Source organism: Arthrobacter sp. P1_D12 (assembly GCF_056406175.1).
This window is the reverse complement of the sequence record NZ_JBFUAR010000024.1, coordinates 1-57,671: the sequence shown is the minus strand read 5'-3', so window position 1 is coordinate 57,671 and position 57,671 is coordinate 1. Positions and strand designations below refer to the sequence as shown.

General features: G+C 66.8%; 46 protein-coding genes (1 of these 46 running past the window's edge). 34 read left to right on the top strand and 12 right to left on the bottom strand.

Features of this window, described 5'->3' with window-relative positions; all coding sequences use genetic code 11:
• A protein-coding gene (locus AC1DZV_RS17260; protein ID WP_476954214.1) for a sodium:solute symporter family protein crosses the window boundary here: on the bottom strand, positions 1-897 show its 5' portion. Its footprint begins 627 nt before the window's first position; only the first 897 of its 1,524 coding nucleotides appear in the window; it begins with the start codon at positions 895-897; the stop codon falls past the left edge of the window.
• A gap of 277 nt (positions 898-1,174) precedes the next feature.
• On the opposite strand from AC1DZV_RS17260, the gene AC1DZV_RS17255 reads away from it, so the two are divergent.
• The 13 genes from AC1DZV_RS17255 to AC1DZV_RS17195 all read left to right on the top strand — a co-directional run bounded on the left by AC1DZV_RS17255 (position 1,175) and on the right by AC1DZV_RS17195 (position 17,973).
• Entirely contained in the window at positions 1,175-1,750 is a 576-nt protein-coding gene (locus tag AC1DZV_RS17255) for a helix-turn-helix domain-containing protein (RefSeq protein WP_028275626.1), read from the top strand.
• 384 nt (positions 1,751-2,134) lie between these two features.
• Entirely contained in the window at positions 2,135-3,592 is a 1,458-nt protein-coding gene (locus AC1DZV_RS17250) for an ammonium transporter (RefSeq protein ID WP_476954213.1), read from the top strand.
• Positions 3,589-3,930: a P-II family nitrogen regulator gene (locus AC1DZV_RS17245; protein ID WP_476951851.1), complete on the top strand. Its 342-nt coding sequence runs from the start codon at positions 3,589-3,591 to the stop codon at positions 3,928-3,930. Before AC1DZV_RS17250 ends, AC1DZV_RS17245 begins: the two co-directional genes overlap by 4 nt.
• Positions 3,931-4,022: 92 nt before the next feature.
• The gene (gene speB, locus AC1DZV_RS17240) at positions 4,023-5,102 is read left to right on the top strand and encodes an agmatinase (RefSeq protein ID WP_476954212.1); all 1,080 of its coding nucleotides are present in this window, start codon (positions 4,023-4,025) and stop codon (positions 5,100-5,102) included.
• Positions 5,099-6,670 (top strand): thiamine pyrophosphate-binding protein, encoded by a 1,572-nt coding sequence (locus tag AC1DZV_RS17235; RefSeq protein WP_476954211.1) that lies wholly within the window; start codon positions 5,099-5,101, stop codon positions 6,668-6,670. Before speB ends, AC1DZV_RS17235 begins: the two co-directional genes overlap by 4 nt.
• Before the next feature lie 49 nt (positions 6,671-6,719).
• Positions 6,720-7,205, top strand: coding sequence for a MarR family winged helix-turn-helix transcriptional regulator (locus AC1DZV_RS17230; protein ID WP_028275631.1), 486 nt, complete (start codon positions 6,720-6,722; stop codon positions 7,203-7,205).
• A gap of 103 nt (positions 7,206-7,308) precedes the next feature.
• Positions 7,309-9,312, top strand: a complete 2,004-nt coding sequence (locus AC1DZV_RS17225) for an MDR family MFS transporter (RefSeq protein ID WP_476954226.1) — start codon at positions 7,309-7,311, stop codon at positions 9,310-9,312.
• 309 nt (positions 9,313-9,621) lie between these two features.
• Positions 9,622-11,355 (top strand): ABC transporter ATP-binding protein, encoded by a 1,734-nt coding sequence (locus tag AC1DZV_RS17220; RefSeq protein WP_028275633.1) that lies wholly within the window; start codon positions 9,622-9,624, stop codon positions 11,353-11,355.
• Positions 11,352-13,427, top strand: a complete 2,076-nt coding sequence (locus AC1DZV_RS17215) for an ABC transporter ATP-binding protein (protein WP_476954210.1) — start codon at positions 11,352-11,354, stop codon at positions 13,425-13,427. Before AC1DZV_RS17220 ends, AC1DZV_RS17215 begins: the two co-directional genes overlap by 4 nt.
• A gap of 83 nt (positions 13,428-13,510) precedes the next feature.
• Positions 13,511-13,942 (top strand): acyl-CoA thioesterase, encoded by a 432-nt coding sequence (locus AC1DZV_RS17210; RefSeq protein WP_028275635.1) that lies wholly within the window; start codon positions 13,511-13,513, stop codon positions 13,940-13,942.
• Between the two features lie 59 nt (positions 13,943-14,001).
• Positions 14,002-14,298: a membrane protein gene (locus AC1DZV_RS17205; protein ID WP_028275636.1), complete on the top strand. Its 297-nt coding sequence runs from the start codon at positions 14,002-14,004 to the stop codon at positions 14,296-14,298.
• 68 nt (positions 14,299-14,366) lie between these two features.
• Positions 14,367-16,598, top strand: a complete 2,232-nt coding sequence (locus tag AC1DZV_RS17200; protein WP_476954209.1) for an McrB family protein — start codon at positions 14,367-14,369, stop codon at positions 16,596-16,598.
• Entirely contained in the window at positions 16,591-17,973 is a 1,383-nt protein-coding gene (locus AC1DZV_RS17195) for an McrC family protein (protein ID WP_476954208.1), read from the top strand. The genes AC1DZV_RS17200 and AC1DZV_RS17195 overlap by 8 nt, the downstream gene beginning before the upstream one ends.
• On the opposite strand, the gene AC1DZV_RS17190 is transcribed toward AC1DZV_RS17195, so the two are convergent.
• The 3 genes from AC1DZV_RS17190 to AC1DZV_RS17180 all read right to left on the bottom strand — a co-directional run bounded on the left by AC1DZV_RS17190 (position 17,970) and on the right by AC1DZV_RS17180 (position 19,511).
• On the bottom strand, positions 17,970-18,326 hold the full coding sequence (locus AC1DZV_RS17190; protein WP_476954207.1) for a hypothetical protein: 357 nt from the start codon (positions 18,324-18,326) through the stop codon (positions 17,970-17,972). The two genes, AC1DZV_RS17195 and AC1DZV_RS17190, sit on opposite strands and share 4 nt — an antisense overlap.
• Positions 18,327-18,481: 155 nt before the next feature.
• Entirely contained in the window at positions 18,482-18,946 is a 465-nt protein-coding gene (locus AC1DZV_RS17185) for a very short patch repair endonuclease (protein WP_476954206.1), read from the bottom strand.
• A 130-nt stretch (positions 18,947-19,076) separates the two neighbouring features.
• Complete coding sequence (locus tag AC1DZV_RS17180; protein WP_028275641.1) at positions 19,077-19,511, bottom strand: pyridoxamine 5'-phosphate oxidase family protein; 435 nt, start codon at positions 19,509-19,511, stop codon at positions 19,077-19,079.
• Between the two features lie 201 nt (positions 19,512-19,712).
• Between AC1DZV_RS17180 and AC1DZV_RS17175 the strand changes: the two genes are divergently transcribed.
• Together AC1DZV_RS17175 and AC1DZV_RS17170 are read left to right on the top strand one after the other, a co-directional pair.
• Positions 19,713-20,369: a DUF6318 family protein gene (locus AC1DZV_RS17175; RefSeq protein WP_476954205.1), complete on the top strand. Its 657-nt coding sequence runs from the start codon at positions 19,713-19,715 to the stop codon at positions 20,367-20,369.
• Between the two features lie 3 nt (positions 20,370-20,372).
• Positions 20,373-21,287 carry a hypothetical protein gene (locus tag AC1DZV_RS17170; RefSeq protein ID WP_476954204.1) on the top strand — a complete coding sequence of 305 codons (915 nt, stop codon included), beginning with the start codon at positions 20,373-20,375 and terminating at the stop codon, positions 21,285-21,287.
• Between the two features lie 7 nt (positions 21,288-21,294).
• On the opposite strand, the gene AC1DZV_RS17165 is transcribed toward AC1DZV_RS17170, so the two are convergent.
• Entirely contained in the window at positions 21,295-22,632 is a 1,338-nt protein-coding gene (locus AC1DZV_RS17165) for a helix-turn-helix domain-containing protein (RefSeq protein WP_476954225.1), read from the bottom strand.
• 205 nt (positions 22,633-22,837) lie between these two features.
• Between AC1DZV_RS17165 and AC1DZV_RS17160 the strand changes: the two genes are divergently transcribed.
• The 14 genes from AC1DZV_RS17160 (at position 22,838) to AC1DZV_RS17095 (ending at position 38,673) form a co-directional block, all read left to right on the top strand.
• On the top strand, positions 22,838-24,628 hold the full coding sequence (locus AC1DZV_RS17160; protein WP_476954203.1) for an NAD(P)-binding domain-containing protein: 1,791 nt from the start codon (positions 22,838-22,840) through the stop codon (positions 24,626-24,628).
• Positions 24,629-24,775: 147 nt separating this feature from the next.
• Positions 24,776-25,831, top strand: coding sequence for a 2,3-butanediol dehydrogenase (locus AC1DZV_RS17155; protein WP_476954202.1), 1,056 nt, complete (start codon positions 24,776-24,778; stop codon positions 25,829-25,831).
• Between the two features lie 82 nt (positions 25,832-25,913).
• The gene (locus AC1DZV_RS17150; protein ID WP_476951839.1) at positions 25,914-26,984 is read left to right on the top strand and encodes an alkene reductase; all 1,071 of its coding nucleotides are present in this window, start codon (positions 25,914-25,916) and stop codon (positions 26,982-26,984) included.
• 583 nt (positions 26,985-27,567) lie between these two features.
• Positions 27,568-28,278 (top strand): GntR family transcriptional regulator, encoded by a 711-nt coding sequence (locus tag AC1DZV_RS17145; RefSeq protein WP_028275647.1) that lies wholly within the window; start codon positions 27,568-27,570, stop codon positions 28,276-28,278.
• A 170-nt stretch (positions 28,279-28,448) separates the two neighbouring features.
• Positions 28,449-29,789, top strand: a complete 1,341-nt coding sequence (locus tag AC1DZV_RS17140; protein WP_476951838.1) for an MFS transporter — start codon at positions 28,449-28,451, stop codon at positions 29,787-29,789.
• A complete protein-coding gene (locus AC1DZV_RS17135; protein WP_476951837.1) occupies positions 29,786-30,895 on the top strand; it encodes a 2-hydroxyacid dehydrogenase in 1,110 nt (369 codons plus the stop codon). The genes AC1DZV_RS17140 and AC1DZV_RS17135 overlap by 4 nt, the downstream gene beginning before the upstream one ends.
• A gap of 78 nt (positions 30,896-30,973) precedes the next feature.
• Positions 30,974-31,978 carry a sugar phosphate isomerase/epimerase family protein gene (locus tag AC1DZV_RS17130; RefSeq protein WP_476954201.1) on the top strand — a complete coding sequence of 335 codons (1,005 nt, stop codon included), beginning with the start codon at positions 30,974-30,976 and terminating at the stop codon, positions 31,976-31,978.
• Between the two features lie 152 nt (positions 31,979-32,130).
• The gene (dhaL, locus tag AC1DZV_RS17125) at positions 32,131-33,903 is read left to right on the top strand and encodes a dihydroxyacetone kinase subunit DhaL (RefSeq protein WP_476954200.1); all 1,773 of its coding nucleotides are present in this window, start codon (positions 32,131-32,133) and stop codon (positions 33,901-33,903) included.
• Positions 33,900-34,382, top strand: a complete 483-nt coding sequence (locus AC1DZV_RS17120) for a ribose-5-phosphate isomerase (protein ID WP_018775886.1) — start codon at positions 33,900-33,902, stop codon at positions 34,380-34,382. Before dhaL ends, AC1DZV_RS17120 begins: the two co-directional genes overlap by 4 nt.
• Before the next feature lie 2 nt (positions 34,383-34,384).
• Complete coding sequence (locus AC1DZV_RS17115) at positions 34,385-35,371, top strand: 3-hydroxyacyl-CoA dehydrogenase family protein (protein WP_243181553.1); 987 nt, start codon at positions 34,385-34,387, stop codon at positions 35,369-35,371.
• Between the two features lie 36 nt (positions 35,372-35,407).
• Positions 35,408-36,175, top strand: coding sequence for an SDR family NAD(P)-dependent oxidoreductase (locus tag AC1DZV_RS17110; protein ID WP_476954199.1), 768 nt, complete (start codon positions 35,408-35,410; stop codon positions 36,173-36,175).
• Between the two features lie 12 nt (positions 36,176-36,187).
• On the top strand, positions 36,188-36,313 hold the full coding sequence (locus AC1DZV_RS17105) for a hypothetical protein (RefSeq protein WP_476851398.1): 126 nt from the start codon (positions 36,188-36,190) through the stop codon (positions 36,311-36,313).
• Between the two features lie 112 nt (positions 36,314-36,425).
• Positions 36,426-37,775, top strand: coding sequence for an MFS transporter (locus tag AC1DZV_RS17100; protein ID WP_476951832.1), 1,350 nt, complete (start codon positions 36,426-36,428; stop codon positions 37,773-37,775).
• 70 nt (positions 37,776-37,845) lie between these two features.
• The gene (locus AC1DZV_RS17095; RefSeq protein ID WP_476954198.1) at positions 37,846-38,673 is read left to right on the top strand and encodes a triose-phosphate isomerase family protein; all 828 of its coding nucleotides are present in this window, start codon (positions 37,846-37,848) and stop codon (positions 38,671-38,673) included.
• Positions 38,674-39,138: 465 nt separating this feature from the next.
• Here AC1DZV_RS17095 and AC1DZV_RS17090 read toward each other — a convergent pair whose 3' ends face one another.
• The gene (locus AC1DZV_RS17090) at positions 39,139-42,753 is read right to left on the bottom strand and encodes a TM0106 family RecB-like putative nuclease (protein WP_476954197.1); all 3,615 of its coding nucleotides are present in this window, start codon (positions 42,751-42,753) and stop codon (positions 39,139-39,141) included.
• A 139-nt stretch (positions 42,754-42,892) separates the two neighbouring features.
• On the opposite strand from AC1DZV_RS17090, the gene AC1DZV_RS17085 reads away from it, so the two are divergent.
• The 5 genes from AC1DZV_RS17085 to AC1DZV_RS17065 all read left to right on the top strand — a co-directional run bounded on the left by AC1DZV_RS17085 (position 42,893) and on the right by AC1DZV_RS17065 (position 49,698).
• Positions 42,893-43,498 carry an SOUL family heme-binding protein gene (locus tag AC1DZV_RS17085; protein ID WP_476943270.1) on the top strand — a complete coding sequence of 202 codons (606 nt, stop codon included), beginning with the start codon at positions 42,893-42,895 and terminating at the stop codon, positions 43,496-43,498.
• 107 nt (positions 43,499-43,605) lie between these two features.
• Positions 43,606-46,092 carry a Tex family protein gene (locus AC1DZV_RS17080; RefSeq protein ID WP_476954224.1) on the top strand — a complete coding sequence of 829 codons (2,487 nt, stop codon included), beginning with the start codon at positions 43,606-43,608 and terminating at the stop codon, positions 46,090-46,092.
• A 220-nt stretch (positions 46,093-46,312) separates the two neighbouring features.
• Positions 46,313-47,707, top strand: coding sequence for an OFA family MFS transporter (locus AC1DZV_RS17075; RefSeq protein WP_476954196.1), 1,395 nt, complete (start codon positions 46,313-46,315; stop codon positions 47,705-47,707).
• Position 47,708: 1 nt separating this feature from the next.
• Entirely contained in the window at positions 47,709-47,837 is a 129-nt protein-coding gene (locus AC1DZV_RS17070) for an MFS transporter small subunit (RefSeq protein WP_275450873.1), read from the top strand.
• A gap of 106 nt (positions 47,838-47,943) precedes the next feature.
• Positions 47,944-49,698 (top strand): gamma-glutamyltransferase family protein, encoded by a 1,755-nt coding sequence (locus tag AC1DZV_RS17065; protein ID WP_476954223.1) that lies wholly within the window; start codon positions 47,944-47,946, stop codon positions 49,696-49,698.
• Between the two features lie 42 nt (positions 49,699-49,740).
• Here AC1DZV_RS17065 and AC1DZV_RS17060 read toward each other — a convergent pair whose 3' ends face one another.
• The 6 genes from AC1DZV_RS17060 to AC1DZV_RS17035 all read right to left on the bottom strand — a co-directional run.
• Entirely contained in the window at positions 49,741-50,787 is a 1,047-nt protein-coding gene (locus AC1DZV_RS17060) for an alpha/beta hydrolase (protein WP_476954195.1), read from the bottom strand.
• A gap of 71 nt (positions 50,788-50,858) precedes the next feature.
• Positions 50,859-52,571: an ABC1 kinase family protein gene (locus AC1DZV_RS17055; protein WP_476954194.1), complete on the bottom strand. Its 1,713-nt coding sequence runs from the start codon at positions 52,569-52,571 to the stop codon at positions 50,859-50,861.
• Between the two features lie 5 nt (positions 52,572-52,576).
• Positions 52,577-53,116, bottom strand: a complete 540-nt coding sequence (locus AC1DZV_RS17050; protein ID WP_476954222.1) for a PadR family transcriptional regulator — start codon at positions 53,114-53,116, stop codon at positions 52,577-52,579.
• A gap of 941 nt (positions 53,117-54,057) precedes the next feature.
• A complete protein-coding gene (locus tag AC1DZV_RS17045; RefSeq protein WP_476954193.1) occupies positions 54,058-54,372 on the bottom strand; it encodes a hypothetical protein in 315 nt (104 codons plus the stop codon).
• Positions 54,357-56,726 carry an RHS repeat-associated core domain-containing protein gene (locus AC1DZV_RS17040; protein ID WP_476954192.1) on the bottom strand — a complete coding sequence of 790 codons (2,370 nt, stop codon included), beginning with the start codon at positions 56,724-56,726 and terminating at the stop codon, positions 54,357-54,359. The genes AC1DZV_RS17045 and AC1DZV_RS17040 overlap by 16 nt, the downstream gene beginning before the upstream one ends.
• A gap of 78 nt (positions 56,727-56,804) precedes the next feature.
• Positions 56,805-57,671, bottom strand: an 867-nt coding sequence (locus AC1DZV_RS17035; RefSeq protein WP_476954191.1) for a DUF222 domain-containing protein, incomplete at its 5' end; no start/stop codon positions are given.

Sequence of the window (57,671 nt, the reverse complement as noted above, 5' to 3'; positions counted from 1 at the left end):
GACAACGTCCTTGCCCAGGGCCTTGACGTCGATGTTGGGCAGCGCGACGCGGGCGCCGAGGCCGATCAGGGCGCCGGCAGCGCCGTAGAGGATGCAGTAGATACCGGCCGTGGAGCCGCCCCAGCGGGCAACTGTCGGGGTCTTGGCGGTGAAGACGCGCTGCCAGATGTCCTGGCCGATCAGCAGGCCCAGGGTATAGACCACGAAGTAGGTGATGATGGTCTGGACCCCGATGCCGTCAATCTGGAAGAAGCTGGCGTCCACACGGGCGCGGATCCCGTCGAGGCCGCCGGCAGCGTTGAGGGTGAACGGCAGCATCAGCACGAAGATGCCAACGGTCTTGATGACGAACTGGACCTGGTCCGCCAGGGTGATGGACCACATGCCGCCGATGGTCGAGTAGACCAGCACGATCGAGCCGCCGACGGCGATGGCGAGGGCGCGGTCCCAGCCGAAGAGCACCACGAAGATGGTGGCGTAGGCGCTGGTGGAGGTGGCGCACAACATCAGCGTGTAGGCAAGCATGACGATGCCGGAGGTCTGCGTGGACTTGCTGCCGTAGCGCAGGGTCAGCATCTGCGAGACCGTGTAGATCTTCAGTTTCTGAATAGTGGGGGCGAAGAGCAGGCTCAGCAGCAGCACGCCGGCGCCGATCGCGACCACGAGCCACATGCCGGAGATGCCGAACTTGTAGCCCAGGCCCACACCGCCGACGGTCGAGGCACCGCCGAGGACAACGGCGGCCATGGTGCCGGTGTAGAGGAACGGACCGAGGCGGCGCCCGGCGACGAGGAAGTCGCTATTGTTCTTGGTGCGGGACTTGCCCCACCAACCGAACGCCAGCATGGCGGCCAGATACACCACCACGATTGCGATGTTGACGAAAGTTGCGTCCATTAAGGGCTCCTTGGAGCTGGTTGGCAGCGGATGCGGGCTTGCCGGCCTCAACAGTGTGTTCGGCAAGGCTGCAGCTGCGTGAAGTGGTTGGAGGAGGATGTCCGTCGGAACCTCCGGTATTGCCTAATAGGCAACACATGTTGCCAAAAAGCGTACGTTGTGACCCCGGTAACAGTCAAGGCGCAGTGCGTGCCGCCGCCTCCGCGTCACGAAGGCCCGCTCCCGCTAGGATTGCTCCAATGATGGGGCCAAGCGGCCGGCCGTGAAAGGTTCCTAAATGAAGGCTCTACCAGTTGAACCGAGCAATGTTCCCGTTGCCATCGGTTCGCGAATCCGCGCGGCCAGACAGTCCCAGCGGCTCACGATTGAACAGGTCGCAGACGCCACCGGGCTCACCAAGGGATTCCTGAGCCGGGTCGAGCGGGATCTCACCTCGCCCTCGGTCGCCTCCCTGGTGACGCTGTGCCAGGTTCTGTCCATCTCCATTGGCGACCTCTTCGCCGCACCCGAAACGCACCTCACGAAGCAGAATGAGGGCCCCCGAATCTCCCTCGGCGGCGAGGGGATCGTCGAGCGGCTGCTGACCGCGCGCTCCGAGCGCCGCGTCCAGATCATCCAGGCCGTGATCGAGCCGCGCGGTCGCGGCGAGTCCGAGCTCTATGCCGTGGACTGCGACGTCGACGTCCTGCATGTGGTCAAGGGCAGCATCCGCCTGATCCTCACCAATGAGGAATTCGAGCTCAGCGCCGGGGACACCGTGACGTTTCCCGGCCGGGAACCGCACACCTGGGTCAATCCCACGGACGACGCCGTCGAGGTGCTGTGGGTGCTCGTACCCGCCGCCAGCCGCTGAAGGAGGTTCGACAACGGCGGGGCGGAAGCCAAGGTGCTCTTCGGCAGCCCGGCGTTTGCCTCCGTCGACGCCGCCAAAGCCTGGATGACCACGGAGCAGTACAGCCAGCTCAAGCGCCTGCTGCTCACCCTCAAGTACAGCTGACCTCCCTTTTCTTGGTGAGATCGGCCGCGGTGAGATGTACGTCACATCCCGGCAATCTGCCGGAAACGGCAATTTAATGCCCGGAGCCGGCACGTAACGTGCCCGCAAGAATGGGAAAGCCTTCCCGAAACACGCCGTGAGTAGCGTCAACGGCGGGGGGACGCTCGTCAGTCCCAAACGTCACATGGTCTCGCCGCATCGGCGCCCTCGGAGCGCCGGCACTCGAGGAAGGCTCCCGCTATGAAGTTCTCTGTGCTTGCAGTAGGAATGACAACGGATCCGCAGGTCCTTGACCCCGGATCGACCGCGTGGATGCTCACGGCATCCGCTCTGGTCCTCCTGATGACCCCCGGTCTTGCGTTCTTCTACGGCGGGCTCGTCAGAATGAAGTCCGTCCTCAACATCATGATGATGAGCTTCGGCGCCATGGGCGTTGTGGGCGTCGTCTGGGCCCTGTGGGGCTATGGCCTGGCATTCGGCCCGGATGCGCTGGGAGGATTCGTCGGGGATCCCTTCACCAACTTCGGCCTGAGCGGGCTGACCACCAGCATCGGCTCCAAGGCGGCAGGCCTGCCGGACATGATCTTCGTCGGCTTCCAGGCCACGTTCGCCATCATCACCGTCGCACTGATCAGCGGCGCGGTGGCCGAGCGCGTCCGGTTCGGCCCCTGGCTCCTCTTTGCGGCCCTTTGGGTCACGCTCGTTTACGCGCCGATCGCGCACTGGGTCTGGGGCGGCGGCATCTTCGGACCTACCGGCATCATCGGCAGCAAGATCTCGGCCCTCGACTTCGCCGGCGGCACGGTGGTCCACATGAACGCAGGCATTGCCGGACTCATGCTTGCCGTGGTTCTGGGCAAGCGGCTCGGCTTCATGAAAGACCCCAACATCCGCCCGCACAACCTGCCGTTCGTGATGCTCGGCGCAGGGCTGCTCTGGTTCGGCTGGTTCGGCTTCAACGCCGGCTCGGAACTCGCCGCCGACGCCACGGCCGCCCTGGCCTGGACCAACACGCTGCTCGCCACCAGCGCCGCCCTGCTGGGCTGGCTGCTCGTGGAGCGGCTTCGCGACGGGCATGCCACCTCGCTCGGCGCCGCCTCGGGAGCCGTCGCGGGACTCGTGGCGGTCACCCCGGCCTGCGGATTCATCGACCCCATCGGCGCCATCCTGATCGGCGTGATCGCCGGTGCCGTCTGCGCGCTCGCCGTCGGGCTGAAGTTCAAGATCGGGCTCGACGACTCCCTGGACGTCGTGGCCGTGCACTTCGTCGGCGGCCTGTGGGGGACCCTGGCCCTCGGATTCTTCGCGCTTCCGTCCGCCAAGACGGCCGGCGGCCTGTTCTACGGCGGCGGCCTGGCGCAGTTCTGGCCACAGATTCTCACCGCCCTGATCGTCACGGTATGGAGCGCCGCCATGACCACGCTGATTGGCTTCGCGATCCACAAGAGCATCGGCATGCGCGTTTCCGAAGCCGACGAGCTCTCCGGAATTGACGTGACGGAGCACGCCGAAACGGCGTATGAACTCCTCATGGTCGGCGGCAGCTTCCACCCCGGTGACCCGCATGCCCGGACTGATGCGGCCGAGGCCCACGCGACGGCCCACGCCGGGACCCCGGCCGGGACCCAGGCCGAAGTCCCAGCCGGGACCAAAGCCGAGGCCGAGGGTGAGGCCGTGCGCGGCAGGGTGTCGTCATGAAGCTCGTCACGGCGATTGTGCGGCCGGAGCGGGTCGCGACCGTTAGCGCGGCCCTGGAGCGGGCCGGGGTCAACGGCCTGACCGTGAGCCAGGCCAGCGGCTACGGCCGGCAGCGGGGCCATACCGAGGTGTACCGGGGCGCCGAATACAGCTCGGACCTGCTGCCCAAGGTGCGGCTCGAAGTCCTGGTCGACGAGGGCGCCCTCGGCGCCGTCATGGCGGCCATTGAAGAGGGCGGGCGCACGGGCCGCTTCGGCGATGGCAAGATCTGGATTATCGAGGTGCGCGACGCCGTCCGCGTCCGCACGGGGGAGCGGGGCGCGTCGGCCATCGCCTGAAGTGGTTGGTAAACAAATGATGCGCAATACGAAACTTCGAGTGTATGATGGCTGTCACAACCGTCGGTCAATCCTCGAAGGAGAGGCTTCTTTTGGAAGAGCTGCGCATCGAGGCCAATGGCAACCTTGGCCCCATCGATTCATCCCGCGTCCCACGCTACGCCGGGGCTGCCACATATGCCCGCCTGCCGCGCCTGGACCAGGTGGCCAAGGCGGACGTCACGGTGGTCGGCGTGCCGTTCGACACCGGCGTCTCCTACCGCCCCGGCGCCCGCTTCGGGGCCAACCACATCCGCGAGGCCAGCCGCCTGCTCCGGCCGTACAACCCGGCATGGGACGTCAGCCCCTTCGAGAACATCCAGGTTGCCGACGCCGGCGACATGGCGGTCAACCCCTTCAACATCAACGACGCCATCGAAACCATCCAACAGAACGCACTGGACCTGACGGCGTCGGGCAGCAAGCTCGTCACCCTCGGCGGCGACCACACCATCGCCCTGCCGCTGTTGCGCGCCGCCGCCGAGCGCGCCGGCGGCCCCATTGCCATGCTGCACTTCGACGCGCACCTTGACACCTGGGACACCTACTTCGGCGCCGAGTACACCCACGGCACACCCTTCCGCCGCGCCGTCGAGGAAGGCATCCTGGACACCGAGGCCATCAGTCACATCGGCACCCGCGGTCCGCTCTACGGCAAGAAGGACCTCGACGACGACCACCGCTTCGGCTTCGGCATCGTCACCTCCGCCGACGTCTACTACCAGGGCGTCCTGGAGACGGTCGCCAAGGTCCGGGACCGGATCGGCAACCGCCCGCTCTATATCTCCGTGGACATCGACGTCCTTGACCCCGCGCACGCCCCGGGCACCGGCACGCCGGAAGCCGGCGGCATCACGAGCCGCGAGCTGCTGGAAATCATCCGCGGGTTCCGCGGCATGAACCTCGTCGGTGCCGACGTCGTCGAGGTCGCCCCGGCCTACGACCACGCCGAGATCACCGGTGTGGCGGCAAGCCACGTCGCCTACGAACTCGTGACACTGTTGGCGGACCGCGCCGTCGAAGGGGACCGCTTCGGCAGCCCGAACGGCTACGCTGCCCAGGCCCTCGGCCAGGAATCCCACCGCCCCGCCGGCTTCGGCTCCCCTGTGGCATCGCCGGTGGCTTCGCGATGACCGGCGTGCGCAACGGCGGGGACCTCGTCGTCGAGACCCTTGAGGCGCTCGGCGCCAAGACGGTCTTCGGCATCCCTGGCCAGCACGCCCTGGGCCTGTTCGACGCGATGGGCCGCGGGAACCTGCACTTCGTCTCCTCCCGGGTCGAGAACAACTCGGCCTTCGCCGCCGACGGCTACTCCCGCGCCACCGGCGAAGTCGGCGTGCTGTTCCTGTCCACCGGTCCGGGCGCGCTGACGTCCCTGGCCGGGCTGCAGGAGGCTTACGCCACCGGCGTTCCCATGGTGGTCGTGGCCAGCCAGATCCCGCTCGAGGGCCTTGGTGCCCGGCGCAAGGGCATGCTGCACCAGCTCGATGACCAGAAGGCCTCGGCCGCGAACGTCACCAAGTCCCAGCGGCTGATCCAGCACGCCTCCGGCATCCCCTCGGCCATCCAGGATGCCTGGACCGAGGCGATCTCCTCGCCGCAGGGCCCCGTGTGGCTCGAAATCCCGCAGAACGTCCTGCTGGACCCCATCATGGTGCCTCCCGTGGAAGACGCCCTCGCCGAAGCGGCCGACAACCCGCCCCGCGTGGAGCTGATCCGCGAAGCCGTGAAATGGCTCTCGACGGCGGAACGTCCCGCCATCATCGCCGGCGGCGGCACCCGCCGCGGCCATGCCGAAAAGTCGCTGCTCTCGATTGCGGAGAAGCTGCGGGCGCCGGTCATCTGCACCCCGGGCGGCAACGGCGCGTTCCCGTGGAGCCATGAGCTCTCCCTGCAGTCCTGGATCGAAGACCAGTACATGACGGAGGTGCTCGAGGACGCCGACGTGCTGATCGTCATCGGCTCCTCCCTGGGCGAGGTCACCTCCAACTACTTCACCTTTGAACCTCGCGGCCGGATCATCCAGATCGACGCCGAGCCCCGCGTCCTGGAGTCCAACCGCCCGGGACTGGGCATCCGGGCGGACGCCGGCCAGGCCCTGGCCGCCCTCGACGCCGCCCTGACCGAACCGCACGGCGAACGCGCCGACTGGCACGGCACGGCTCCCGAGGTACTCGTCAAGGACACCCTGGCCAAGGTCAAGGCCCGGCTCGAGTCCCAGGACCTCGGCAAGGAACTGAAGTTCATGGCCGACATCCGCGAGGCCGTTCCCGCGGCCATGCAGACGTTCTGGGACATGACCATCTCGGCCTACTGGGGCTGGAGCTGCTGGGATGCCCGCGACGGCCAGTTCCACTCCGCGCAGGGCGCCGGCGGGCTGGGCTTCGGCTTCCCCGCGGCGATCGGCGGCGCCGTCGGGCTTGAAACCACCGGCACTTCCGCCGGCGCATCTGCCGGACACGCCAGAGTGCTAGCCGTCTCCGGCGACGGCTCGGCGATGTACTCCATCTCCGAGCTCGCCACCGCGAAGCAACACAACGTCCCGGTCACCTGGCTCATTGTGGACGACGGCGGCTACGGCATCCTGCGCGAGGTCTGCCCCTCACCGCGAGGGGCAGGCCCGGCCGGTCCGCGTTTGCTATTTAAGGGGCTTTCGGGGCCGCGCGGCACCTCCCACGAGAGAGTTAGTTTCCCGAAGTAACCATTTTCGTATATAGTTGCCTAGGGCAAACAAAAGAGGGGTGTCCATCATGTCAGTTGAATCCAACGCTGCAGCCAGACTCGTCTACCAGATCTTCGATCTCCAGCGCGCGGTCCGTTGCGTTGCCGCCGCCAGTCTGCGCGGGCAGGACACCGGAGTGGCGCTTCAGGGCGTTCTGCGCTTTGTGGGGGAGGGCGAATCCCGGGCCACGCATCTTGCGGAGCGGCTCGGCGTCAGCGCCCCGGTCCTCAGCCGGCACATCGCCGACCTCGAAGAGCACGGCTATGTGGTCCGCCGGCCGGACCCGGAAGACGGCCGCGCGCAGCTGATCGCGCTGTCCGCCGCCGGCACGGAGAAACTGCGTGTCATCGAGGACCAGCGGACGGCCACCATCCAGGACCTGCTGCAGGACTGGAGCCAGGATGACGTCGAACTGACGGCGCGCACCCTCGAAAAACTTGCTGAGTCCCTCAGGACCTCAGCCCGGGCAACGACGGCCGGATCCACGAATACGACCGAAATTGTTGAGGAGTAGATATATGGCTAGCCACGCCGCCGCCACAGGGCCGTCCCCGGCCCCGTCGGACGTTCCGCAGGGAGCATCCCGCGCATCCCAGACCGCCGCAGAACCTGTGGCGATGACCCACCGCCAGATCATGGAGGCCCTCACCGGCCTGCTGGCGGCGTTCTTCACCGCCATCCTGAGCAGCACGATCGTCGCCAACGCGCTGCCCACCATCATGTCCGAACTCAAGGGCACCCAGACGGACTTCGCCTGGGTGATCACCGCCGCGCTCCTGGCCAACGCGGCAACCACCCCGATCTGGGGCAAGCTCGCGGACCTCTTCAACAAGAAGGTCCTCGTCCAGCTGAGCATCGTGATCTTCGTGGCGGGCTCCGTTATGGCCGGCCTGTCCGAGACCATCCCGCTGCTGCTGACCGCCCGTGTCATCCAGGGCATCGCCATGGGCGGCCTCACCGCCCTGGCCCAGGCCATCATCGGCTCCATGATCCCGCCGCGCGACCGCGGAAAGTACTCCGGCTACATGGGCGGCGTCATGGCCGTGGGCACGGCAGGCGGCCCGCTGCTGGGCGGCTTCATTGTCGACAGCCCGCTGGGGTGGCGCTGGACCTTCTTCGTCTGCGTCCCGCTCGCGGTGGTCGCACTCATCCTGCTGCAGGTCACCCTCAAGATCCAGCACGTCAAGCGCCCCGCCAAGATCGACTGGCTCGGCTCCATCCTGTTGACCTCCGGCGTCAGCCTGCTGCTCATCTGGGTCTCCTTCGCCGGCAATCCCGACTACTACGACTGGTGGTCGTGGCAGACGGTCGCCATGGTGGGCGGCGGCATCGTGCTCCTTGGCCTGCTCGTGCTGGTGGAATCCAAGGTCGCCCAGCCGATCATCCCGCTCAAGATCATCTCCGAGCGGACCACCGCCCTCGCAATCCTCGCCTCGGTGGCCGTCGGAGTGGGCATGTTCGGCTCCTCGACCTTCCTTGGCCAGTACTTCCAGGTGGCACGCGGCGCCACCCCCACCGAGGCCGGCCTGCTCACACTGCCCATGATCGCCGGCAACCTCATCGGGTCGGTCGCCTCCGGCATGCTGATCAGCCGCACCGGCAAGTGGAAGCGGTACCTCGTGGCCGGCGCCATCTTGCTGATCGGCGGCCTGGGCCTGGCCGGCAGCATGGACCACACCACTGACCTGTGGATGACCGGTATCTACACCGCCATCCTCGGCGTCGGCCTGGGCCTGCTGATGCAGAACCTCGTCCTCGCCGTCCAGAACACGGTCCAGGCCAAGGACATCGGCACAGCCAGCGCCTCTGTGGCCTTCTTCCGGTCCGTCGGCGGTGCGATCGGCGTCTCGGTCCTCGGCGCCGTGCTGGGCAACCGCGTCAAGGAGCTCGTCGTGGAGGGGCTGGCATCGGCCGGCATCCAGGTTCCCGCCGGATCCGCGGGGGCCAGCATGGACCTCAAGGACATGCCGGCACCGATCCGCGACATCATGCGTGCCGCCTACGGCGACGCGATCGCCGAGGTCTTCCTGATCTCCGCAGTCGTCGGCCTCGTCGCGCTGGTGGCCATCCTGTTCATCAAGGAACGCCCGCTGCGCCGCACCGTCGACGTCCGGCCGGAACCCGCCGAACTCGCAGGGGACGCCCCGGAAGCCGGGATGACCGCGATGGCCGGTGCCACGGCCCCGGCTTTGGGGAACACGGGTTACACCAGGAGCACAGGGAACGACGCCGTCGGGACAGCGCCGTCCGCCGGAACCGGCATCGTTGACCTGGACCGGGAATTCATCGAGGTGCTCAGCCGGGACCGCGCCGAATCCCGCTTCCCCGATGCCGCCCGCCAGCGGACCCGGACCTTGGTGGCCGAGGACCGGCCCGAAGCCGCCGACGTCGTACCGGTGATGCTCCAGACCCAGCGGCTCCTCGCGGAGCAGCAGCTGCTGCTGGCGGACGCCCTGCGCGCCGTGCACGAGCAGGCCGCCGAGCAGCGTGCGATCGCCACGGAACAGGCCCGGGTTGCCGGGGAGCTCACGGTCCTGCGCCGGCAGCTCGCCAAGCAGCGCAAGATGCAGCGCGCGGCTGCCGACTACATCGCCACCCACGGCCGGCACCGGACCGAGTAGCGCCGGCTCACAGTACCGGACCGCTGAGGCTCCGCGGCCGCCCCGAGGGGCGGCTGCGGGGCCTTCGTGCGGCAAGACGGTTGCGTGGCAGGCAACGGCCGCCGCCTAAGTACGCCGTTTGGATGATATTCAGTTCCCGATGTTCCTCCCGGGCGAGGGATTTCGTAGAGTTGGGTGGCTAAGGCTGTCGGTCCCATGGGCTAGTCTCCAATCAGCCTTCCAATAAACTTCACTATTTGGCTCTCCCCATACTTTGCTCTCCCCAAATTTGGTCTCCCTATAATTCAGTCTTCGTAAGGACTCGTGGGCATGCTCGTTACCCTCATGCGGCGCTATTCCAAGCCGTATCTGCCATACATCGCGGCTGTGGTCATCTTCCAGCTGGCCTCGACCATCGCGGCTCTGTACCTCCCCAGCCTCAATGCCCAGATCATCGACGAGGGCGTCTCCCGCGGCGACACGGACTACATCTGGCGCACCGGCGGCGTCATGCTCGGCGTCGCGCTGATCCAGGTGGCCACCGCGATCGCCGGCGTCTACTTCGGCTCGAAGGCGGCGATGGCGTTCGGCCGGGACCTGCGCCGCGGCGTGTTCCGCAAGGTGAGCAGCTTCTCAGCGCGGGACGTCAACCTCTTCGGCGCCCCCACCCTGATCACCCGGGGCACCAACGATGTGCAGCAGGTCCAGATGCTCATGCTCATGGCGCTGAACTTCATGGTGGCCACACCCATCATGTGCATCGGCGGGATCTTCATGGCCCTGCGCGAGGACCTCAACCTGTCCTGGCTCGTCTGGGTGTCCGTGCCCCTGCTCGTGGTCGTGGTGGGCTACCTCGTGGTCCGCCTGATGCCGCTCTTCCGTTCCATGCAGGAGAAGATCGACCGGCTCAACGGTGTCCTCCGCGAGCAGATCATCGGCATCCGCGTGGTCCGGGCCTTCGTGCGCGAACCCCACGAGGCCGAGCGCTTCGGCGCGGCCAACCAGGACCTCACCGACGTCTCGCTGAAGATCGGTTCCCTGTTTGTGCTGATGTTCCCCGCCATCGGCATGATCCTGCACATCTCCACGGCCGCTGTGCTCTGGTTCGGTGGCCAGCGCGTCGATGCCGGCGAGATGCAGGTCGGCTCGCTGACGGCCTTCCTCCAGTACCTCCTGCAGATCCTCATGGCCGTCATGATGGGCACCTTCATGGCCATGATGATTCCCCGCGCCTCGGTCTGCGCCGACCGGATCGGTGAAGTGCTCGACGTCGAACCCTCCATCCACGAATCGCTCACCCCGGTGGCGCCTGCGGCAAAGGCCGGCCGCGTCGAATTCCGCAACGTGACCTTCGCCTACCCTGGCGCCGAGGCTCCCGTACTCAGCAACATCAGCTTTACGGCCGAGCCCGGACAGACCGTGGCGATCATCGGCTCCACCGGCGCCGGCAAGTCCAGCCTGCTGGCCCTGCTCCCGCGGCTGTACGACGCCGAGTCGGGCGAGGTCCTGCTCGACGGCGTCCCCGTCACCCAGCTGGACCGCGCCGAGATCACGCAGCGCGTGGCCATGGTGCCGCAGCGGCCCTACCTGTTCTCCGGAACCATTGAGCACAACCTGCGCTTCGGCAAGCCCGAGGCCACGGACTCGGACCTGTGGGAGGCACTGACGGTCGCCCAGGCCGCGGAGTTCGTGCGCGAAAAGAAGGGCGGCCTCGCAGCACGGATCGCCCAGGGCGGCACCAACGTCTCCGGCGGCCAGCGGCAGCGGCTGTGCATCGCCCGCGCGCTCGTCACCGAACCCAAGGTCTTCCTGTTCGACGACTCGTTCTCGGCCCTTGACGTCGCCACCGACGCCAGGCTCCGCCGGGCGCTCAAGGCCAAGACGGCCGATGCCACAGTGATCATCGTCGGCCAGCGGGTGTCCACCATCGCCGATGCGGACCAGATCCTCGTGCTGGACAACGGCCGGATCGTGGACCGCGGAACACATGAGGAACTGTTGGAAAGCTCCAGCACCTACCAGGAAATCGTCGAATCCCAGCTGAGCGCGGAGGCAGTGGCATGAGCACCAACGAGAAAGTCTCCAGCACGCCGGCCTCCGCAGCCGGCCAGGCCGCTGCCGATACGGACGCCACCGACCTGATCGAAGATGACTTCATCGAGGAGGAGTACACGCCCGGCGAGGCCGACGGCGGCATGTTCGGTGCCGTACCGGCCAAGAAGGCCCAGCACTTCTGGCCCTCCGCCAAACGGCTCATGGGGCTGCTGAAGCCCGAGCGCGCCGGTATCACCGCCGTGCTCGCCATGGTGACGGTCGCCGTCGTCCTCAACGTCATTGCCCCGAGGATCCTGGGCCAGGCGATGGACGTGATCTTCGCCGGAGTGGTCGGCAAGCAGCTCCCGGCCGGGGCCACCAAAGAACAGTTCATCGAAGGACTGCGCTCCCAGGGCCAGGACAACTTTGCCGACATGCTCGCCAAGATGGACGTCGTGCCGGGCGCCGGCATCGATTTCCAGAAGCTCGCGTTCCTCATCAGCGTGGTGCTGGTGATGTACTTCGTCGCCAACATCTTCCTCTGGCTCCAGGGCTATGTCCTCAACGTGCTGGTCATGCGCGTGGTCCGCACGCTGCGCGATGACACCGAGAAGAAGCTCAACAAGCTGCCGCTGAACTACTTCGATACCCGCCAGCGCGGCGACATCCTTTCCCGCGTCACGAACGACGTCGACAACATCCAGCAGGCGCTCCAGCAGGCCTTCGCCCAGCTGGTGAACTCGGCCCTGACGGTCATCGGGATCGTGATCATGATGTTCATCGTGTCCTGGCAGCTGGCCCTGATCGCGCTCGTCGCCCTGCCGCTCTCCGGCGTGGCAGCCGGCATCATCGGCGCCCGCAGCCAGAAACTCTTCGCCGCCCAGTGGAAGAACACCGGCGAGCTCAACGGCCAGATCGAGGAATCGTTCTCCGGCCACGACCTCGTCCGCGTGTTCGGCCGCGACGCCGACATGCTGGCCCGCTTCGACGAACGCAACGAGGAACTCTACAAGGCCAGCTTCGGAGCCCAGTTCGTCTCCGGCATGATCATGCCTGTCATGCAGTTTGTCTCCTACCTCAGCTATGTCGGGATCGCCGTCGTCGGCGGGCTGCGCGTGGCCTCGGGCAGCATGAGCCTGGGCGACGCCACGGCGTTCATCCAGTACTCACGCGAATTCACCCAGCCGCTGGGCCAGATGGCCGGCATGGCCAACATGCTGCAGTCCGGTGTCGCCTCCGCCGAGCGGGTCTTTGAATTCCTCGACGCCGACGAACAGGACGCCGAGACCGCCACCGAGCACCTCCCGGTGAAGACGGACGGGCACGTCGAGTTCAAGCACGTCACCTTCAGCTACACGGCGGACAGGCCGCTGATCGAGGACCTGTCCTTCACGGCCGAACCCGGACACACGGTGGCGATCGTGGGACCGACCGGGGCGGGCAAGACCACCCTCGTCAACCTCGTGATGCGCTTCTACGAGCTCAACTCCGGCAGCATCACCCTGGACGGGGTGGACATCACCCGGCTGAGCCGTTCGGAGCTGCGCGCCAAGGTGGGCATGGTGCTGCAGGACGCCTGGCTGTTCGGCGGAACCATCTACGAGAACATCCGCTACGGCAAGCTGGACGCCACCGAAGAACAGATCATGGCGGCGGCCAAGGCCACGTTCGTGGACCGCTTCGTCCGGGCGCTGCCGGACGGCTACAACACGGTGATCGACGAAGAAGGCAACAACGTCAGTGCCGGCGAAAAGCAGCTGATCACCATCGCCCGGGCCTTTGTGGCGAACCCGTCGCTGCTGATCCTTGACGAGGCCACGAGTTCCGTGGATACCCGCACCGAAGCCTTGGTCCAGAAGGCCATGGCGGCGCTGCGGACGGAACGCACCAGCTTCGTCATCGCCCACCGCCTCTCCACCATCCGGGACGCGGACACCATCCTTGTCATGGAGGACGGGCAGATCGTCGAGCAGGGCCGGCACGCCCAACTGCTGGCCCTGCAGGGAGCGTACTACCGGCTGTACATGTCCCAGTTCGCCGGCGAGGACGCAGACTCTGCCGTGGCGGATTCCGCGGAGGACGCGACGGCGGTGCACAGCTGAGCGCCGCAGGCCCCGCCGGGAAGAGCGCAGCTGCTGGGGAGAACATATCCACGGAGCCCTGGCGCCTCGAGGTGGGCGTGCCGATGCGCTGGAGCGACATGGATGCCTACGGGCACATCAACAACGTCCAGATTGTCCGGATCCTCGAAGAAGCACGGATCGCGGCGTTCGGCCCGCCCCGGGGTCCCGGGCTGCCGGGAACCGAACCGCTGGTGCCGCTCTTCAATGAAATTCCGGAAGGGACGCTGGCGCTCGTGGTCGAGCACAAGATCAGGTACGTCAGGACCCTTGAGTACCGGAACGTGCCCGCCGTCGTCCAGTTGTGGATCGGCGCGGTCAAGGGCGCCAGCTTTGACATCCACTACCTGGTGCAGGATCCCGTCACGCGCGAGGACTGCGTCCGGGCCACGAGCCATCTCGCCTTCGTGGACGAGGCAACCGGCCGGGTGCTGCGGCTGACGCCGGAACAGAAGGACCGGCTGGCCCCCTACACCCGTGCCCACCCGGTCCAATAGCCTCTACCACGGTGCCGGTGGGGCTCCTAGAATGAACAACTCCGACGCTAAAAGGAGGCGTGGTCGTTGTGAACATGGGCCAGAACATGCACAAGAAGCACACCCGCAAGAAGAAGTGGAACGAACTCTCGCCGATTGCACGGTTCGGAACAATAGCCGCTGCCATCGTCCAACTCTCGCTGCTGGTGGCGGCCCAGACGGACATCAGCCGACGCCCGTCTGCGCAGATCCGCGGCAGCAAGGCCATGTGGCGGCTTGCCACGCTGGTGAATTTCATCGGTCCGGCCACGTATTTCACCTTCGGCGTGAAGCGCCGGCCCGGCGCGAAACCGAGTCTGCTGCCCGCCCGTCCGTAATCTACTGGCCGGTAGTTTAGGGTCGGCGTTAAATGGGCGCGTTCAGTTTAAGCCTGTAAATTGAACGTATGACCCCAACCAAGAAGCCTGCCCTGCACCGCGCCCTCGGTATCTCCAAGGAGATTGAAGACGCGGCGTGGTTTGTGCTGGGCCCGGGGTTGCTCGGCAAGGCGTCCCCCCTGGACGGCCGCACCAAAACGTGGTCCGTCCAGGCTGCCGCGGAGTTGCTGGAACGCCTCGAACGGGGCGTTCCAGATCCCAAGGCGCCGATGATGACCAACCTGCGCCAGAACCTGGAAGACGCCACCCGCGGGGCGAAGCAACTGGCCGTGGAGCTACTCTTCCTCCAGTCCCTGCCGCTGGCCCACGAGGTCAAGTCGCTGAAGGTCAAGCGGGCCCGCGTCGCCGAGGCGGCATCCTGGCTGGAGCCTGCGCTGGAGCTCCCCGACGAGCTCTACGCGGGCATGACGGACCACGGCGTGATCCGGGACCGCACCGCGGAATTCAACTGGACCATCTGGGACCACCTGAAATGGCTCTGCCGCTTCGTGCAGCACGTCGCACAGCGGCCGGCCCACGTCGTCCAGGCCGCGGTCAAGGATCCGCTGGCCTTCCACCGGTTGGTCGCCGGCACCCCGGATGACCAGCCGGCCATCCGCCGCAGCATTGAGTTCCTGGTCTGGCCCAGCTATTTCGAACCCGTGGTGGCCGATGTCGAACGGCAGGAGATCCGCGACGCTTTCGCTTCCCTCGTGGGCGGGGCCAAGGGGGACAGTGACGAGGACATTTCGGCGGACATCCACCGGATCCGCCTGCACCTGGACCAGCAGGCCGGGCAGCGGATCGACTGGTACTCACGCCAGCTGGTGAGCCAGTGGCGGAAGGTCGGCGACCCCGGCCGCCGCGCCTGGCTCCTGCGCACCCACCACGACAACGCCGAGCTGCTGGGGGAGTGGCGGGACGAGGAAGCGGTGACGCTCGACGTCGAACACCTCCGCCTGCTGGACCCCGGCGTCACCGCGGGGCTGGTCCAGAACGCCGTTGACGAGGACTACAAGCACCTCGGCTACGTGGAGCGTGAGGACACCAAGACCGCAGTCTTCGCCTTCCTGACCGTCATGAAGCCGGGTGACCTTGCGCTCTACCAGAGCTCGGGCAAGGTACGGATCGGCGTGGTCCTCGGCGAACCGGAGCATGCCAAAGACAACCGCCAGCTCCGCCGCAAGGTCCGCTGGTTCGATGAGGAACACGACGCCACCGGCCTGCCCCGCCACGTGCAGCGCCAGCTGACCACCTCCGGCAACATCGTAGACATCACCCGCGTGATCCAGGCGCTCGAGGCGCTGCTGCCGGCTGAAGCGGAAGCCGAGGACGGCGACGGCGCCGCGCCGGATGCCGCCGTCGAACCGGCCTGTGACGGGTTCCGGCCGCTGACGCCGGAGTTCGCCGCGTCCCTGCACATGGACCTGGAGCCGCTGCAGGAAATCGCCGAACTCCTCGAGGAGAACCGGCAGCTGGTGCTCTACGGTCCGCCGGGAACCGGCAAGACGTACCTCGCCAAACACCTCGCCGCCGAGCTCGCCGGCGACACCACGGACGAGCGGGTCAAGCTGGTCCAGTTCCACCCGTCGTACGCCTATGAGGATTTCTTCGAGGGCTTCCGCCCGGACAAGACGGACGAGGGACAGGTCTCCTTCAAGCTCGTGGCGGGACCGCTGCGCCGGCTCGCCGAGGAAGCGGCCAAGCCCGGGAACGAGAGCAAACCGTACTTCCTGATCATCGACGAGATGAACCGCGCCAACCTCGCCAAGGTGTTCGGCGAGCTGTACTTCCTGCTCGAATACCGCGACGACCGCATCTACCTGCAATACAGCCCCAACGAGCCCTTCACCCTGCCGGACAACCTTTACATCATCGGCACCATGAACACCGCGGACCGCTCCATCGCGATGATGGACGCGGCCATCCGGCGGCGCTTCTCCTTCATCGAGCTGCACCCGAAGACGGAACCCGTGAAGGGCTCGCTGCTGCGCTTCCTCCAGACCCGCGACCTGGACACGACGCCGGCCCTGCTGCTTGACGCTTTGAACGACGCGATCGACGAATGGGACCGCGACCTCATGATCGGGCCCTCCTACTTCATGAAGAAGTCCGCGCAGACGCCCAAGGGCCTGCGCAGGATCTGGAAATACGAGCTCATGCCGCTGCTGGAAGAGCACTATCACGGGCAGCTCAACCGCGCCCAGCTCGAGGAACGGTTCGGACTGGAACAACTCCTGGGCCGCCTGGCGCATGCCTAGGCTGGCCGGGGACGCCGTAGCGCTGGACCGCAGTTCGTCGGACCGCAATGCCTCTGACCACTGGGTTTCATCAGAAGGCGGTCCGGCCGGGCGCGGTTCATCAGGTCGTGGTTCATCCGGACGTGGTTCATCCGGACGCGGTGCGGCGGAGGCCTGCCGGCACATTGTCCTCGACGAACTCTCCGTCGGCGTCGTGGAGCGGCTTGATCCGGCCACTGCCGCCTACGTCAACGCCAGCGGCCTGGCGAAGGCCTCGCCGATGGGCATGGGCCTGTACCGGGTCGAACCGGTGGGGACCGTCGGCTCGGTGCGCACTCCCGCCGTGCAGCTGGAGGTGCGACCGAAAGGTCGGCTCGGTCTGAGCCGTTTGCTGTTCCTCCTCGGCTACGCGGGGGACCAAGGGTTCCGAGACGATTCTGTCGCCGCGGTGGAGCACGCCGACCTTTGGAGCGCCCTGGCCGAATCCTTGGCGCAGCTCGCTGACCGGGCGCTGAGCCGCGGCGTGCTGCAGGGGTATCTCATGGTGGAAGAATCGCTCCGGACCGTCAAGGGCCGGATCCGGATGTCGGACCAGATTTCCCGCCGGCCCGGCATGCTGGTTCCGCTGGAAGTCTCCTACGACGAGTTCACCGAGGACATCGCGGAGAACCGGATTCTGCGCGCCGCACTGGAACGGATGTCCCAGGTGCCGCGGGTTCGGCCGGAAGTCTTGAGCCGCCTGCGCCAGCTCAAGGGAAAGCTCGACGCCGTGACGCGCCTTCAGTCCGGCGCGCCGCTGCCGCAGTGGCGGCCCAGCCGGATGAACACCCGTTACCACGCCGCTCTTCGGCTCGCCGAACTGATCCTGCGGAACGCGTCGGCGGAGGCCGGCGACGGCAAGCAGCAGTCGGCGTCGTTCGTGGTGGACATGGCAAAGGTGTTCGAGGACTTCGTGGGAACAGCCCTGCGCGAAGCCATGGCCGCCTACCCCGGAGAAATGCGGTTGCGCTACAACGCCCTGCTGAACGAGGCCGTCCGCGACTCGGACCGCATTGTGGTGCAGCCCGGTGCCGTCCACTTCCTCGGCGGCCGGCCCGTGATGGTGTACGACGCCAAGTACAAGGCCGCGGCCGACGTCGGCGCGTCCCTTTCGGGCGACCACTACCGGATGCTGGCCTACTGCACATCCTTGCGGGTGCCGACGGCGTGGATCGTTTACCCGGGAGCCGGGGAAATCAAGCTGCGCCGAATTCTCAATACCGACATCGACATTGTCGAGTTCCCGCTGGATCTGTCGCTACCGCCGTCGGAAATCCTGGCCGCCGTGGCAGATCTTGCCCAGCAGTCGTGGGGCGAAGTGCTCCGGCAGGCCAGTATCGACAGGTCCGCCGGCTAGGCGGATTCCTGCTGGTCGGCCACTGTCCGCAAATGTTCCAGGAGCGCCTTTTCCGGCTGGCCCGGGTTGTTGGCGACGTGCCACTGGAGTTTCTCCCGCACGTCAGCTTCTTCCGGGTTGGTGCCAGCCAGAACCTCATCAATGATCGAGGCCGCCTGCCGGCGCAGCGGCTCCAGATCCGGGTTCGCTCCGCGGAGCGGGCGGGGCCGGAAGCCGTGGAGCCTCGTGTGGCCGAGGCGACGGAACGGCAGAATTGTGGGGTCTGAATCTATGGGGCTGGAATCTGCGGGACTGGAATCTGTTGGCGCAGCAGCCGTTTCGGGCTGGTCGTTGGACATCAGCAAGTGCGGCATCGTGCGCTCTCCCGTGTTTGCAGTACGCGTTGGTACTGACCGAATAATGCCTATCGCCCCCGGAGTCGAATATTAGCTGAGGTCGTTCAGCCTGCACCGGAGGTGGGCCGCGCGACACGCGGGGCGTTACTGCTCAGCGAAGGTCCTCAGGAGGGTTAGTCCCGGGCCGGGTTGTGCAGGAAAGGACTGTGGAGGGGAGGGCCCTGGAGGAAGGCATCGAGGCGGAGCTCCAACGCCGATCGGTCCTTCAGTTCGCACTCCCACACGGTGAGGACTTCCCAGCCATCGAGTTCGAGCTGAAGCCGCTGGGCGGCGTCGCGGTTCCGGGTGCGGGTGCGCTTGGTTTCCCAGAACTCGGCGTTGGCCTGGGGTGCGTGCTGGCCCACACGGCAGTCGTGGAAATGCCAGAAGCAGCCGTTGACGAAGATGACTTTGCGGCGGCCGGCGAAGACGAGATCGGGGGTGCCCGGGAGTTTGCCGCCGCTCGCGGTGCCGTGCAGGCGATAGCGGTATCCCTTTGCGTGCAGCAGCCTGCGGACCAGCATTTCCGGCTTGGTGTTCTTGCCCCGGATCCTGGACATGTTCCAGCTGCGCCGCTCCGGAGTCAGCTTATCCGCCATTGTTTAAGTCTAGGCGGGTGCCAAGTCCTGGCGCCGGGCAGCAGCCTCCGGGCAGCAGCCTCGGGGCGCGGGGCTGAGCGGACCGGGGGCGGCGGGCCGGGAACTGCGGGCCGGTAGTCGCCGTCGGGCGTTAGATTTCCCGCTCCGGGTGTTCGCCGAACTGGAAGTGGCGTCCGCTGAGCGACGTCGGCGTAATTTCGACGTAGAAGTCCTTCAACGTCGGAACCCACGGTTTCAGTCCGAGGGCCTCGGCGTCGGCGATGTCCGCCGATTGGTCGAGCACGCGCGCAGTGCCGCGCAGGACTACTGACCATGCTTCCTCGGACAGGATCCCGTCGGTTTCGAAGAGCACCTTCGAGTTGATGGTGAGCTCGGCCAGTTTGTTTCCCGGGGCGGTGCGGAGGAACAGTTTCCGGCCGCTGGCCGCGTAGTTCACGGGGAAAATGTCGGGTTCTCCGGCCACGGTGACCACGAGCCTGCCGTGCTTTGTAGCCTCAATCAATGTCCAGGCTTGGTCGTCGTCCAGTGTGAGGATCGGATTGCCGTCTTCGTGTTCGAACATCATGGGTTCATTGTTCTGAATTGGGCGGTCGCTGGCTAGGGGCTAAAGGACTGCCGGGGTGTTCTGCCGGGGTGTTCTGCTGGTCCGACAGGCGGGCACATGCTGCCTGTGGATAATTTTGACCGGCAAAATGTGATCTCAGTTACCCTTAAGCCACAAATTGGCTTCAATCGTCTTGATTTTCTATCGGGGGAGTAGCTGACCATGACATCTCGCACTTCGCTTTCCGGTCCCTGGCGAGCCTGTGCGGTCGCTTGGGTGTCGATCTCCCTGATGTCGGCCACAGCGTGCAGCGGGGGTGGAACGCCGCCTCCCGGATCTCCACCTGCTGCTTCGCAGAGTCCCTCAGGGCCGGCCACCCCGAGCGCAACTCCCACACCTACTGCCAGCTACAAGCCCGCCGACGCGACCGGCAAGGCGCAGAACGTGCCAGTACCCGAGTTGCCGGAAGCTGCGAAGGCGGAGACGAAGGAAGGGCTGGAGGCGTTTGCGCGGTACTGGTACGCGCTCCTGAACTATTCGTACGAGACCGGTGACCTATCTGGTATCAACTCGATCTCCAGCCCTTCATGCGCCCTTTGCGGAAAAGTCTTTCCTGGGATCCAGAAATGGAACGGTGAGGGAAGGTGGATAGTCGGTGGGACGGTTACGGTCCATGCAGTTCAATCGACTTTCGTGAAGACGCCGAATGGAGATTTCCAAGTTGCCATCCAGTCGCAACAACAGGCTGGATCGCTGAAAAACGCAGACGGAACTGATGCGCAGGCGATTTCCGAGTCCGCCATGCTGGGGGACTTGATGGTGGCGAGATACGAGAAAGGATGTTGGGCCGTTCAGAACGTCGATCGGCTCGGGAGCTAGGCAATGCCGGGACGTATTGCATTGCGATTATTCGTGACGGCTTTCCTTGGATTAGTCGCCCTGCTTGTGATTCCAATTTCCGCGGTGGCTGACGACTCAGAAGTTTCTTGGAGCACCTCTGGGCTCGGAGTCTGGCGCTATGATGCAGGCGCTGGCGTATGGGTGGATGCGCCAGGTGAAGTTGCAGAAAACCCCAACATCTACAAATTCGAGTATCTCTGTCTCGACGCCACAAAGAACAATTTCGACGTTGATTGCCTTGCAGGAGCGGTTCGCTGCGATCAAGGTCGCGATGGGCGGCCCGTGCGTTGGTACACTTCCCTGCGAGTATTTGACCCACCCATATGGTCAACGATTCGTCCAGATCGGTGTGTCTATCTCGAGAAACCCGTAGACGTGCTGGGCCAGATTGCCGCCCAGATTCAGACCAAATTTCAGCAACTACCAATCAATGCCGGCCGAAGCGTCATGCAGCCGAGCCCACACACTCTGAGGGGTGCCGAGACAAATTTCTATGCCGAGGCCATCGAGCAAACATTTGGCGTCGATATGCTGGGCCAAAGTGTGGCTATTGTGGCTAAGCCGGTCCAGTACTCCTGGAGCTATGGCGACGGCACCTCGCTCGGCCCGCAAGCGGTGGCCGGCGGACCGCTTCCGCAGGATCGCTGGGGCGAGAAGACCCTGACGAGTCACGTGTACACCCAGACCGGCGACTTCCCGGTGGTTTTGACGACGCATTTCCAGGGAACCTACTCCGTCAATGGCGGACCGCCGCTGCCCATCCCCGGCCAAGGGCAATTCAGCTCGCCACCGCAGACCGTCAGTGTCTGGCGGACGATCACCAGGAACTACGCAGACACGTGCCTGCAGAATCCCCAAGGCCAAGGCTGCCCCGGGGTCGCCCCGCCGCCTCCCTAGTCCGTGACTAGGCTCGCAATTCCCGGTCCATCCGTTCCATCCGGGCATTCACGAGCTGGCAACGCGGGTCGTCCGGCCCCAATAGCGCAGCCACGGCAGCCGCAGTCGCCGTATCGAAGGACCCCATGTCGCTGGTGCACCACTGCAGCATCAGCCGGGCATCACCGCTTGACCGGACGGAAGCTCCCACGGCTGTGTTGAGCTCGTCGCGCATGAACCCGATCGCCAGATTGACCGAACGGGTGAGCAGTTTTGACGGGTACGCCGCGAACGCCTCGGCAACCCGACCGTCCCGCAGATGACCGGCCACAACGGAAGCGTCGGTCACGACGTTGAGGGTTGAAGAGAATCGGTAGGGGTTCGCTTTCAGGACATCCCCCAAAATGGCGCGGATCCGGTGCATCTCGGTCCGGATCGCCGCGCCGGTGCCCGCATCGCCATGGATCTCGTACGCCAATTCTTCGGCACTCCAGCCCTGATCACGCGAGGCCAGAAGGGCCAGGATCTCGGCGCGGCGCACAGTCAGCGGACGGCTGATGCCGCCGTCGACTGCCGCGGATGGCGCGTCCCCCAAGAGCCGCAGCACGAGCTGGGGTCGGGCGCCGCCGTCGCGCACTGCCCGCTCGCCACCAGGGGCCCGCTGCCCCGAGCGCCCGACGCCGCCGTCGGGAAACGGGGCCGATTTCAGCAGCTCCTCTGCGAGCCGCACTCCGCAACGGACCAGCCGCAGGCTGTCCGGCGTGACCGATTCGAAAGGGCCGGAGACGTCCAGGACGCCGATGATGTCGCCGGTCAAAGGGTCGCGAATGGGGGATGCGGTGCAAGCCCAGTCATGGTGGGTCCGCACGAGGTGCTCGGCCGAGAAGAGTTGCGCCGGCGCACCCGTCACCAAGGCCTCGCTGATGGCGTTGGTGCCCACCCCTGATTCGGACCAGTCGGCGCCCTCCACGAACTCCAGCGAGTCCGCGAGCCGCAGGGCCTGCTTGCTGCCGACGCGCCACAGAACTTCGCCCTCGTGGTCGGTCACGATCAGCAGATGGCGCCCGGTCACGGTCTCGTCGGCCAGAAGCTGTGACAACGCAGGCATCACCGCAGCCAGCCGATGGCCAGCGCTGAGGGATCGCGCCTCGGAAACTTCATGGCGGTGCAGGGGCCGGTGCTGGTCCGGATCGATGCCCAGCGCCAGGGAGCGCTGCCAGGACTTGATAAGCGACGGCGAGAGGTGCGGATCCGGAGTGCCCGAAATCGTGGTCTCGTGCGCCGCCCGGAGTATTCGGGCGTATTCCGCCGGTGCAGAAAACCTGAGGTCCGAGGGATGCGTGAGGGGGCCGTTGCCCTGCCGCATGCTCATTCTCTCAACTCGCCCTCGAATCGTCGCACCCGGCTGGGTCCCTGCCGCCGTCGGCCAACCTGCGCGCCCGCCGACAGCTTGAGAGCTCCGTGTAACCCGATTGTAACCCCCTGCGACTTTTACTTGTGATGCGGGTCACTGCGCGGTCTACGCGCCACGCAACGGGAGCGGCCCCCTGTCAGCAATGGAAAGAGGAAACATGCCTGAGACACCAAACGGCGTCGTCGGGGCGTGGCTGGCGCAGTTCGATGAGGGACTGCGCAGCCACAACACGGACGCCGCACTGGAACTTTTCGACGACGACTCGTACTGGCGCGACTTCGTCTCCTTCACCTGGAACCTCAAGACGCTGGAGGGCAAAGAGGACATCCGGCGCATGCTCGAGGCGACCCTGGACGACGTGCGGCCCAGCAACTGGACCCTCGCCGAGGACGCCACCGGGGACGCCGCCAATGCCGAGGCCTGGGTGAACTTCGAGACCGCCCAGGCCCGGGGCTACGCCCATCTGCGCCTCCGGAATGGCAAATGCTGGACCCTGCTCACCACCATGCAGGAACTGAAGGGCTTTGAGGAAAAGAAGGGCCCCAACCGGGACAAGGGGGTCGCCCACGAGATCACCAAAGGCCGCAAATCCTGGCTGGAACTGAAGGAGGAACAGGAGGCGAGGCTCGGCTACGAAGACCAGCCCTACACCGTCATCATCGGCGGCGGCCAGGGCGGGATCGGGCTGGGCGCGCGGCTGCGGAGGCTCGGAGTGCCCACCATCATCATCGAAAAGAATGAGCGCGCGGGTGACTCCTGGCGTAACCGCTACAAGTCCCTCCACCTGCACGATCCGGTCTGGTACGACCACCTGCCCTACATGAAGTTCCCCGACGACTGGCCGGTTTTCGCGGCCAAGGACAAGATCGGCGACTGGCTGGAAAACTACACACGGATCATGGAACTGAACTACTGGTCCAAAACCGAGTGCACCAACGCCCGATTCGACGAAACGTCCCAGGAGTGGGTGGTGGAGGTGATGCGCGACGGCGAACCGGTCACCCTGCGCCCGAAGCAGCTCGTCTTCGCCCTGGGTGTATCGGGGTACCCGAGTGTCCCCACGTTCGACGGCGCCGAGTCTTTCCTGGGGGAGCAGTACCACTCGTCCAAGCACCCGGGCGGTGGCGACTGGACCAGCAAGAAAGCCGTGGTCATCGGCTCCAACAATTCGGCCCACGATATCTGCGCCGACCTTTGGGAACACGGCGCGGACGTCACCATGGTCCAGCGGTCCTCGACGCATATTGCCCGCAGCGAATCCCTCATGGACCTGGCTCTCGGCGGGCTGTACTCCGAAGAGGCGCTGGCCAACGGCGTCACCACGGAGAAAGCCGACCTGCTGTTTGCCTCCTTGCCGTACCGGATTCTGCCCGAAGCCCAGATTCCGGTTTATGCGGAGATGGCCCGCCGGGACGCGGAGTTCTACTCCCAGCTCGAGGCTGCCGGCTTTGACCTGGACTTCGGCGTTGACGGCTCCGGCTTGTTCCTGAAGTACCTGAGGCGCGGCTCCGGCTACTACATCGACGTCGGCGCCTCGCAGCTGATCATCGACGGCCGGGTCAAGCTGGCCAATGGCCAGGTCAACAAGATCACCGGCAACTCCGTCGTGATGGCCAACGGAACGGAGCTGGATGCCGACGTCATTATTTACGCCACGGGGTATGGGTCGATGAACGGCTGGCTGGCTGATCTGGTCTCGCCCGAGGTGGCGGACGCCGTCGGCAAGTGCTGGGGGTTCGGATCGGATACGCCGAAGGATCCGGGGCCGTGGGAGGGGGAACTGCGCAACATGTGGAAGCCCACCAACGTGGAGAACCTGTGGATCCACGGCGGCAATCTGCACCAGAGCCGGCACTATTCGAACTATCTTGCCCTGCAGCTCAAGGCCAGGATGGAAGGACTGTCGACGCCGGTCTTCGAGCTGCAGCCCACGCATCACGCGCGCTAACCGCACGCGCTGACGCACGGGGTCGTGACAATCTCAGGCACGGCCACCAGACTGGGGCTACGGCCCCGCTGTGAAAATCCAACTTTTATTCCGTGGATGCGCCTGACCGGGCGCATCCACGGTCCTGGACTGCGAAGGTGAAACACCATGAAAGCAGCACGATTCCACGCCCGCGAGGATCTCCGGATCGAAGACATTCAAGAACCGGAGCTGCGTCCGGGAACGGTGAAGATCGCCGTGGCCTGGTGCGGTATCTGCGGCACCGACCTCCATGAATTCCTCGAAGGACCCATTTTCACCCCGCCGCCCGGCCACCCCCACGTACTTACCCACGAGGCCGCCCCGGTCACCCTGGGGCACGAGTTCTCCGGCACCGTCGAGGAGCTGGGGGAAGGCGTCAGCGGTCTGGCCGTCGGAGACAAGGTCGTCGTGGAGCCGTACTACGTCTGCAATGAATGCGGTCCCTGCCTCAGCGGCCACTACAACCTGTGCACCAAGTTGGGCTTCATCGGCCTGGCGGGCGGCGGTGGCGGCTTGAGCGAGAAGATCGTCGTCGACACCCGGTGGGTGCACCCTGTCGGCGACATCCCCCTGGACGAGGCCGCACTGATCGAACCCCTTGCGGTGGCGTATCACGCCGTCGGCCGGAGCGGCGTCAAAGCCGGGGACGTCGCCGTCGTCGGGGGTGCCGGACCCATCGGCCTGCTGACCGCCGCGGTCCTCAAAGGCATCGGCGTCACCACGATCGTTACCGAGCTGTCTGCCGCCCGTAAAGACAAGGCCGCTTCGTCCGGGGTCGCGGATCACGTGCTCGATCCGAGTGCCGAGGACGTCAAGGCGCGCGTGCTGGAACTGACCGACGGTGCGGGGGCCGATGCGGCGTTTGAATGTGCCGGTGTGAATGCGGTGCTGGACACCATGCTCGACGTCGTGAGGCCCGCCGGCGTCGTCGTCAACGTCTCGATCTGGGGGCACCCGGCCACGGTCGACATGCAGAAAGTGGTGCTCAAGGAAATCGACCTGCGCGGCACCATCGCCTACTGCGGCGACCACGAAGCCGCGATCAAGCTCGTCCAGGAAGGCAAAGTCGACCTGAAACCCTTCATCACGGGGCGGATCGCCTTGGACGACTTGGTGGACAAGGGGTTCGACACGCTGATCAACCACAACGACACCGCGGTGAAGATCATCGTCCACCCGTAGTGATCCGAGTCTCACCAGGGAATAGTTGCAGACGCCTCGCAGTTGCCGCCAGTGAACCCATTCACTGCGAAAGGAATTGCGCATGCTGTTTTCCCCGATGACCCTCGGCGAGCTGGAACTGCCCAACCGGCTCGTCATGGCGCCGCTGACCCGGCTCCGTTCCGGCCAGGAAGGTATCCCGGGGCCCCTGGTTGCCGAGCACTACCGCCAGCGCGCCTCACTGGGCCTGATCGTCAGCGAGGGCACCTATCCGAGCCCGGCCGGGCGCTCGTACCCGGGCCAGCCCGGCATCGTCACCCCGGACCAGATTGCCGGCTGGAAGAAGGTCACGGACGCCGTTCACGCCGAAGGCGGCCGGATCTTCGCGCAGATCATGCACGGTGGCCGGGTTTCACATGAGGACATCACCGGCGGCCACCAGGTAGTTGCGCCTAGTGCCATCGCCGTCGAGGCGGAGACCCGCACGCCCAAGGGCAAGCAGGCGCACCCCGTGCCGCACGCCCTGACCACCGACGAACTGCCCGGCGTCCTCCAGGAAATTGTCCAGGGCTCACGGAACGCCATCGAGGCAGGGTTCGACGGCGTGGAGCTACACTCTGCCAACGGTTACCTGTTGCACGAATTCCTGGCGCCGTCGTCGAACCAGCGTGACGACATCTACGGCGGCACGCCCGAGAACCGGGCGCGGTTCGTGATCGAAGTTGTGCAGGCCGTGGTGGAGGCCGTGGGCGCCGAACGCGTCGGCATCAGGATCTCGCCGGAGCACAACGTCCAAGGTGTCACCGAACTGGACGCCGCAGATGTTCGCGAGACGTACCGCCTGCTGGTGGATGCTATTGCGCCGCTGAACCTGGCCTACCTGAGCATCCTGCACAAGGATCCCACCGGCGAACTGGTCCAGGACCTGCGTTCACGCTTCAACGGCGCCTTCCTCGTCAATACCGGATTCGGCGTCATCACCACCCGGGATGAGGCCATCTCGCTGGTTGCCGACGGGCACGCTGACGCCGTCGTCGTCGGACGCCCGGCCATCGCAAACCCGGACCTCGCCCGCCGCTGGCGCGAAGGCCTGCCGGTCAACGAGCCAAACGCATCCACGTTCTACGCCGACGGCGCCGAGGGCTACACCGACTACCCGGCCTACCAGAACTAGGGCCAACGGCGGTGCGGTGACCGACGCGGAGCCGTGCAGCGCACGCTCGGTTGGACATGCTCAGCCGCAGCCACGATCAGTGGGCAGAATGCCATTCTGCCCACTGATCGCATTTAACAATGAGCATGTCCCTCGCCGGGCAGGTCCGAGATTGAACATGCTCCGTGGTGACATGTGTGGCTGGATATGCCCCATTCCGAGTTCCCAGACCACCGGACGTGTCCCATTCCGAGTTCCCAGACCACCGGACATGCCCGGGCGGACGCCACGGCCAGTGGGCAGAATGCCATTCTGCCCACTGGCTGCATTTAACAATGGGCATGTCCCTCGTTGGTTGGGCCCAAGGCTGGACATGTCCCTCGCTGGCGTGTGCGGGTGGGCATGTCCCGTCCTGCACATCGGGGCCACCGGGACATGGTCCCTCGACGAATTGGCCACTGGACATGTCCCGTGGCTGGCGCCGGGACTGGGCATGTCCCCCGTGGGCCCATGACGCGGAGCGAGGGGCATGTCCAGCGGTGGGGCGGCAAATGGGCATGTCCCGGAGGGGGCCGCGCCGTGCCTGGTCCTATAGGATCTGAAGATGCAATTAGCTTCCACCGGCAGCCATTCTGAGGGGCGCCCCGCCGGCCGCCCCGTCAGCCGGCAGGTCCTGGCGGACCACGTCTATGAGGAACTTCTGGCGTCGCTGATGGATGGCCGGCTGGAACCCGGAACCGCGGTCAGCATCGACGGGACCGCCCGGGAACTCGATGTCTCGCCCACCCCCGTGCGGGAGGCGCTCGCCAGGCTCGAACACACCGGGATGGTGCGCCGCGTGGCCCTTAAGGGCTACCGGGTTGCTCCGGTGTTCACCCGGGAAGACTTCGCCGAGCTTATGGAAGCTCGACTCGCGATCGAACCTGTGAACGCCCGCCTGGCGTGTGCCCGGCTGACGCCCGGCCACCTGGCCGAATTGGAACGGGCCGTCGCCGATCTCAAGGACGCTCCGCGCGGGCCCTCCTTTGCCGAGTTCCGCGGCTACCTCGAGGCCGACGAGCGGTTCCACCGGCTGATCGCGGAGCAGACGGGCAACCAGTTCATGGTGGCCGCCTACGCCGCCCTCGGCGGGCAGATTCAGCGCTTCCGCCTGTTCGGGGGAGTGGGGATCACCGACGCCGACCACGCGATCGCCGAACATCAGGCCGTCCTGGATGCCTTGGCGACGGGCGACCCGGAGAAGGCCGCAGCCGCAATGGCCGAGCACGTGCAAAAGGTGCGCGGCCGCGCCATCGCGGACGCTCCCGCGGAATAAGCCTCGCTTCCCAGGCTGACGCACGCGGGTCCAACACCGCGTAACAGTGCGCCGCACACGGCTTCTGCGCCCTCTTTTTGTGACCCCCTTCACAGCTGATCGAAGACCCTATAGGATCTTCGATTGTGACGGCTACGGTGCCGGCATGGGGAGTCACAAGGGAGTGAAGAGTGCAAACAGAAACTTTGGCCGCAGGGCCCAAGGAGTCCGCAACACGCCGCACCATCAAGAATCTGCGGTGGTGGATTCTCGGCTGGGCGCTGGCCGCCGGCATCATCAACTACATGGACCGCAGTGCGATCTCCATCGCCGCGCCGCAACTGATTAAAGACTTCGGCATGACCCGGACGGACATTGGCCTCCTGGGCACCGTGTTCTCCTGGACCTACGCTTTTGCCCAGCTGCCCGCTGGCTGGCTCGTGGACAAGCTGGGCGCCCGACGGATGTACTTCCTCGCAATCGCGGGCTGGAGCATCGCGACCGCGCTGATGGCCGTCGGCACCAAGATGTGGCAGTTCGTCACCTTCCGCTTCCTGCTCGGCATCACCGAGGCCCCCAACGGGCCGGCGTCGGCAAAGCTCACCGCCGACTGGTTCCCCCGGGCCGAGCGCGGACAGGCCACCGCCATCTGGGACAGCGGTTCCAAGTGGGGACCCGCCATCGCGCCGCCCGTCCTGACCGCCATCATGCTCGCGTTCGGCTGGCAGGCCATCTTCCTCTTCCTCGGTGTCGCAGGCGTCGTGCTGGCATTGGCCTTCTTCCTTTACTACCGCGCTCCCGAAGAGCACAAGCGCATCAGCGCGAAGGAACTGGATTACATCGAAAGCCAGCGCACCACCCAGCTCCTGACTGCCAAGAAGGTTTCGTGGCTCGGACTCTTTAAGCACCGCCAGATCTGGGGCATGATGGCCGGATTCTTCTGCGTCATTTGGATCTGGAACATCTTCATCGTCTTCCTGCCGCTCTACCTGCAGGAAGAACGCGGTGCCAGCATCGCCAGCTCCGGCTGGCTTGCGGCCGTCCCGTACCTCGGCGCAGCCATCCTCGGCATCACCGGCGGCTGGGTCATGACGCGCTACTCGAAGAAGGCCGGCCGCGATCCGCTGCTGGCAAAGCGCCACGTGATGTCCGTTGCGGCGGTTGCCGCCGGCATCCTGATCTGCCTCATTCCGTTCGTGGATTCCCTCCCGCTCGCCATCGCTGTCATGACCGTGGCGCTGGGCTTCGTTGCCACCATGCAGGCGGCCGCGTGGGCCATGCCCGGCGACATCGTGGACAACTCACAGGTGGCCTCCGTCGGTGCCATCCAGAACTTCGGCGGCTACTTCGGCGGCGCCTTTGCCCCGCTGCTGACCGGTGTGATCGCCGATGCCACCGGCTCCTACGCGCCGTCGTTCGTGATCGGCGGCGTCATCGCCGCCCTGGCCGCCGTGGCGTACACCGTGCTGGTCCGCGAACCCATCAAGGACAAGACCGCAGCAGCGCAGACAGAAAGCCGAACCGACGCATGAGCACAGCAACAAATGCATTGACGACGACGGCGGTCGCCACCACGGCGGCCGCCCCGGCGGCGGGAACCACCACCGCGGGCACCGCCCGCTCGCCGTTCACCGTGGCCGTCACGGCCGACGCCGCGCGGCCGGACGGAAGCTCCATTCACGGGGATCTGGGGCTGCAGCGGCTCAGCGAGCATGGCATCAGCTGGAGCGTCCTGCCCAGTTACACAGACCCGGTTCCGCTGGCCGACCTCGCCGGGGTCCAGGCCGTGTTGTCTCTGGGGCACATCGCCTTCGATTCCCGCACCGTGGACCAGGCCCCGGACCTGAGGCTGATTGCCCGGTTCGGGGCCGGCTACGAAACCATCGACTTGGACGCCTGCACCCGCGCCGGCATCGTTGTCACCAACACCCCGGATGCCATCCGGCGGCCGTTGGCGGTGGCGGGACTGACGCTGCTCCTGGCGCTCTCGCACAAGCTCCTGGCCAAGGACAGGCTGACCCGGACCTCTGACTGGGCGCAGCGCGAGCACTACCGCGGCGCGCCGCTGGTGGGCCAGACGGTCGGCATCGTGGGCTTCGGCAGTGTGGGCGCTGAGCTCGCCCGCCTCCTGGCCCCGCTCGGGGTGAAAGTCGTGGGCAACAACCGCAGCGGCCGCCACGCGGAGTCCGCCGGACTCGGCGTCGAACTGCTGGGCCTGAATGAGCTCCTGGAGCGCTCGGATTACGTTGTGCTCTGCGCTGCGCTGACACCGGCGACCGAAAAACTGATCGGCGCGGCCGCGTTGGCGCGGATGAAGCCAAGCGCCTACCTGATCAATATCGGCCGCGGAAAGCTCGTGGACACGGATGCCCTCCGGGACGCCCTGCGGGAGGCCCGGATCGCCGGCGCCGGCCTGGACGTCTTTGAGCCGGAACCCCTGCTTCCCGACGACGAGCTCCTGACCTTGGACAACGTGGTGCTTTCCCCGCATTCCCTGTGCTGGACCGAGGACTTCACGCGGGACGTCGCGGCGAGCGCCATTGGGTCGATCCTGGCGGTCGCGGCAGGGGAGCGCCCTGCCAACGTCCTGAATCCGGAGGTCTTCGCGACAGCGGCCTTCGCCGCGAAGCGCTCGTAACCCGGGGGTGTGACCTTGACAACATCCCCTTAGATAGTAAATCCTATAGGAAACAGGATTCCACGAAGGAGTGAACCCATGGCCTATACAGCCGAAAACTGGCCCATCACCGCAGCGCTCCTGCAGTTCCCGGGGACCGACGCGCAGGGCAACCACATCAACGACGCCGACGCCTCCGCCTGGGCCGAGGTCCTCACCGAGGTCAAGGACGCCGGCTTTGCCAATGCCGACCTCACGGACAGCTGGGTCCGCCCCGGTGACCTGAGCTCGGCGCGGCTCGCCGAGTTCAAGCAGACCGCGGACAACGTCGGCATCGGCATCCCCGTCATCTCGGCCATCCGCCGCAGCGTGATCGAGGAAGGCAACTGGGAAGCGAACCTGGCGTACAGCCACCGCACCATCGACGCCGCCGCCGAGCTGGGCTGCGAGGTCGTCTCGTTCGGACTGCACCAGGCCATCACCGCCGAGCAGCAGAAGCAGCTCTGGTTCTGGACCGTCGAAGGGTACAAGGATCCGGTAGGGGACAAGGAAACGTGGGGCAAAGCTGTGAGCCGCCTGCGCGACCTCGGCCAGCACGCGGCCGAGGTCGGCGTCCTGCTCTCGCTTGAAATGTACGAGGACACGTACCTCGGCACCGCGGATTCTTCCGTTCAGCTGGTTCAGGACATCGGCCTGGCCAATGTCGGCATCAACCCGGACATCGGTAACCTCATCCGGCTGCACCGCCCGATCGAGGACTGGCGCGAGATGGTCGCCAAGACCCTCCCGTACTCCAACTACTGGCACATGAAGAACTACATCCGCGACGAGGACGTCGCCCGGGACACCTACGTGGCGATGCCGGCCCCGATGGAAAGCGGTCTCATCAACTACCGCGAGGCGTTCAAGACCGCGCTCTCCGTCGGCTTCCAGGGCATCCTGTGCACCGAGCACTACGGCGGCGACGGCCTCAGCGTCACGGCCAGCAACCAGGACTACCTCCGCCGCCAGGTCCTGCCGAAGACCGACGGCTACGCCCTCGGCACGAGCCAGGTGGCCCAGGGCCGGCAGCTGCCGGCAGCCACGGCACTCGCCAGCGCCTGAAGCCAGCTTCTGAACTCAGCGCCTGACCCGGCGCTGACCGGGCGCCGACACCGGCGTGTAGTGCGGCCGTCAAGCCACTTGGGGGGGCGGCCGCMCCACCCCAGCTCTCTACCCACAGCATTAGTTCTCCAACACGGATTCAATGAGGAACCATGACCCAGATCTTCGACAATCCCGCTGATTTCGCGGATGAGGCACTGGACGGCTTCGTTGCGGCCAACCGCGGCTACGTGGCCCGAGTCGACGGCGGCGTCGTCCGCTCCACCGAAGTCCCCTCCGGGCAGGTGGCCCTGGTGGTCGGCGGCGGCTCCGGGCACTACCCGGCCTTCGCCGGCCTCGTCGGGCCCGGCCTGGCCACCGCCTCGGCCTGCGGCAACATGTTCGCCTCGCCCGCGGCCGGCCAGGTCTACCGCGTGGCCAAGGCCGCCAACGCCGGCGGCGGCGTGCTGCTGAGCTACGGCAACTATGCCGGCGACGTCCTGCACTTCGGCCAGGCCCAGCTGCGTCTCAACGCCGAAGGCATCGAAACCCGCACCGTCCTGGTCACCGACGACATCGCCAGCGCCCCGCTGGAGCAGATCGAGAAGCGCCGCGGCATCGCCGGGGACCTGACGGTCTTCAAGATCGCCGGCGCCGCCGCAGAGGCGGGACTGAGCCTGGACGACGTCGAACGGCTGGCCATCCGGACCAACTACCGCACCCGGTCCCTCGGCGTGGCCTTCGACGGCTGCACGCTGCCCGGCGCGGAGGCCCCGCTGTTCTCTGTCCCCGCGGGGCACATGTCCCTGGGCCTGGGCATCCACGGCGAACCGGGCATCTCCGACCACCCCATGCCCACCGCCTCCGAACTGGCCGAACTCCTGGTCAGCCGGCTCCTGGCCGACAAACCGGACGACGCCGGCACCCGCGTGGTCGCAATCGTCAACGGCCTCGGCACGGTCAAGTACGACGAGCTCTTCCTGCTGTTCGGCAAGATCGAGAAGCTCCTCACCGCCGCCGGGCTCACCGTCGTCGAACCCGAATGCGGCGAGCTCGTCACGAGCCTGGACATGTCCGGGCTGTCCCTGACCCTGCTGTGGCTGGACGAGGAACTCGCGCAGTACTGGGCCGCCCCGGCCGACACCCCGGCGTTCCGCAAGGGAAACCTGGCCCCCCGTGCCCGCCGCGAACTCGCGGGTCCGGACGCCGAAGAGACCGCCGACGTCGAACGGCCCACCGCCGCGGCGGCAGCCCTCGGCCGGCTGGCCGCCGACTTCCTCGGCCAGGCGCGGGACGTGGTGGTCGAGCATGAAGAAGAACTGGGCCGCCTGGACGCCGTCGCCGGCGACGGTGACCACGGGATCGGCATGCGCCGCGGCGTGGACGCGGCCGTCGCCGCGGCCGAACAGGCTGCCGCGAACGACGGCGGCGCCTCGCCGTCGCGGGTCCTGACCGCCGCGGGGGAGGCCTGGAGCGAACGCGCCGGCGGGACCTCGGGTGCGCTCTGGGGCTCGGCGATCATCGCGGCCGGACAGGCCGTGGGCAACCAGGACAGCTACAGCGGCGAGGACGCGGCCGCCGCGGTCACGGCCTTCGTGGATGCCATCACCGCGCTCGGCAAGGCCGAGCCGGGGGACAAGACCATGGTGGACGCCCTCTTGCCGTTCCAGGACGCGTTCCTCACCGCGTTCGACGCCGGCACACCAGTGGCCGGTTCCCTCGCCGCGGCGGCGGCCGCCGCCACAGCCGCCGCAGAGCGGACCGCCGGGCTGCGTCCGCTCAAAGGCCGGGCCCGCCCGCTCGCCGAGAAGAGCCTCGGCCACCCCGACCCCGGAGCGGTGTCCTTCGCCCTCATCGCGACCCGGATATCCACCCACACCGACACCGCAGACACAGGATCCCGGCCCGGCACCCCCGAGCCGGCGGAACAAGGAGCACAAGCATGAGCACAGCAACAGGCTGGCGCGTGGTCATCGGCAACGATGAGGCCGGCGTCGAATACAAGAACGCGCTGAAGGCGCTCCTCGAAGCCGACCCCCGCGTGGCGTCCGTGCAGGACGTGGGAGTCGGCGCCAACGACTCCACCGCCTATCCGCACGTCGCCGTCGACGCGGCCCGCAAGATCGCCGACGGCGACGCCGACCGGGCGCTGCTGATCTGCGGCACCGGCCTGGGCGTGGCGATCGCGGCCAACAAGGTCCCCGGCATCCGCGCCGTCACGGCCCACGACAGCTACTCGGTGGAGCGGTCCGTCCTGAGTAACAACGCCCAGGTGCTCACGCTGGGGCAGCGCGTCATCGGGCTGGAACTGGCCAAGAAGCTCGTGGGCGAATGGCTGAGCCACCGCTTCGACGAAAACTCCTCCTCCGCCGCGAAGGTGGACGCCATCTGCTCGTACGAACCCGAATACACGAAGGCAGTCTGAACATGACCGAATCAACAGCAACCGCAGCCGCCATCAACGCCGCCCGCAAGATCGCCGTCGTCGGCTCCGGCTACATGGGTGGCGGGATCGCGCAGGTCCTGGCACTCGGTGGCGCCCGGGTGGCGCTCGCGGATGTGTCCGCGGAAGTGGCCCAGAAGAATTACGAGCGGCTCCTGGCCGAATCCGACGAATTCGTTGCCGCCGGGCTCTTCCCGGAAGGTGCCACCGCAATTCTGAAGGAAAACCTCTGGCCCGCCAAGGACATCGAGGAGGCCGTGGCGGACGCCGACTTCATCGAAGAAGCCGTCCCCGAGGTCATCGAGATCAAGCACCAGACCCTCGCCCGCATCAGCGCGGCCGCCCGCCCGGACGCCATCATCGGGTCCAACACGTCCACGATCTCCATCGCGGACCTGTCCGAGCCGGTCACCAACCCGGAACGCTTCCTGGGCGTGCACTTCTCCAACCCGTCCCCGTTCATCCCGGGCGTGGAGATCATCCCCCATGCCGGCACCTCGGCCGCCACGGTCGGCGCCGTCCGCGACCTCGTGCACGCGGCCAACAAGCAGACCGCCGTCGTCAAGGACGTCACCGGCTTCGTGCTCAACCGGCTCCAGTACGCGCTGTTCCACGAGGCCGCCCAGCTGGTGGAGCAGGAGATCGCGACCGCGGAGGACGTCGACACTCTGGTCCGTACCACCTTCGGCTTCCGGCTGCCGTTCTTCGGGCCCTTCGCCATTGCCGACATGGCCGGGCTGGACGTCTACAACTTCTGCTACAAGTCCCTCCAGACCGATTTCCCGGAACGGTTCGCGACGCCGAAGATCCTCACCGACCTGGTGGAGGCCGGAAAGCTGGGCACCAAGACCGGAGCCGGCTTCCTCAACGTCCCGGCGGAGCGCACGCCGGAACTGATCGCCTACCGGAACAAGGCGTACGTGGCCATGCAGAAGCTCATCGACGAGCTCGGCCCCGCCCCCATCAGCTGATTCCGTACCTTCCTTTTTCACTTCAGGAGCCTTCCCATGAGCATTTTCCCCACAGAACGCACCGCCATCATCACCGGCGCGGTGTCCGAGCGCGGCATCGGCCGCGCCACCGCCAGCTACCTGGCCGCACAGGGCTGGAACATCGGCATCATCGACCTCGATGACGCCCTCTGCAAGGCGGCAGCCAAGGAACTGGCAGCTGAGCACGGCGTCAAGGCCCTCGGCGCCGGCGCTAACGTTTCCGACGAAGGCTCGGTCCGCGCGGCAATCGACGCCATCGAGGCGGAACTGCCGCAGATCGTTGCGCTCGCCAACGTGGCCGGCGTCAGCTCTCCGGTGCCCTACCTGGAACTCGACGCCGCCGAATGGGACCGGGTGCTGAACATCAACCTCAACGGCGTCCACTACGCCACCCGCCGCGTCGCGGAATCCATGGTGAAGAACAGGATCGGGCGCATCGTGAACATCTCCTCGGTCTCCGCGCAGCGTGGCGGCGGCACCTTCTCCAAGACGCCGTACTCCGTGGCGAAAGCCGGCGTGATCGGCCTGACCCGGGCCACGGCCCGTGAACTGGGCGAATACGACATCACGGTCAACGCCATCTCACCCGGGCCCATCGACACCGACATCATGGGCGGCACCCTCAGCGAGGAACGCAAGGACGAACTCACCAAAGACCTCGTGGTCAACCGGGTCGGTTCCACCCGGGACATCGCAGCAGCCATCGCCTTCCTCATCAGCGAGGACGCCGGCTACATCTCCGGCCAGACGCTGAATGTGGATGGCGGACTCTACATGCACTAAGGAAGAAGCCTCGTGGCCCAACACAGCCAAACCCCCGCGTCCGGATTCGCAGCCTGGAGCAAGGGACGGAAGATCTACCTCGCCGTCGGGATCCTGGCCTGCGCGGCCGGCGTCCTGATGATGGTTTTTTCGCGCTAGTTTTCTCCGGCCGGATCCGGCCTGGCCTGCCTTGGCCGGCCTGATCCGGCCACTTTCATGCAACTGATTCACCCCCTGAGTTACACCACTGATTGCTCGACGAGGAGTTTTTATGTCCGTAACAACAACGTCCACCCGGGACCTCCTGGAGACGCCGGTCCTCAAATCGGCCATCTCCAAGGCCTCCCGCCGGCTCATGCCCATGCTGGTGATCCTGTATGTGGTGGCCTTCCTGGACCGCACCAACGTCGGCTTCTCCGAAGCTGCCCTGGGCGTGGACAAGGGCATTAGCGCCGGCGCCTTCGCCCTGGGCGCCGGGATCTTCTTCATCGGCTACGCCCTGTTCGAAATCCCCAGCAACCTGCTCCTGACCAAGTTCGGTGCCAAGGTATGGCTGGCCCGCATCGCCATCACGTGGGGCATCGTCTCGGCCTGCTTCGCGTTCGTGCAGGGTGAGACGTCCTTCATCATCCTGCGGTTCCTGCTGGGTGTCACCGAGGCCGGGCTGTTCCCCGGCGTCATCATGTTCCTGGCCGCGTGGTTTCCGAACAAGGTCCGCGTCAAGATGTTCGCCATCTTCTACCTGGCCCAGCCGTTCTCCCAAATGCTGGGCGCGCCGCTCTCCGGCTGGCTGATCAACATCGGCGATCAGGTCCCCGGCGTCCAGGGCTGGCAGGTCATGTTCTTCGTCGAAGGCATGCTGGCCGTCGTTGCCGGCATCGCCGCCTACTTCTTCCTGATCAACAGCCCGCAGGACGCCAAGTTCCTGGACAAGGACGAGAAGAACGCGCTCCTGGAGGTCATGGCGCTGGAGGACACCGTCAAGGAAGAGTCCGGGCCGCACGGCGTCCTGGCCGCCATGAAGAACGGCAAGGTCTGGTACTTCACCGTCATCTACTTCTGCCTGCAGATCGCCGTCTACGGCGTCACCTTCTACCTGCCGCAGCAGGTCGCCCAGCTGACCGGCCAGAAGGTGGGCATCGCCGTCGGCCTGATGGCAGCCATCCCGTGGTTCTTCGGCATCTTCGCCTGCTACTTCATCGGCAAGGCCGCGAACACCGTGATCCGCCGCCGGGTCTGGGGCACCGGGCTGTTCATCTCCACCGGACTCTGCATCTTCGGCTCCGCGTGGGCCGGCGCCAACCACATTCCGGCGCTCGGCATCATCTTCATCACCCTCGCCGTGTGCTCGTTCCTCTCCATCGGCCCCATCGCGTGGTCCTACCCGACGGCGTTCCTCACCGGAACCGCCGCGGCCGCGGGCATCGGCCTGATCAACTCGCTCGGAAACCTCGGCGGTTTCGTGGCGCCGATCCTGCGGACCTCGGTCAACCAGATCACCGCCTCGGACACCGGGACCATGGGCGTCTACGCCCTCGGCGTGCTCCCGTTCCTGGCAGCGGCCATGATGTTCGCGACCCGCCGCTTCAAGAACAAGGCCGACGAGCTGCTGGAGCAGTAAAGGCCCCCGGTCTCACTTCCAGCGCGACGTCCAGCACCCCTCCACTGGATCCAGCAGAAAGCATCAACACATGCAGCAGAGCCCCGGCAGCCAGACCTCCAACACCCGCATCCTGGTGGGGGTCAGCACCAAGATGTACCTCGGCTACCGGGACAGCCTGGACTGGCTCGAGCGGCTGCAGCACGAAGTGGACACCCGCCCGGCCCTCGCGGCCGGGCGGGTTGTCCCGTTTGTCATCCCGTCCTTCCCCGTCCTGCCCGCGGCGGCCCGGCTCCTGGCGGGTTCGCCGCTGCTCCTTGGTGCGCAGAACTGCGGCTGGGCGGATGGGCCGTGGACCGGGGAAGTGGCCCCGTCCATGCTCGCGGAACTCGGCGTCCGGCTCGTGGAGATCGGCCATGCCGAACGCCGGCGGCACTTCAACGAGGACGACGCCATGGTGGCCCGCAAGGTCCGGGCCGCGGACGACGCCGGGCTCGCCGCGCTGCTATGCGTGGGGGAGCGCGACGGCGGGCAGCCGGCGGCTGCCGCGGACTTTGTGTTCCGCCAGATCGAGTCGGCCGTCGACGGCGACTGGGACCTCGCCGGCCGCCTGGTGGTGGCGTACGAACCGGTCTGGGCCATCGGCGCGGCCGAGCCCGCCGCCGCCGCGTACGTGTCCGACGTCGTCAGCCGGCTCAGGGACCAGCTCACCGCCGCCGGCGTGCCAGGGTTGCCGGTCATTTACGGCGGATCGGCCAAACCGGGACTGCTGCCAGACCTCGAGGGCGTTTCCGGCCTGTTCCTGGGCCGGTTCGCACACGACCCGGTGAATTTCGGCACGGTGCTCGATGAGGCGCTCGTGCTGGCCGAAGGCCTCCTCGCGACGGACCCCGCCACCGTGGGACATGTCCAGCCCTGACCGCGGGCGACGGGCATGATGCCTAGATGTCCGTTGCCCGAAGCGAAGAATGAGCATGTCCCACGCTGTGGCTGGCGAAGAATGGGCATGTTCCGTGGAGTGGGCAGCGAAGAGTGGACATGTCCGGCTCTGACCGTGGGCGACGGGCATAATGCCTAAATGTCCCTTGGTCGAGGGCAAGAATGAGCATGTCCCTCGCTGTGGCCGCCGAAGAATGAGCATGTTCCGTGGAGTGGGCAGCGAAGAGTGGACATGTCCAGCCCTGACCGCGGGCGATGGGCATGATGCCTAAATGTCCCTTGGTCGTGGGCAAGAATGAGCATGTCCCACGCTGAGGCCACCGAAGAATGGGCATGTCCCTCGTCGGAGGGTGAGGGCCACGGAAGAATGGGCATGTCCCTCGTCGGAGGGTGCGGGCCACGGAAGAATGAGCATGTCCCTCGTCGGAGGGTGCGGCTAGGACAGCTACGCGCTGACTGACCTCTGGCACAGGCCGATGAAGCCGCCCAGTTGCTCCAGACCCTCGGGGTGGGCGGGGAGGTAGTTGGTCAGTTCGGGCGCGCGGACGATCACGGCACGCCATTGGCCGCGGGACACCGCCACATTGATCCGGTTCCGCGAGAGCAGGAATTCCATGCCCCGCGGAGCCTCGGCCACCGCAGAACATGCCATGGACACAATCACGACCGCGGCCTCCTGGCCCTGGAACTTATCCACGGTCCCAACCCGCACGCCGGCGAGATTCGCGGCGTCCAAGGCATCGCGGATGACATTGACCTGGGCGTTGTAGGCGGCCACCACCAGAATGTCGGACGCTTCCAATGGCCGGGCTCCGTCTGCGGTGTGCCAGGAAAGGCCCAGATGGCGGCGCACCTGCCCGACGACCTCGGCAGCCTCCTCGGCCGACGACGTCGTGTTCCCGCTGTGTGGCACCATCACCGTCTCAATTCCCGCGGGAACACCCTCCAGACGGCGCAGATCCGCGGACGGGGCGGAACGCAACCGGCCTTCGTAGGACAACTCCGAGACGGCCAGGCACAGCTCGGAGGTCATCCGCCACGAGTCGGCCAGGAAGTAGCCAAGCTCGGGCGGCAGCGTGGCGTGGCCTGCGGAAATCCAGCCCAGGGCCGACTCGTCGACCGGCTCGGGGTGCCTGCCCTGGCTGACCTGCGGCAGCTGCTGCGGGTCGCCGAGCAAGAGCAGCCGGCTGCTCGCCTGCGCCACGGCAAGGGTGTTGGCCAGCGAGAACTGGCCGGCCTCGTCAATCACCAGGAGGTCCAGGGAGCCGGCCGGGACGGTGGCGCCGGTCATGGTCCACGCCGTGCCACCGACGAGGGCGCCTCCAGGCGCACCCAGCAGCTCAGCAACGTCCTTGCCGGTGCGCCGGGCCCACGGCAGGGCGTCGTTGTGCTTCACGTCTTTGGCCACGCGCGCCGGGTCGACCCCAGCCTTCGTGACAGCGGTCTTCAGCAGGTTCTCCACCACCGCGTGCGACTGGCCGACGACGCCGACTTTCCAGCCGCGGGCCACGAGCCGGGCGATGACGTGGGACCCCACATGGGTCTTGCCCGTTCCGGGCGGACCCTGCACTGCCAGGTAGGAGTGGTCAAGGGCCAGCACGGCCGCCGTGATGGCTTCAATGAAGCGGTCCGGTCCGGCGCCAGGCTGCGGCAGTGAAGCTCCGGCGGCCAGCCTCGGTGGCTGACGCCGGACGAGGTCAAGCGCAGGATGGCGGGGGAGGGAGCCGGACCCCAGGCCGGCGACCACCATGTCAGCGAGGGCTGCCAGTGCTTGCTCGAGGCTCTTGGTGGCGAGGGGTTGGTCTTCCGTCAGCGCGATGGGGAGGTCATTGTAGGGCTGTATCTTCCGGTGCAGCCGGTCCCGGATGATGACCGTGTCCTTGCCGTCCTCATGGCCCAACTCCAGGACCTCCGTGCCGAACCATCCGCTCCGTCCGGTTCCGTTCTTGCCGGTACCTTCCAGCCCGGCGGGAAGAGGCAGTTCGTACATGCGGAACCACTTGCTGCCCTCGCGGAGGTCCGACCCTGGACTCACGGAGCCGGACAGCTTGACCCGCCGTTCCGGAAGTTTGGTCCCCGTCTGTTGCCAGTCGTCGAGGATTTCCGCGGATTCGACGAGGAAAACGTTCCGGTCCCGTTCGTGCGTGTCCGGACCGTGCTCACACCGATCGAAGTGCGCCCACCAGAACGACTTGCGCTCCCGGCGGTGATAGCTCACGGCCGCGGCCAGCATGGCCACGGCCTTACGGTCGTCCTCGGACAAGCCGCTGCCCGGTTCAGCAAATTCCATCAGTGCCAGCTCAGCCGGGGCAAGCGCCGCATCGGCCCGTGCCGAGCCGTCGTCGGGGCCGTCCTCCGCGCGGGACGCCGCGCCCGGCTCCGCGCCCGGCTCCGCGCCGCGCGGCTCCAGCCGGCCTTCCTTGGCCAGCCCGAGCAGCCAGTTCCGGAGCTCCAGCGTGGAGAGGCAGTCGTATTCGTTGTAGTCGGAGATCCCGGCGAGGATTGTGGCCGCTTCGTCGGGCCGCTCATTGTCCCTCGCGTCGCAGAACCGTGCGTAGGCAATCACGGAGGCGCCGGCGTCCTTCACTTCGCCAGTTCGAAGGTTCGCCCCCATGTAGAGCGGCTCGAGCTTCTTGATGCTGTAAGAGTTTTCGGAGATCCTGATGCTGTTCCGGACCGTTTGGTACAGGTCCACCAGCAGGCCTTCGCGGAGCCACTCGTCCACGATGTCCTCCCCGGCAACGTGCATCACCGAGAGTTTTCGAAGCGCCGTTTTTTCATACGGTGCGTAGTGGTAGACGTGCATGTCCGGATAATCCCGCCGGCGTTTCTCGACATAGTCAAGGAAATCCAGGAACGCCTGCTTCTCCGCCTCCCGGCTGTGGGCCCAGAACGGCCGGAAGATCCCCGGACTGCCGGGCTCGGTGGGCGCCTCGATCACGCCGAACAGGTACTCGAGCCCCCACACTCCCGTGGCGCGGTCCTGCCACAGCGGATCGCCCTCGAAGTCGAAGAAAATATCGCCCCGGCTCGGTGGGGGCAGCTCGGCCAAGGTGTTACCGGGCAGGACGCCGTAGCGGATGGTGTGCTCTTCCCCGTCCTTGCGGTAGCAGACTTCTCCGTCGGCAGGGCCAACGCCGCTCTGCATCCGCGCCTGTTCCTGCAGGCGCAGGAGCGCAGGGGTGGGCTTGTCGAGGGTCACTTGCGCCAGGTCAGCGACTGAACGAATCCCACGTTCGTGGAGTTTCTTGCGCTGCACGGAGTTCATCCGGGCCACGAGGAGGAGATCGTCGGTGGCTTTGACTTGCTCCTGGCAGTAATCGCAGCGGCCGCAGGCGGTGAGCCCGGGCGCGCCCCAGCCCACTGTTCCCGGCTGTGCGAGGTGCGCGGCAGTCAGCGCGAGGAAACGCTCGCGGCGCTCACGGAAAACCGGAAGGATGTCGGAGAGTTTGTGGTGGCTTCGCACGTAGTCGAATCCGCCGCCGGGCAGCTGCACCGTCGAGCCAAGGACGAGTGTCACCGCCGGGTCCACCGGGACCCCGGCCTTCAGCAGCTGGTCGCCGTAGGCGGCGAGCTGGAGCAGGGCCGTCACCTTTGCGTGGCGGGCGAGCTTAGTGTCAAACACGGCGTAGCTGCCGTCGGACTGCCGCACGAGGAAGTCGGAGCGGCCGTGGAACTGCCCGTCGAAGAAGGCGGCCTGGAAGACGACGTCGGCTCCCGCGCGCAGCGCCTCAATGGACTCGGCGTGCTTGGCCGCCAGCGTGGCCCGGTCCATGGCCTCGGCCGGGACGACGTCGTACACGCCGTGCCCGGTGGCCGGATCCCAGTGGCCGAACTCCGCAACGAAACCGCCGAGGACCTTGCGCTCGTGGAGGTCACCCAACACCGCTGCATGCTTGAGCATCTCGTCGTCTTCGAATGTGGCTCTGGGGGACCGGCCCAGCTTCTCGTCGAGTTTCCGCAGCAGCTGATACTCGCAACTCGCGGCCACCACGAGGTCGCTCGCGGAGTAGACCAGGTCCGGTGATGAGCCAGGTACCTCAGGTTCAAGAAAAAACACTGTGCCCCCGTTGTTGGTGCGCCGTTGTTGGTGCCCTCCGCTATCAAGCTATCAAAGCCCTCTGACAGTTAAACACGGGACAGGAACCAGGCAAGGGCCTCTGGTTCCTGTCGTAGGACCGGCGTAGGGTCTGAGGATTATGACGGAACAACAACCGTATGAGCTGGTCCAGCGCTACGCGCACTTCGAGCTGCGCCGCTATCCGGCGTACGCTGTGGCGGAAATAGAGGTCAATGCGACCTTCGACCGCGCCGGGAATGCCGCCTTCAGGCACCTGTTCAACTACATCAGCGGCAGCAACACAGCGCAACGGAAGCTGGCGATGACGGCCCCGGTGATCCAGGAACCTGGGTCGTCGCAAAAGCTGGCGATGACCGCTCCGGTACTGCAAAGCGGACCGCTCCCGGGAAGCGCAGAGCCCGCTGATTTCATCGTCGCCTTCGTGCTCCCCGCCGGGGTGACGGCGGAGACGGCGCCGGTCCCGGCCAACCCCGACGTCAGAGTCCGGACCCTGCCGGGTTCTTTGGCAGCCGCTCTTCGGTTCTCGGGCAGCGGGTCGGAGGCGGCCTTTCTACGGCGAAACGAAGGCCTCCAAGAGGCACTCAGGCTGGCCGGGCTGAAGGGTGTTGGGCCGCCACGATTCGCCCGTTTTGATCCGCCGTTCAAGCCGTGGTTCCTGCGCCGCAACGAGGTTGTTCAGGACGTGCAGGAGCCCCTTCCGTCTTCAGGCGAGCCCGGCCGCTGACCGGGGTAGGGCAAAATGGTTTGGTGACCCAACACCCGCAGCGACCCGTCAACCCCGCCTCGCCCGCCTCCGGCCCGTCCGCGAAGGTCGGCTCAGCACAGACCGGCATGCCGCATTCCCAGGAGTCCGGCATCGCCGCCCAGATCGCCGGCGAGCTCGGCGTCCTGCCGTGGCAGGTCAAGGCCGCCGTGGATCTGCTCGATGCCGGGTCCACCGTGCCCTTCATCGCCCGCTACCGGAAGGAAGCTACCGGCACCCTGGACGATACCCAGCTCCGCGAGCTGGAGGAGCGGCTGCGCTACCTGCGCGAGCTCGAGGACCGGCGCCGGAGTGTCCTCGAGGCGATTGCCGCCCAGGGTGCGCTGACACCCGAACTGCAGGCCGCCGTCGTCGGCGCGGACACGAAGTCGCGGCTGGAGGACATCTACCTCCCGTTCAAAACCAAGCGGCGCACCAAGGCGCAGATCGCCCGCGAAGCCGGACTGGAGCCGCTCGCCGACGCCCTGCTCAAGCGCCCCGAACTGGACCCGGAGCGCGAGGCGGCCAAGTACCTCAACGCCGAACACTCGATCGGGGACCCCGCCGCGGCGCTCGCCGGTGCCCGCTCCATCCTGGTGGAACGCGTTGCGCAGGACGCCGACCTGGCCGCCACGCTCCGGGAACGGCTGTGGACCCAGGGCCGGATGGTGTCCCGGGTGAAGAAAGGCAAGGAAGCCGAAGGCCAGAAGTTCAAGGACTACTTCGAGTTTTCCCAGCAGCCGGCCGGCATGCCCTCGCACCGTGTGCTGGCGCTGCTGCGCGGAGAAAAGGACGGCGCGCTGGAGCTGGATCTCGCCGAGGCGGATCCGAACGACGACGCCGCCCTGACCGCCGCGCGCGGCCGGTACGAAGCGGCCGTGGCCAGGTTCCTCGGGGTCGCCGACCGCGGCCGGGCCGCCGATGCCTGGCTGCTGCAGACCGCGCAGCTGGCCTGGCGCTCGCGCGTCCTGGCGCGGCTGACGGCAGACCTGCGCAGCCGGATGTTCGCCGCCGCCGAGGACGAGGCCGTGCGTGTGTTCGCCGCGAACCTGCGCGATGTGCTGCTCGCCGCGCCGGCCGGGAACCGTGCCACCCTGGGCCTGGACCCGGGACTGCGCACCGGCGTCAAGGTCGCCGTGGTGGATGGAACCGGCAAGGTGGTCGCAACGGACACCGTCTACCCGCACGCCCCGGCCCGGAAATGGGACGAGGCGCTGCGGACCCTCGTGGGCCTCGCCACGAAGCACGGGGTCGAACTCGTCGCGATCGGCAACGGCACGGCGTCGAGGGAGACGGACAAGCTCGCCGCTGAACTGCTCAAGCAGCTCTCCTCCGGGTCAGAAAACAAGCCGCAGAAAATTGTGGTGTCCGAGGCCGGGGCGTCGGTGTATTCGGCGTCGGCGCTCGCCGCGGCGGAGCTGCCCGGCATGGACGTGTCCCTGCGCGGCGCCGTCTCGATCGCCCGGCGGCTGCAGGACCCGCTCGCGGAGCTGGTGAAGATTGAGCCGAAGTCGATCGGCGTCGGGCAGTACCAGCACGACGTCACGGCCGCGAAGCTGGACCGCAGCCTGGACGCGGTGGTCGAGGACTGCGTGAACGCGGTGGGCGTGGACGTCAACACCGCCTCGCCCGCACTGTTGAGCCGGGTGGCAGGGGTCGGGCCGCTGCTGAGCGAGAACATTGTGGCGTACCGGAACGAGCACGGGCCCTTCAACAAGCGCAGCGAGCTGAAGAAGGTCCCGCGGCTGGGCGCCAAGGCGTTTGAGCAGTGCGCCGGCTTCCTGCGGATCACCGGGGGAGCGGAGCCGCTGGACGCTTCCAGCGTGCACCCGGAGGCCTACCCCGTGGCCCGGAAAATCAAGGCGGCCGCCGGTAAAGCGCCCGCTGCGGGAAGCTTTGCGGCGCTGAACCCGCAGGACTTCGTGGACGGCTCCTTCGGCCTGCCCACCGTGCAGGACATCATCGCCGAACTCGAGAAGCCCGGCCGCGACCCGCGTCCGGCCTTCGCGACGGCAGCGTTTTCTGAAGGCATCGAAAAGATCTCGGACCTCAGGCCCGGCATGGTACTGGAGGGAACGGTGACCAACGTGGCCGCGTTCGGCGCGTTCGTCGACGTCGGGGTGCACCAGGACGGGCTCGTGCACGTGTCGGCCCTGGCCAACCGCTTTGTCTCCGATCCCCGTGAGGTGGTGAAGTCCGGGCAGGTGGTCCGGGTCAAGGTGCTGGAGGCGGATCCGGAGCGGAAGCGCATCTCGCTCACCCTCAGGCTCGACGACGAACCGGCCTCCGGCGGCCGTGCGGCGGGCGGCCGCACTGCCGGAGACCGCCCGGCTGGCGGTCGTGCGGACTCGCGGCCGGAACGTCCGCGGCAGGCGACGTCGCAGCCGGCGTCGCAAGCGCCGTCGACCCAGCCGTCGACCCAGCCGTCGAATCAACCGTCCGGAAGGCAGCCGTCCGGGAAACCGGCAACCGACCGGCGGACGCCGGGCAGGCAACCGCAGAAGCCGGCCCCCACGCCGTCGCCGGTCAACACCGCGATGGCCGAGGCGCTCCGGAAGGCCGGCCTGGGCAAGTAGCGCCCCCTCGGGGGGGCGGCTGCGTCAGCCGCCCCCCACACCTACCGTTCGTCGCGGATTCCCTACCGCTTGGCGCATAACTAGTACGTTTGCTGACGATCTGCACCATGATTGCCGGAGGCAACGGCCCTCTACCGGAAGCTCGGTCAGAGGCCCTGGCAGAGGGCCGTTTCCGCAATGTGCTGGACACCGATGTCGTTGACGAGCAGGGGGAGTACTTATGGGTTGGCTGGACCGCGAACGAACCATCGCCCCGCCGGGATTTAACCGGTGGCTCGTCCCCCCGGCAGCCCTCGCGGTGCACCTGTGCATCGGCCAGGCCTACGCGACGAGCGTTTACAAGACCGCGCTGGTGAAGCACTTCGGCGCGAGCCTGACCGAGATCGGCGTGATCTTCTCCGTTGCGATCGTGATGCTGGGCCTCTCGGCCGCCATCATGGGCACCTGGGTGGACAGGAACGGGCCCCGCAAGGCGATGTTCACCTCCGCCGCGTTCTGGGCGAGCGGCTTCCTGATCGGCTCCCTGGGCATCTTCAGCCACCAGCTCTGGCTCGTCTACCTCGGCTACGGCGTCGTCGGCGGCATCGGACTGGGGATCGGTTACATCTCCCCGGTCTCCACCCTGATCAAATGGTTCCCGGACCGGCCCGGACTGGCCACGGGCATGGCGATCATGGGGTTCGGCGGCGGCGCCCTGATCGCCAGCCCGGTCTCCACGGCCCTGCTGAAAATGTATGATCCCAACTCCGGGGCCAAGGGCTGGGTGGCCAGTGGTGAGTCGGTGGGCAAGCTCTTCCTGACCCTCGCCGTCGTCTATCTGGCCTACATGATGTTCGGCGCGTTCACCATCAAGGTCCCGGCCGAGGGCTGGATACCGGCAGGTTTCGACCCCGCAAAGGTCAAGGCCGCCTCGCTGGTCACCACGGACAATGTCTCCGCCAGGAACGCGGTCAAGACGAGGCAGTTCTGGCTCGTCTGGATCGCCCTGTTCTGCAATGTCACGGCAGGGATCGGCATCCTTGAGCAGGCCGCTCCGATGATCCAGGACTTCTTCCGCCAGCCCGACGGCACGTCCCTGGCCAGCGCGGCAGTGGCCGCCGGCTTCGTGGGGCTGCTCTCGATCGGCAACATGTCCGGCCGCTTTGCCTGGTCCGCCACCTCCGATGTCACCGGCCGCAAGCGCATCTACATGGTCTACCTCGGCGTCGGCGCCGTGCTCTACACCGTGCTGGCGCTGGCCGGCTCTACGTCCACCGTCCTCTACGTGGCCCTCGCGTTCGTCATCATCTCCTTCTACGGCGGTGGGTTCGCGACGGCCCCCGCCTACCTGCGCGACCTCTTCGGCACGTTCCAGGTCGGAGCCATCCACGGCCGGCTCCTGACGGCCTGGTCCGCGGCGGGTATCGCCGGGCCGCTGATCGTCAACGCTTTCCTGGACGCGCAGGGCAAGCCCGGCGCGCTCAACGCCGCGTCCTACCAGCCCGCCTTGCTGACCATGGTGGGGCTGCTGGTGATCGGTTTCGTGGCGAACCTCTTGGTCACGCCGGTGGACGCACGATTCCACGAACCACGTCCTGGCCGCGTCCGGTCCGAAGAACCTGCCTTGGAGGGCTGAAATGAGCAGTGCACAGAGTTCCGTTACACCGTCCACCGGGAGGTTGGTCATCGCCTGGGCGCTTGTCGGCGTGCCGCTCGCGTATGGCGTCTACGAGACCCTCACCCGCGTGGCGGCCCTATTTGGCTGACACCGTGGTGACAGAAGTCCTCGGTTATAGTCCGCGCGCGGCTCGGGTGCCGTTCACACGGCCGGAGGCGTTCACCACCCGCCCCACGCTGCAGGGCACCTTCGGGATGAGCGCGTCCACACATTGGCTGTCGACGGCGGCGGCCCAGTCCGTGTTGGAGCGCGGCGGGAACGCCTTCGACGCCGCGGTGGCGGGAGCGTTCGTGCTCCATGTGGTGGAACCGCACCTCAACGGGCCCGGCGGAGACATGACCGGGATCTTCGTCACCGCGGACCGGCCGGAGCAGCCCATAGTCCTGATGGGGCAGGGCCCGGCGCCGGCCGGGGCCACCGTGCAGCACTACGTGGCTGAAGGCCTGGACCTCGTTCCGGGATCGGGTGCCCTGGCCGCCGCGGTGCCCGCCGCCGTCGACGCCTGGCTCCTGCTGCTGCGTGACCACGGGACGTGGGAGCTGGACGCGGTCCTGGACTTCGCGATCGGCTACGCCCGGGACGGCCACCCGATGCTCGGCCGGGTCGGAACCACCATCGCGGCCGTGTCCGCGCTGTTCGAGGCGCACTGGCCTACGTCGGCTGAGCTGTGGATGCCGGGCGGCCGAATCCCGGTTGAGGGCGAGCTGGTGTGGAACCCGGCCTATGCCCGCACCCTGGAACGGCTCGTGCAGGCCGGAATCAGGGCATCCACCCGCGAGGCGGGAATTGATGCGGCCCGCCGCGAGTGGCGTGAGGGGTTCGTGGCCCGCGCCATGGTGGAGTCGGTGCAGTCCCCGCACCGGCATTCCTCGGGCACGGATCACAGCGGAGTGCTCGCCTTGGACGATCTCGCGGGATTCGAAGCCGGGTATGAGGCGGCCGCCACTGTGGAATTCCGGGGCCACACGATCGCCAAGACCGGGCCGTGGGGCCAGGGGCCGGCGCTGCTGCAGACCCTGGCCATCCTGTCCGGTTTCGAGGACCGGTTCCTTGATCCGTCCACCGAGCTGGGGGCGCACACCGTCCTGGAGGCGCAGAAGCTCGCGCTCGCGGACCGGGAGGCGTACTACGGCGACACGGACGTGCCGCTCGATTACCTGCTCTCGGAGGACTACTGCGCCGGCCGCCGGGCCTTGATCACGGAGCGGGCGTCCCACGACTTCCGGCCTGGCACCGTGCCCGGTCGGGAGCCGTACAGGCCACCACTGCGCACCAGTTACACGCCGCGGGCGCTCGCGGGCCATGCCGCCGCGGCCGGACTCGGCGTCGGCGAGCCCACCGTGACATCCGCGGGGGAGACCCGCGGCGATACCTGCCATATCGACGTCGTGGACCGCTGGGGCAACATGGTCTCCGCCACTCCGTCCGGCGGCTGGCTGCAGTCCTCCCCGGCGATCCCGGAGTTGGGCTTCTGCCTGGGCACCCGGCTGCAGATGACCTGGCTGGAGCCCGGGACGCCGTCCACGCTGACGCCCGGCAAACGCCCACGCACCACCTTGACGCCCACGCTCGTGCTGCGGGACGGCCACGCCGTGACCGCGCTGGGGTCGCCCGGCGGCGACCAGCAGGACCAGTGGCAGCTGCCGTACCTGCTGCGGACCATCGTGGGCGGGTATTCGCCGCAGCAGGCCATCGACGCACCGACGTTCCATACGACGTCGATGCCCGGGTCCTTCTGGCCGCGCACCTGGGAGCCCGGCGGCGCCGTCGTCGAGGACCGGCTCGGTGAGGACGTCATCGCGGGGCTGGAACGCCGCGGGCATGTGGTCAGCCGGGCCGGTGACTGGGCGCTGGGGCGGCTGTCCGCCGTCGTGCGGGATCCTGAGACCGGGGTCCTGCAGGCTGCCGCGAATCCGCGCGGTGCGCAGGGGTACGCCGCGGGCCGGTAGCGGTTGGCGGTGCGTAGCGGTGGAGCTGGGGATACTCGATTCCTAGCCGGAAGCCCTGAGCCGGTCCATGAACCGGAGCGACCCGGCAACTATCTGCTGCTGCGCCTCGTTGCGGCTGATGCCCGGCTCGCCGTCCCCGGGCTGCCCACCGTAGTCACCGAAGAACGCGTGCACGCCGCCCACAACAGTTGCGTAGGTGGTGGTTGGCGGGAGCAGGGACCTCGACGCCGCGATCTTGTCCGGCGTGCTCAGGCCATCGTTTGAGCCGGAGATGGAGAGCACCGGGAGGCCCTGCGCGTCCGCCATGTTCTCTGCGGGGTACGAAGCAAAGAGCAGCAGCCCGGAGACGTCGTGATTCGACGCCGCGAACGATGATGCGCTCACGCCGCCCAACGAATGACCACCGACGGCCCAGGAAGCGATTTCGGGATGCCGGTCCATGGCTGCGCGGGCCTGGTTGGTGTCCAGCAGGGAGACGCCAAGGGGTGGCTTCAGGATGACGACTAGATGACCCGCGGCCGCGAGCGGCTGCAGCAGGTCCTCATAGGCGTGCGCGTCGACCCTGGCGCCGGGGTAGAAGACGAGACCCGTGGTGGCTTTGCCCGCCGGGGCAAGGGTGATCGAAGTGGCGTCTTCTGCAGCCCTTGACCCGGCTGGCGCGGTCGCGGTGGGTCCATTGGCCGGGACCGTCTTCTCCCGGTCGGGTTGGTGGGGGAACGGGCTGAGCCACACCAGCGCCGCCACGAAACCGAGGACCGTGAGCCTGCCTGCGATCCCGCGGACCAACTGCCAGGCGGAAATGTCACCGCTACGCTGCTGTTTGCCGCCGAAGAACCAGCGTCTGACCAGAATCAGCGCCCACAGAATCCCCAACGCGACGGCGGCCACCAGGAGAGCGGGCAGGGCGGGGTGGCCGCCGAGGACGGCCGGGTTGCTGAGCAGCATCCAGAGCGGGACCACTATCAGGGCGGCCGCCGCGAGAGCGCCGCTCCCGTTCAGGATCGAGGACTTCCAGGAAGTGGAGTTGGGCCCTTTGGGGACGGGGGTTTCGGTGGGGTTCGCAGGACGAAAAGGCTGGCCTTCCTTCACGGCTTGATGATATCCCCCGGCAGCGGACCCCAATGGGGTCCGGGCGCGACAAAACCCCGTCACCGGCTCGGTCAGCGGCCGCTGCGCCCCACCCACAGCCCATGCAGCAGCGGAAGCACAGACGCGATCATCAGGACATTGCCGAGCACCATGTCATCCGCGCGGACCACGGAGCCGGAAACCAGCAGGGCGCCGAAGATCAGCGCCGATGCCGATCGCTGCGCCGTGCGGTCAAGCCGTCCCAGCTGCCGCTCAAGGCGCGGATTTGCTACCGACAGTGAACCGTCCTCGAGCCGGGTTAGCAGCCCATCCAGACGTTTCGGCAGACCCAGCGCCATCCCGGCGGCATCGAGCGCCTGCTGGGCAACGTCCTGCACGATGTTGCCGCGCTCGTCGCGCAGCAGCTGCGCCGCATACGGTTCGACCGAGTCCCACAGATTGAACCGGGCGTCCAGCGAGCTGCACACACCCGACGTCAGTGACATGGCCCGGATGATCAGCAGGAAGTTTTCCGGGAACTGGAAAGGCAAGGACCGGACAGTGTCACCGAACTCCACCGCGAACTCCCGGAACTCCCGGGGGTCGACCTCGCGAAGCTCGGCGAAGCCCATCCCGCCAAAGCGGGCGAAGAGGTGCGTCATTGCCCGCTCAAGCTCCACAGTGTCCGCCGAAGGCACCAGCACACCGACGTTCCGGATGGCGGCCACCAGACCCTTGCCGTCACGCGAAGCGGCCGCGATGAGCAGCTTCCGCAGACCGCTGCGTGTGCTCGGCGGGATCTCGCCCATCATGCCGAAGTCGATGAAGGTCAGCTTCCAGGGGTGCGCTGCGGATGGATCCGTAGCCGGCGTGACAAAAATGTTGCCCGGGTGCGGATCGGCGTGGAAAAACCCGGAGGTGAACATCTGGTCGAACATGACGGAGGCAAAAACCGGGGCGACCTGCGCCGGGTCGATACCGGCAGCCAGCAGCGCCACCGAGTCCGTGATTTTGATCGCTGTCACGTCTTCCAGGGTGAGCACGCGGCGTGTGCTTCGCTCCCAGACGACGCCGGGCACCTCCACCCGGGCGTCATCGGCAAAATCGACCCCGAACCGCTCCGCGTTCGCCCCCTCATTCAGGTAGTCGATTTCCTCAAGGCTGGTCTGCGCAAACTCCTCGACCAGGGCGGGCATGTCAGCACGATCTGACACCAGGCGTACGTGGCTGAGCCAGCCGCCCACTTTGCGCAGCGCCGCCAGGTCGACGTCGACAATGTCGTTGATGCCCGGCCGCTGTACTTTCAGAACCACACGGTCGAGACCGGTGTCGGCGGCGTCGTCCGGGCGAAGCCTGGCCCGGTGCGCCTGCCCGAGGGACGCTGCCGCGATCGGTGTCTCCTCGATCGAGGCGTACAACCGCTCCAGCGGCGCGCCCAGTTCAGCTTCGGCGAGGGCTCGGATCGCGGAGAACGAAACCGGAGGCACCTCGTCCTGTAGCCCCTCGAGTTCCTTGGTGATCTCGGGCGGCAGCACGTCGAGCCGGGAGGACAGGAACTGTCCGACTTTGATCATGAGGCCGCCGAGGTCCACCGCCAGCGCATGGAAGCGCTGCGCGAAGCGCCGCATCCTCTTCGCCCTGGTGCGCTCGGCAATCCTCACCAGCCCGATGCGGGGGAGGAGCAGCTCAAACCACCAGGTCACCCCGAGATGCCACGCGGCGAAACGTAGGATGCGGCGGTAACGGGCCCGGTGGTTCCCGGCGCCGGGGACCGTGGCTGCCCGGTCCCGGCGAACCGACGTCACCCCCGTCAGCCCTGGGCGAGGATCGCGTACAACCGGCGGCGCGCGTCATCGAGCACCGCCACGGCTTCCTGCACCTGCTCCGGCGTCCCGGTGCGTCCCACCTGGGAGGCGGCTTGTGCGAGCTCGACGCCCGCCTTGGGCAGCGCCGCGAACCCCGAGCCCGATGCTGGACCCGACTCCCAGGGCGCTGACATGCCGGCACCCGCTACCTCCTCGCGGCCCGCCTCCGTCAGGGAATAGATCTTGCGGCCGTTGGACTCCTCAGCACGGATAATGCCCTCGTCGGCCAGCAGTTGGAGGGTTGGATAGACGGAGCCAGCGCTGGGCTTCCAGGTCCCGCCGCTGCGCTCCTCAATTTCACGAATGATCTGATAGCCGTGCATCGGCCGCTCGGCGAGCAGTGCCAGCACAGCCGAGCGCACCTCGCCGCGCCCCGCCCGGGATCCCGAGCGCTTCTCGAACCTCGAACGCAACTCCTCTACGGCCTGCCACATGCCGTCGACATTGTTGCCGCGAAATCCGCCTGCCGGGTAAGAACTGCGCATCATGCTCTCCTCTGGACAACCGTGAACGATATACAACGATAGCCAACGATACGCGCGCAGATGTGCGAAACCAATAGCGATAGCGATCCACATCTTGCATCGTGAGCCGACAGCAAGAAGACCAGTCGAATGCAAAAAATTCCAGGTCAAGGAACCACGGCCCATTAGCCAATGTGTCGTCAGGTGTGTTGCCTCAGCCTGCTTCCGATCACCCGTTCCGGACCGAACGACGAATGCCTTCGGGTTTCTGAAGAAATTAGCCAATGCCGACCGCACCAACACCGCCCATGAACCCTCGTTGGTGGCGTCAGCGTTCCTTTTTTGCGGTTTCCCGGGTCTGCTTAGCGGGCTTACGGGTCCGCTTACTCGAATGCTGCCAGGCCAGTCCTGCCTGAGTGCCCGAAATAAACCCACCGAACCATGCGATTCCGGCTGGTCCCAACACCAAAACAGAGAACGAGGGATAGCACCAAAACCAACATGGCAAGCCATCGCCAGGGCGGCGAGAAGCGAAGCAACCACACACCCACGGCCAGACCTGCGAGTAATGCAACGACCTCCTGTGACACGTGGTCCTGAGGTCCTGCCAGGATCACCGCGACCGTGGCGCTCAATAACACACCGCTAATGATCAGAGCGTTCCTCACCGGATGCTCAGCTCTTCTTGCCACAACAGCCAACCCTTTCTAGGCCTGTTTTGCCCACCATCCGAGTCCGCGTTGGTGCTGGTCGCCACCGAAGCCGACGGTGCCACCTCGAAAGGCGGCACCCCACACGCGCTATGGTGCTCGGAGGCTGCATGTTGCGGATCCGGTGCGGGACGAGGTGCGTCGCGGGCTGACGAGCGAAGGCTTCTACTGCACGACGCGGGAGGACCAGATTGGAGGAGCTAGTCGAATTTCAGATCCAGCATCGGTAAGCACGTAATTCCCGAGCAGTTTCTAACTGCCATTAGCAAAATCGGTGAGCTTTTGAAGAAGTTCTTCGTATTCAGCGTTGAGAACATCATCGACTGATCCGTTGTTGTAAACGTATCGGTCGCTGAGGCTGCCGCTGCCCTGCCCAAAGCTCCCAAAGACCCACTCTCGCGCCTCGTCCACAGCCTTAGTTGACGAATCAGCTCGAAGTTTTACCGCGAGATCTTCGTAATTCTGAGCTAGTTTGGCGAGCTCCATAATTCTCAGCAGACTCGCAAACCTGAGCATATCGAGTGTCAGAGTATCTATATCAGTGCCCATGTTTAATCCAATTTCCATTCTTTGAGAATTTCTCCCGCGGTCCTTGCGTCTGGAATATAGACTTGGGGAGTTCCGCCTGGATAAATCGTGCCATCCAATCCGGTCTGCGGTGCGGTCATCCCTTCGTGCACAGCAGTTCCGGCTGGGAACCTAGCCATGAAAGCGCTATCGATGGGGCTCTTGCCGCCGCCAGGCCACTCAGGCAACACCGCTTTGTCATTTCTAACTTGCTCGACACTGATCGGTGCGTCCTCGGACCACCAGCGACCCCACGGATTTCCGGCTTCTCCGCCCCTGTACAAAATTGTATCTTCGCTAAGGTATCTAGATTTGTAGGCTCCGTCTGTAAAGTTCGCGGCTGGATTACCACGCATTCCTTCCAGCGTCGGGGGCAGGTCTCCGAGTTTGGTGGTCGCCGAGGGTGGGACATCGACTTTACCCGCGCGACCACCGATGGGTAGGGCTCCGGTCCCAGTGCTAATTGCGGTAGCCCGTATGAACCCCGTCGGAGTGTGGGGCCCTGGCCCGGTGAGGTAGCCGCCTGCCCCGCTGATCGCCCCGTCAACGCCATTTTCCACGGCCATGCGCACCACGGGGTTGTTGACGAGCTTGCCCGCCATCATTCCCACACCGCCGCCTACCATTCCAAGGCCACCGGAGATCGCGGCCTGGCCCCAGTTGACTTCCCCGGTGGTTGCTTTCTGGATCACGACGTCGGCGCCGAAGCTCATCAGCCCCAAGCCTGCGACCTGGCCGCCGGGGACGAACATCAACGCCGCGCCGCCCACAACGGCCAGGCCGCCGACGACGTATTCCCAGTTGTCTTTGACCCAGTTCCCGGCCGCGGCGAACGCTCCCCGGCTGGAGCCGTCGTAGGCCTTCAGCTCGTCATCCGTCAGCGGACGCAGCCCGGTGGGGTCTGTGGTGTTCAGAGGGTTGTTGCCGGCGTAGGCGTAGGAGTTTCCGTCCCAGCCCGCGCCGAGGACGGGGGAAAGGGAGTCGGTGGAGAGGAAGCCACGGGTGGCCGGGTCATACGCCCTGGCACCGAGCCATTCCAGGCCCGCGATGTCCAGGCCGCCGTTGCCGGTCAGGGTGATCCCGGCGGGCAGCTCACCGGCAAGCTCCGGCACAGCTCCCCAGCCGGCGGCCCCAGCACCGGGCGTGCCGCCCGGACCCGGGTCCGGGATTGACGGCGCGCCGATGACTGCCCAGGGATCGGTCTGGTCGGTGGGGCGGGCTGCGCGCCAGCCCGGCGCCGTCCAGGCCTCGCCGATCCCGGTGACACCACCAGGCAGCGAAAGGACCTGTTCACCGTCAAAGCCGGCCAGGGTGGGGACCGGGCTGGAGGTGTCCCACCACAGTTCTGACCCATCGATGGCAGCGAGTTCGCCGAGTGCGTCCACCCACAGCTCATGCCGGGAGGTTTCCGTGCCGTCGGGGGTGCGGTCGGCCGCGCTCTTCAGGTGGCCGGTCTGGCCCCATGCGTACTCGGTCCAGGACCCGTCCGGGAGTATCAGCCGGGTTCGGCGCCCCAGCCCGTCGTGGACATACTCCGTCCGGGACCCGTCCGCGTCCGTGACGGCAAGGAGTTGCCCCGCGGCGTCGTACTCGTAGGTCCGGGAGCCGGCCGGGGTGGATTCGCGGATCGGGCGCCCGCCGGCGTCGTAAACCCACTCCGAGACGGAAGCCGGCGCGGAATCCTCCGGGTCCCCGCTCCTGGTGGTGGCGGCCGAGACCATCTGCCCGGCCCCGTCGTAGCCGTAGCGGGTCACGGCACCGGCGCGGGTCAGGGCCGTGATCCGGCCGTCCCCGTCCCGGCCGGTCAGTGTGGCATCGGCCGAGAGAAGATCGTTGCGGTCGGTGCGGCTGTGCTCGGACAGGCTGCCGTAGCGGTAGGCCCATTCCTGGACGAGGTCCCCGGCGGTGGCGGAGGTGATACGCCCCGAGGCGTCGTGGGTGAACATGGCCTCCCCGAGCCGGGGGTTCCTGACGGCGGTCACCCGGCCCGCAGCATCCCGGATGTAGGTGGTGGTGGTGCCGTGCGCGTCGGTGAATCCGGTGCGGTTCCCGTCGGCGTCGTACTCCCACGACATTCCCCGGCCGCCGCGGGTGCGGGAGGTCAGCTGACCGCGCCGGTCATATTCGAGTCTGTGCTCCACCGCCAGCCCGTCGGCGCCCGTGTAATCGGTAATAATCACGCGGCGGCGGATCAGGTCGCGTTCGACGGCGGCCAGGAGTTTCCCGTCGACCGAGGTGGAGGATTCCCGGCCGGCCGAATCGTACGTCCAGGTGGTGGTGTGGGCCGCTGCCGTTCGACCTCCACGGTCACCCGGCCGTCCGGCCGCTGCCGTTCGACCTCCACGGTCACCCACCCGGCCGTCCGGGCCGCTGCCGTTCGACCCACACGGTCACCCGGGCGTCAGGGCTTCTGTCACGTGGCGGCCACGGGGTCACTCCAGGCGGAGGGCCGTGATGGCCTTGCGGATGTGGGGCGGGAAGACGCGGGAGGCCCGGCCGATGTCCAGGACCTGGCCCTCGCCGCCGAGGACGACCGGGATGATGTCGGCGTCGCAGGCCATTTTGCGGATGGTGCCGGCGGTGATGGGGCCGGTGAACAGCAGCGTCCCGGTGCCGTGTCTGGCTCCCGTGCCGTGCTGTGCGGTGTTGGCAGGGGCGCCTGTTTCGGCGGGAGTCGGCCCGAGCCGGGTGAGCAGGTCGCGGTAATCGATGGTGGCCATGATCTGCGGCCGGAGCCCGCCGGCCGCGGGCAGCCCTCCGGTGGCGAGGGCTGCTTTGCACGCGCCGACCAGGCCGTCGAGCAGCTTCTGCGGCCGTGAGCGGAGGTCCAGGGACGGCAGCGCGGCGTCCTCTTCGGCCGTGGTGAGCCCCTCGGTGGTTCCGGGCTGGTCCGCCGGGCCGGTGTCGGCCCGGACGGCCTCGGGAGCGCCAACGCCGGCAGCACTCGTGCCGCCAGCGGATTCAAAGACGTCAGGGCTGCGCCCGACGGCTTCCCACACCGCCGTCGCCCCACCCACACCCGCCCCGCCCTCACCCGGTCCGGCCTGCGCCGTGTTGCCGGTGGCGGTGCCCTCGCCGGCGTCTAGCCCGGTGCGGGGGTTGGTGGCGGTGTTCATCACGGTGATCAGGTGTTCGAACTGGTCCGCGGTCGCGAAGATTTCCAGGTGCTGCAGGCCGTGCCGGGGTTTGCGGAGGAAGGCGCCCTGGAGCTGGCGGAGCAGTTCCTCGGAGGGTTCGGCGCCGTCCTGGTCCAGCGCCTCGGCCCAGCTGCGGCTGACCCGGGCCAGGAAGTCGGCGTC

Excerpts from the sequence above, each read along its gene's own strand:
- AC1DZV_RS17225 (WP_476954226.1), top strand. The coding sequence starts at position 7,309 with ATGACCCACCGCCAGATCATGGAGGCCCTCACCGGCCTGCTGGCGGCG.
- AC1DZV_RS17065 (WP_476954223.1), top strand. The coding sequence starts at position 47,944 with ATGAGCGCGTCCACACATTGGCTGTCGACGGCGGCGGCCCAGTCCGTG.
- AC1DZV_RS17215 (WP_476954210.1), top strand. The coding sequence starts at position 11,352 with ATGAGCACCAACGAGAAAGTCTCCAGCACGCCGGCCTCCGCAGCCGGC.
- AC1DZV_RS17195 (WP_476954208.1), top strand. The coding sequence starts at position 16,591 with ATGCCTAGGCTGGCCGGGGACGCCGTAGCGCTGGACCGCAGTTCGTCG.
- AC1DZV_RS17130 (WP_476954201.1), top strand. The coding sequence starts at position 30,974 with ATGGCCTATACAGCCGAAAACTGGCCCATCACCGCAGCGCTCCTGCAG.
- AC1DZV_RS17050 (WP_476954222.1), bottom strand. The coding sequence starts at position 53,116 with ATGCGCAGTTCTTACCCGGCAGGCGGATTTCGCGGCAACAATGTCGAC.
- AC1DZV_RS17110 (WP_476954199.1), top strand. The coding sequence starts at position 35,408 with ATGAGCATTTTCCCCACAGAACGCACCGCCATCATCACCGGCGCGGTG.
- AC1DZV_RS17075 (WP_476954196.1), top strand. The coding sequence starts at position 46,313 with ATGGGTTGGCTGGACCGCGAACGAACCATCGCCCCGCCGGGATTTAAC.
- AC1DZV_RS17210 (WP_028275635.1), top strand. The coding sequence starts at position 13,511 with ATGCGCTGGAGCGACATGGATGCCTACGGGCACATCAACAACGTCCAG.
- AC1DZV_RS17100 (WP_476951832.1), top strand. The coding sequence starts at position 36,426 with ATGTCCGTAACAACAACGTCCACCCGGGACCTCCTGGAGACGCCGGTC.
- AC1DZV_RS17250 (WP_476954213.1), top strand. The coding sequence starts at position 2,135 with ATGAAGTTCTCTGTGCTTGCAGTAGGAATGACAACGGATCCGCAGGTC.
- AC1DZV_RS17120 (WP_018775886.1), top strand. The coding sequence starts at position 33,900 with ATGAGCACAGCAACAGGCTGGCGCGTGGTCATCGGCAACGATGAGGCC.
- AC1DZV_RS17160 (WP_476954203.1), top strand. The coding sequence starts at position 22,838 with ATGCCTGAGACACCAAACGGCGTCGTCGGGGCGTGGCTGGCGCAGTTC.
- AC1DZV_RS17095 (WP_476954198.1), top strand. The coding sequence starts at position 37,846 with ATGCAGCAGAGCCCCGGCAGCCAGACCTCCAACACCCGCATCCTGGTG.
- AC1DZV_RS17185 (WP_476954206.1), bottom strand. The coding sequence starts at position 18,946 with ATGGCGGATAAGCTGACTCCGGAGCGGCGCAGCTGGAACATGTCCAGG.
- dhaL (WP_476954200.1), top strand. The coding sequence starts at position 32,131 with ATGACCCAGATCTTCGACAATCCCGCTGATTTCGCGGATGAGGCACTG.
- AC1DZV_RS17190 (WP_476954207.1), bottom strand. The coding sequence starts at position 18,326 with ATGCCGCACTTGCTGATGTCCAACGACCAGCCCGAAACGGCTGCTGCG.
- AC1DZV_RS17230 (WP_028275631.1), top strand. The coding sequence starts at position 6,720 with ATGTCAGTTGAATCCAACGCTGCAGCCAGACTCGTCTACCAGATCTTC.
- AC1DZV_RS17070 (WP_275450873.1), top strand. The coding sequence starts at position 47,709 with ATGAGCAGTGCACAGAGTTCCGTTACACCGTCCACCGGGAGGTTGGTC.
- AC1DZV_RS17135 (WP_476951837.1), top strand. The coding sequence starts at position 29,786 with ATGAGCACAGCAACAAATGCATTGACGACGACGGCGGTCGCCACCACG.
- AC1DZV_RS17145 (WP_028275647.1), top strand. The coding sequence starts at position 27,568 with ATGCAATTAGCTTCCACCGGCAGCCATTCTGAGGGGCGCCCCGCCGGC.
- AC1DZV_RS17175 (WP_476954205.1), top strand. The coding sequence starts at position 19,713 with ATGACATCTCGCACTTCGCTTTCCGGTCCCTGGCGAGCCTGTGCGGTC.
- AC1DZV_RS17155 (WP_476954202.1), top strand. The coding sequence starts at position 24,776 with ATGAAAGCAGCACGATTCCACGCCCGCGAGGATCTCCGGATCGAAGAC.
- AC1DZV_RS17220 (WP_028275633.1), top strand. The coding sequence starts at position 9,622 with ATGCTCGTTACCCTCATGCGGCGCTATTCCAAGCCGTATCTGCCATAC.
- AC1DZV_RS17245 (WP_476951851.1), top strand. The coding sequence starts at position 3,589 with ATGAAGCTCGTCACGGCGATTGTGCGGCCGGAGCGGGTCGCGACCGTT.
- AC1DZV_RS17235 (WP_476954211.1), top strand. The coding sequence starts at position 5,099 with ATGACCGGCGTGCGCAACGGCGGGGACCTCGTCGTCGAGACCCTTGAG.
- AC1DZV_RS17045 (WP_476954193.1), bottom strand. The coding sequence starts at position 54,372 with ATGGAAATTGGATTAAACATGGGCACTGATATAGATACTCTGACACTC.
- AC1DZV_RS17255 (WP_028275626.1), top strand. The coding sequence starts at position 1,175 with ATGAAGGCTCTACCAGTTGAACCGAGCAATGTTCCCGTTGCCATCGGT.
- AC1DZV_RS17200 (WP_476954209.1), top strand. The coding sequence starts at position 14,367 with ATGACCCCAACCAAGAAGCCTGCCCTGCACCGCGCCCTCGGTATCTCC.
- AC1DZV_RS17165 (WP_476954225.1), bottom strand. The coding sequence starts at position 22,632 with ATGCGGCAGGGCAACGGCCCCCTCACGCATCCCTCGGACCTCAGGTTT.
- AC1DZV_RS17170 (WP_476954204.1), top strand. The coding sequence starts at position 20,373 with ATGCCGGGACGTATTGCATTGCGATTATTCGTGACGGCTTTCCTTGGA.
- AC1DZV_RS17180 (WP_028275641.1), bottom strand. The coding sequence starts at position 19,511 with ATGATGTTCGAACACGAAGACGGCAATCCGATCCTCACACTGGACGAC.
- AC1DZV_RS17115 (WP_243181553.1), top strand. The coding sequence starts at position 34,385 with ATGACCGAATCAACAGCAACCGCAGCCGCCATCAACGCCGCCCGCAAG.
- AC1DZV_RS17085 (WP_476943270.1), top strand. The coding sequence starts at position 42,893 with ATGACGGAACAACAACCGTATGAGCTGGTCCAGCGCTACGCGCACTTC.
- AC1DZV_RS17150 (WP_476951839.1), top strand. The coding sequence starts at position 25,914 with ATGCTGTTTTCCCCGATGACCCTCGGCGAGCTGGAACTGCCCAACCGG.
- AC1DZV_RS17080 (WP_476954224.1), top strand. The coding sequence starts at position 43,606 with ATGCCGCATTCCCAGGAGTCCGGCATCGCCGCCCAGATCGCCGGCGAG.